At 70.8% G+C, this 57,671-nt stretch carries 44 protein-coding genes (1 of these 44 running past the window's edge); 15 read left to right on the top strand and 29 right to left on the bottom strand.

The annotated features are described in order from the left end of the window. The 3 genes from POL72_RS15120 to POL72_RS15110 all read left to right on the top strand — a co-directional run. Positions 1 to 85: the final stretch of a hypothetical protein gene (locus POL72_RS15120; protein WP_272096014.1), read on the top strand. Its footprint begins 626 nt before the window's first position; 85 of the gene's 711 nt are visible here — the last part of the coding sequence; the start codon falls outside the window, past its left edge; it ends in the stop codon at positions 83 to 85. A gap of 375 nt (positions 86 to 460) precedes the next feature. Continuing rightward, a complete protein-coding gene (locus POL72_RS15115) occupies positions 461 to 2,284 on the top strand; it encodes an eCIS core domain-containing protein (protein ID WP_272096012.1) in 1,824 nt (607 codons plus the stop codon). Positions 2,285 to 2,309: 25 nt separating this feature from the next. Further along, entirely contained in the window at positions 2,310 to 4,460 is a 2,151-nt protein-coding gene (locus tag POL72_RS15110; protein WP_272096011.1) for an ATP-binding protein, read from the top strand. Positions 4,461 to 4,657: 197 nt separating this feature from the next. Here the strand turns inward: POL72_RS15110 and POL72_RS15105 are convergent, their stop codons facing one another. The 11 genes from POL72_RS15105 to POL72_RS15055 form a co-directional block, all read right to left on the bottom strand. Continuing rightward, on the bottom strand, positions 4,658 to 5,164 hold the full coding sequence (locus POL72_RS15105) for a hypothetical protein (protein WP_272096009.1): 507 nt from the start codon (positions 5,162 to 5,164) through the stop codon (positions 4,658 to 4,660). Then, positions 5,154 to 7,517 (bottom strand): glycosyltransferase, encoded by a 2,364-nt coding sequence (locus tag POL72_RS15100; protein ID WP_272096008.1) that lies wholly within the window; start codon positions 7,515 to 7,517, stop codon positions 5,154 to 5,156. The genes POL72_RS15105 and POL72_RS15100 overlap by 11 nt, the downstream gene beginning before the upstream one ends. Beyond that, positions 7,514 to 7,930 carry a hypothetical protein gene (locus POL72_RS15095; RefSeq protein WP_272096007.1) on the bottom strand — a complete coding sequence of 139 codons (417 nt, stop codon included), beginning with the start codon at positions 7,928 to 7,930 and terminating at the stop codon, positions 7,514 to 7,516. The genes POL72_RS15100 and POL72_RS15095 overlap by 4 nt, the downstream gene beginning before the upstream one ends. Positions 7,931 to 7,944: 14 nt before the next feature. Then, the gene (locus POL72_RS15090) at positions 7,945 to 8,454 is read right to left on the bottom strand and encodes a hypothetical protein (RefSeq protein WP_272096006.1); all 510 of its coding nucleotides are present in this window, start codon (positions 8,452 to 8,454) and stop codon (positions 7,945 to 7,947) included. Positions 8,455 to 8,526: 72 nt separating this feature from the next. Further along, entirely contained in the window at positions 8,527 to 9,936 is a 1,410-nt protein-coding gene (locus POL72_RS15085) for a hypothetical protein (protein WP_272096005.1), read from the bottom strand. A gap of 80 nt (positions 9,937 to 10,016) precedes the next feature. Next, entirely contained in the window at positions 10,017 to 10,502 is a 486-nt protein-coding gene (locus tag POL72_RS15080; protein ID WP_272096004.1) for a DUF4150 domain-containing protein, read from the bottom strand. A gap of 12 nt (positions 10,503 to 10,514) precedes the next feature. Beyond that, positions 10,515 to 11,576 (bottom strand): hypothetical protein, encoded by a 1,062-nt coding sequence (locus POL72_RS15075; RefSeq protein WP_272096003.1) that lies wholly within the window; start codon positions 11,574 to 11,576, stop codon positions 10,515 to 10,517. Continuing rightward, complete coding sequence (locus tag POL72_RS15070) at positions 11,573 to 12,592, bottom strand: DUF2169 family type VI secretion system accessory protein (protein ID WP_272096002.1); 1,020 nt, start codon at positions 12,590 to 12,592, stop codon at positions 11,573 to 11,575. The genes POL72_RS15075 and POL72_RS15070 overlap by 4 nt, the downstream gene beginning before the upstream one ends. Before the next feature lie 2 nt (positions 12,593 to 12,594). Beyond that, the gene (locus POL72_RS15065; RefSeq protein WP_272096001.1) at positions 12,595 to 14,709 is read right to left on the bottom strand and encodes a DUF2169 family type VI secretion system accessory protein; all 2,115 of its coding nucleotides are present in this window, start codon (positions 14,707 to 14,709) and stop codon (positions 12,595 to 12,597) included. Continuing rightward, entirely contained in the window at positions 14,706 to 15,935 is a 1,230-nt protein-coding gene (locus POL72_RS15060; RefSeq protein WP_272095999.1) for a TIGR02270 family protein, read from the bottom strand. The genes POL72_RS15065 and POL72_RS15060 overlap by 4 nt, the downstream gene beginning before the upstream one ends. A gap of 43 nt (positions 15,936 to 15,978) precedes the next feature. After that, positions 15,979 to 18,255, bottom strand: coding sequence for a type VI secretion system Vgr family protein (locus POL72_RS15055; protein ID WP_272095998.1), 2,277 nt, complete (start codon positions 18,253 to 18,255; stop codon positions 15,979 to 15,981). 120 nt (positions 18,256 to 18,375) lie between these two features. On the opposite strand from POL72_RS15055, the gene POL72_RS15050 reads away from it, so the two are divergent. The 7 genes from POL72_RS15050 to ycaC all read left to right on the top strand — a co-directional run bounded on the left by POL72_RS15050 (position 18,376) and on the right by ycaC (position 27,427). Beyond that, complete coding sequence (locus tag POL72_RS15050; RefSeq protein ID WP_272095996.1) at positions 18,376 to 19,848, top strand: hypothetical protein; 1,473 nt, start codon at positions 18,376 to 18,378, stop codon at positions 19,846 to 19,848. Positions 19,849 to 20,132: 284 nt separating this feature from the next. Beyond that, on the top strand, positions 20,133 to 21,098 hold the full coding sequence (locus tag POL72_RS15045) for a hypothetical protein (RefSeq protein ID WP_272095995.1): 966 nt from the start codon (positions 20,133 to 20,135) through the stop codon (positions 21,096 to 21,098). A gap of 29 nt (positions 21,099 to 21,127) precedes the next feature. Then, complete coding sequence (locus POL72_RS15040; RefSeq protein ID WP_272095994.1) at positions 21,128 to 22,075, top strand: glycosyltransferase family protein; 948 nt, start codon at positions 21,128 to 21,130, stop codon at positions 22,073 to 22,075. Positions 22,076 to 22,135: 60 nt separating this feature from the next. Further along, positions 22,136 to 24,577: a glycosyltransferase gene (locus tag POL72_RS15035; RefSeq protein ID WP_272095993.1), complete on the top strand. Its 2,442-nt coding sequence runs from the start codon at positions 22,136 to 22,138 to the stop codon at positions 24,575 to 24,577. Between the two features lie 210 nt (positions 24,578 to 24,787). After that, complete coding sequence (locus POL72_RS15030; RefSeq protein WP_272095992.1) at positions 24,788 to 25,708, top strand: LysR family transcriptional regulator; 921 nt, start codon at positions 24,788 to 24,790, stop codon at positions 25,706 to 25,708. A gap of 99 nt (positions 25,709 to 25,807) precedes the next feature. After that, entirely contained in the window at positions 25,808 to 26,734 is a 927-nt protein-coding gene (locus tag POL72_RS15025; RefSeq protein ID WP_272095991.1) for a pirin family protein, read from the top strand. A 69-nt stretch (positions 26,735 to 26,803) separates the two neighbouring features. Then, complete coding sequence (gene ycaC, locus POL72_RS15020; protein ID WP_272095989.1) at positions 26,804 to 27,427, top strand: isochorismate family cysteine hydrolase YcaC; 624 nt, start codon at positions 26,804 to 26,806, stop codon at positions 27,425 to 27,427. 176 nt (positions 27,428 to 27,603) lie between these two features. On the opposite strand, the gene POL72_RS15015 is transcribed toward ycaC, so the two are convergent. The 15 genes from POL72_RS15015 to POL72_RS14945 form a co-directional block, all read right to left on the bottom strand. Continuing rightward, positions 27,604 to 30,672: a vWA domain-containing protein gene (locus tag POL72_RS15015; protein WP_272095988.1), complete on the bottom strand. Its 3,069-nt coding sequence runs from the start codon at positions 30,670 to 30,672 to the stop codon at positions 27,604 to 27,606. Between the two features lie 64 nt (positions 30,673 to 30,736). Then, entirely contained in the window at positions 30,737 to 32,332 is a 1,596-nt protein-coding gene (locus POL72_RS15010; RefSeq protein WP_272095986.1) for an IPT/TIG domain-containing protein, read from the bottom strand. 33 nt (positions 32,333 to 32,365) lie between these two features. Then, complete coding sequence (locus tag POL72_RS15005; RefSeq protein WP_272095985.1) at positions 32,366 to 34,909, bottom strand: hypothetical protein; 2,544 nt, start codon at positions 34,907 to 34,909, stop codon at positions 32,366 to 32,368. Next, on the bottom strand, positions 34,902 to 36,467 hold the full coding sequence (locus POL72_RS15000) for a baseplate J/gp47 family protein (protein ID WP_272095984.1): 1,566 nt from the start codon (positions 36,465 to 36,467) through the stop codon (positions 34,902 to 34,904). Before POL72_RS15000 ends, POL72_RS15005 begins: the two co-directional genes overlap by 8 nt. Before the next feature lie 18 nt (positions 36,468 to 36,485). Next, complete coding sequence (locus POL72_RS14995) at positions 36,486 to 36,875, bottom strand: GPW/gp25 family protein (RefSeq protein WP_272095983.1); 390 nt, start codon at positions 36,873 to 36,875, stop codon at positions 36,486 to 36,488. Continuing rightward, positions 36,872 to 37,300, bottom strand: a complete 429-nt coding sequence (locus POL72_RS14990; protein WP_272095982.1) for a hypothetical protein — start codon at positions 37,298 to 37,300, stop codon at positions 36,872 to 36,874. The genes POL72_RS14995 and POL72_RS14990 overlap by 4 nt, the downstream gene beginning before the upstream one ends. A gap of 16 nt (positions 37,301 to 37,316) precedes the next feature. Beyond that, positions 37,317 to 38,180, bottom strand: a complete 864-nt coding sequence (locus POL72_RS14985; protein ID WP_272095981.1) for a phage baseplate assembly protein V — start codon at positions 38,178 to 38,180, stop codon at positions 37,317 to 37,319. Between the two features lie 5 nt (positions 38,181 to 38,185). Beyond that, positions 38,186 to 39,322: a phage late control D family protein gene (locus tag POL72_RS14980; protein WP_272095980.1), complete on the bottom strand. Its 1,137-nt coding sequence runs from the start codon at positions 39,320 to 39,322 to the stop codon at positions 38,186 to 38,188. Between the two features lie 3 nt (positions 39,323 to 39,325). Continuing rightward, positions 39,326 to 39,619 (bottom strand): LysM peptidoglycan-binding domain-containing protein, encoded by a 294-nt coding sequence (locus POL72_RS14975; RefSeq protein WP_272095979.1) that lies wholly within the window; start codon positions 39,617 to 39,619, stop codon positions 39,326 to 39,328. A 9-nt stretch (positions 39,620 to 39,628) separates the two neighbouring features. Further along, positions 39,629 to 40,225, bottom strand: a complete 597-nt coding sequence (locus tag POL72_RS14970; protein ID WP_272095978.1) for a CIS tube protein — start codon at positions 40,223 to 40,225, stop codon at positions 39,629 to 39,631. Positions 40,226 to 40,244: 19 nt separating this feature from the next. Continuing rightward, the gene (locus tag POL72_RS14965; protein WP_272095977.1) at positions 40,245 to 41,555 is read right to left on the bottom strand and encodes a hypothetical protein; all 1,311 of its coding nucleotides are present in this window, start codon (positions 41,553 to 41,555) and stop codon (positions 40,245 to 40,247) included. Positions 41,556 to 41,740: 185 nt separating this feature from the next. Next, entirely contained in the window at positions 41,741 to 42,505 is a 765-nt protein-coding gene (locus tag POL72_RS14960; RefSeq protein ID WP_272095975.1) for a T4 family baseplate hub assembly chaperone, read from the bottom strand. Positions 42,506 to 42,522: 17 nt separating this feature from the next. Further along, a complete protein-coding gene (locus POL72_RS14955; protein ID WP_272095973.1) occupies positions 42,523 to 42,984 on the bottom strand; it encodes a phage tail protein in 462 nt (153 codons plus the stop codon). An 18-nt stretch (positions 42,985 to 43,002) separates the two neighbouring features. Next, a complete protein-coding gene (locus tag POL72_RS14950; protein ID WP_272095972.1) occupies positions 43,003 to 44,538 on the bottom strand; it encodes a phage tail sheath family protein in 1,536 nt (511 codons plus the stop codon). 39 nt (positions 44,539 to 44,577) lie between these two features. After that, the gene (locus POL72_RS14945; protein ID WP_272095970.1) at positions 44,578 to 45,186 is read right to left on the bottom strand and encodes a Pvc16 family protein; all 609 of its coding nucleotides are present in this window, start codon (positions 45,184 to 45,186) and stop codon (positions 44,578 to 44,580) included. Between the two features lie 693 nt (positions 45,187 to 45,879). On the opposite strand from POL72_RS14945, the gene POL72_RS14940 reads away from it, so the two are divergent. Beyond that, entirely contained in the window at positions 45,880 to 46,356 is a 477-nt protein-coding gene (locus POL72_RS14940) for a glutathione peroxidase (protein ID WP_272095969.1), read from the top strand. A gap of 40 nt (positions 46,357 to 46,396) precedes the next feature. Here the strand turns inward: POL72_RS14940 and POL72_RS14935 are convergent, their stop codons facing one another. Continuing rightward, positions 46,397 to 47,512 carry a hypothetical protein gene (locus POL72_RS14935; protein WP_272095968.1) on the bottom strand — a complete coding sequence of 372 codons (1,116 nt, stop codon included), beginning with the start codon at positions 47,510 to 47,512 and terminating at the stop codon, positions 46,397 to 46,399. 406 nt (positions 47,513 to 47,918) lie between these two features. Here POL72_RS14935 and POL72_RS14930 point away from each other — a divergent pair, with 406 nt between their 5' ends. Next, positions 47,919 to 48,740 (top strand): aldo/keto reductase, encoded by an 822-nt coding sequence (locus POL72_RS14930; protein WP_272095967.1) that lies wholly within the window; start codon positions 47,919 to 47,921, stop codon positions 48,738 to 48,740. A gap of 88 nt (positions 48,741 to 48,828) precedes the next feature. On the opposite strand, the gene POL72_RS14925 is transcribed toward POL72_RS14930, so the two are convergent. Together POL72_RS14925 and POL72_RS14920 are read right to left on the bottom strand one after the other, a co-directional pair. Then, positions 48,829 to 49,857, bottom strand: coding sequence for a hypothetical protein (locus POL72_RS14925; RefSeq protein WP_272095966.1), 1,029 nt, complete (start codon positions 49,855 to 49,857; stop codon positions 48,829 to 48,831). A 399-nt stretch (positions 49,858 to 50,256) separates the two neighbouring features. Continuing rightward, positions 50,257 to 52,983, bottom strand: a complete 2,727-nt coding sequence (locus POL72_RS14920; protein ID WP_272095965.1) for a Kelch repeat-containing protein — start codon at positions 52,981 to 52,983, stop codon at positions 50,257 to 50,259. A gap of 1,776 nt (positions 52,984 to 54,759) precedes the next feature. Here POL72_RS14920 and POL72_RS14915 point away from each other — a divergent pair. From POL72_RS14915 to POL72_RS14905, 3 genes are all read left to right on the top strand, one after another. Further along, the gene (locus tag POL72_RS14915; RefSeq protein ID WP_272095964.1) at positions 54,760 to 55,620 is read left to right on the top strand and encodes a hypothetical protein; all 861 of its coding nucleotides are present in this window, start codon (positions 54,760 to 54,762) and stop codon (positions 55,618 to 55,620) included. A gap of 218 nt (positions 55,621 to 55,838) precedes the next feature. Further along, positions 55,839 to 56,336, top strand: coding sequence for a DUF2505 domain-containing protein (locus POL72_RS14910; RefSeq protein WP_272095963.1), 498 nt, complete (start codon positions 55,839 to 55,841; stop codon positions 56,334 to 56,336). After that, on the top strand, positions 56,333 to 57,671 hold a 1,339-nt coding region (locus tag POL72_RS14905), incomplete at its 3' end, for a Clp protease/crotonase-like domain-containing protein (RefSeq protein ID WP_506377473.1). The genes POL72_RS14910 and POL72_RS14905, both read left to right, overlap by 4 nt.

Raw genomic sequence — 57,671 nt, 5'->3', positions numbered from 1 at the left:
CGAGCGCGCGATCTGCGACCAGCCCATCGCCGGCCCGGAACCGGAGAAGGAGAAGGAGAAGGAGAAGGAGAAGGAGAAGGACTAGCGCATATCGCGCGTCGACATCGGTCTGATACGCTGTTACCGTATCTCCATGTTTGATGTCCGAGAGCTGGCTCGAGGAATGCAGCCCGCGATCGCGAATCGCGCGGTGCGCGCGCAGCTCCCCCTCTGGCGGGCGCCGTCTCCGGGAGCGACCCGAGGCGTGAGCGCGGCAGGGGTGGAGCCCGGGGCCATCTCCGCGGCCCCCGTATGCGGCGAATGCTCTCGACAGCGCTCCTCCTCGGCGGCGCCGCGCGGCGACACGCCCTCTCCGCGTGCGCCCGGGGGCGTCACGCTCGCGCGGCGCTTCTCGGCTCCGCCGTCTCCCGCCAGCGAAGGCGCCGCGCGCGCGGTTCAACCGAAGCTGAGGGTGGGCTCCGTGGACGACCCGCTCGAGCACGAGGCGGATCGGCTCGCGGACGCGGTCATGCGGATGCCGGCGCCTGCCCTGGATCCGGCCGCGCCGCCCGCGCGCGGCGAGAGCGCCGCGGCGGCGCCAGCGCCCGTCATCCGCCGCAAGTGCGGCGCATGCGCCGCGCACGAGGAGGAGCAGGACGGGGTCGTCCTGACCAAGCCGGACGCGCGCGGGCTGGCGGCCGCGGGCGCTGGCGCGGCAGCGGCGGCGGTCGCGGAGGGCGGAGCGCCGATGTCGCCCGGCGTCCGGAGCTTCTTCGAGCCACGCTTCCAGCACGATTTCTCGCGCGTGCGCATCCACGACCACGCGCGCGCGGCCGACGCGGCGGACGCGATCCACGCGCGCGCCTTCTCGCTCGGCGACGACATCGCCTTTGCGCGCGGTGAGTTCGCGCCGTCCACACACGAAGGAGCGAGGCTCCTCGCGCACGAGCTCGCGCACGTCGTCCAGCGACAAGGCGGCGCGGGCCGCGGCGTCATCACCCGCCAGGCGGCCCCGTTCCGACAGAGGAGGTTCCAGGATCGCTCGGGCGGTGGCACCACGGACTTCGTGGAGACCGTCCAGAGCGCGCCCACCCGGTCCGGGGACACCATCTCGGGCACGGTCCATCGGGAAGAGTTCGCGCCCGCGGTGGGGAGCACTCCGCAGCAGAGCATCAGCCAGGGCGAGGTCGCCGTGCAATTCGACGCGCAGACTTGCCAGATGAGGCTCCCGTACAAGTTCAACTTCGTCCAGCAGGCGACATCGGGGACCCCGGGCATCTGCGAGGAGCCGGCCAGCACGACCGCGGTGACCCCGCTCTCCGCCGCGCGGGTCCAGGAGATCGGGCGCGAGTACGTCGCCGCGGTCAATGCGGGACTGCGCGACCAGTTCACCGCGCGGATCACGGGGTGCGAGAACAACTGCGCCAACCGAGACATCGAGATCGTCCCCGCTGCGACGCTCGATGCCTCGAGCCCCAATAAGACCGTGAACGTCGTCAATCGCGGCGGGCGCGGCGACGCCGGCACGATCTGCGCGCGGGACATGAACACCGGATTCATTGTCCACGAGTCGGGCCACCAGCTCCTCGGGATGGGGGACGAGTACCGCGAGGACGATCCCGCGGTGCGGCAGCGCGTCCCTCAGTGGGCGCGCGACGAGCGCGTGCGGACCGACCTGACGCAGCTGGGCGACCACCATAGTTACGGTCGCTTCGCGCAGTACAACGAGCGGCACTTCCGTTTTGCCCAGCTCTTTCTGGAGGCCGCGTTCCCCGGGTGCTCCGTCGCGCTCAACGGGATCACGCGGCGGTCGCCGGACTACCGGCTCGAGCTCCTCGGCGGCGGTATGCTTTTTCCCGGGGGCAGCGCGATTGCGCTCGGTGGCGCCTTCACCGTCGGGCTTCCCCTTACGCGCCAACGCCAGCTCGAGCTGCGCCTCGGCGCGCAGGGCATTTATCTGTCGACCCTGGCCCCGCTCCATCGGGAAGCGCTCCTGCTCGGCGCGACGGCAGCGCTCGAGTGGCGCACATCGCCGGCGAACTTCGCCGCCACCTTCGGCCTCTTCGGGACCGGCGGTGTCTACCATCAGCTGCGCGACGAGATGACCGATCCGCGAGCGCCCGTGCCGGCGCGAACGTCTCCGTATGCCGAAGGCGGGCTCTCCATTGGCCTCACCTCGGGCATGGTCCCGAGCCTGCCCAACATCGACCTTCGGGTCGAGGGCGCGCTCGGCCACGAGATTCGGGACGACCCGGCGGCGATGCGCTGGTTCCGCTTCGGCGCAGCCCTGAACTTCACCTTCTGAGGCACGGATCCTCTCGAGCGCTTCGATGATCGCTTATTCCTCTTCGCGCGAGCACCTGCTCGCTGAGATCGATCGGATCGACGCCATCATCCGTCTGTGCGTCTGGCGCGCGCGCCAGGCGACCGGCTCCGCGGAGCTTCTCCAGACCACCGGGGGCGCGCTCGATGACCTCCTCTCCGGTCCCGGCGGGCTGCCGTCGTGGAGCTCGTCCCGCGCGGAGCCGACAGAGAAGTGGTCGAGCGGCTGGGACGCAATCTGCGCGGAGCTCCGCGAGCGACGCGAGGAGTCGCTTCGATCCGGGGTCCCTCTCCGCTTCGTCGAGCTTTGCAGGCGCTTCGGCCTGACGCCGCTCGACGCCGACATCGTCCTCTTGTGCCTCGCCTCGGAGGTCGATCTTCGCTACGAGGAGGTCTTCGCGCTCCTCCAGGGCGACTCGACGCGTCGCCGCCTGAGCGTCGATCTGGCGTTGAATCTGCTTTCGAGCTCGCTGGAAGAGAAGCTCGACGCCACCTCGCGCTTCTTCTCCGACGCGCCGCTCGTCCGCCACGCGATCGTGCGGCTGCTCGGGGACGACGGGCGCCTACACGCGCCGTGGTTGGCCTCCACCCTCAAGCTCGACGAGCGCATCGTGCGCCACCTCTTCGACTCCGACGAGGTCGACCCGTCGCTCGCGCCCTTTGTCCGCCGCGTCCGGCGCGCTCCCCGGCACGAGCCCGCGTTCGCGGCCGCGCGCGTCGACGAGCTCGCGCGTGAGCTCGCGCGCTGCGGCGGCGTCGCGCGATCGCTCCTCGTGCACCTCCGCGAGCCATGCCACGGCGACGGCCTCGACGTCGCGAGCGCCGCGTGCGCGCGCGTCGGCCGCGAGGTGCTGGCCGTCGACGGCGAGCACCTCGCGGCGCTCCCGGATCCTCCGGCGGGGCCGCTGTCGCTGCTCCTGCGCGAGGCCGTCCTGCGCGGCGCGGCGCTCTTCCTCGGCGACGCTGGGGCCAGGATGCCGCGCATCCTCGAGGCGCTCGCCCGCGAGCTGCCGCAGCTGCCAGGGGGGCTCGCGGTCTTCGTGTCCCGCGACGCGCCGTGGGAGCCGGAGCCGTCGGAGCGCGTCGACTTCGTCGAGATCGACGTGCCCATGCCGAACGGCGTGGAGCGCGCGGCGCTGTGGCGAGAGGCGCTGCCCGGCTTCGGCGCCGAGATCGACGCCGTCGCGGCCAAGTTTCGCTTCAGCGCCGCGCAGATCCGCGGCGCAGCCGCTGGCGCGAGGCGCCGCGCGCGCCTCCGAGGGGACGAGGACGCGCCCGCGGTGGACGACGTCTACGACGCGTGCCGCGGCCGCTCGAGCCACGCGGTCGACCAGCTCGCGCGGAGGATCCGCCCGCGTTATCGCTGGGATGATCTCGTGCTCGCGGAGGACGCGGTACGGCAGCTCCGCGAGATCTGCGATCGCGTGACCCACCGCGGCCGCGTGCTCGACGAGTGGGGCTTCGCGGGCAAGCTCTCGCTCGGTCGCGGGCTGAACGTCCTGTTCGCGGGCCCCTCCGGCACGGGCAAGACGATGGCCGCGGAGATCATCGCGGGCGCGCTGCGGCTCGATCTCTATCGCATCGATCTCTCCTCGGTGGTGAGCAAGTACATCGGCGAGACCGAGAAGAACCTGTCGCAGATCTTCGCGGCCGCCGAGACGAGCAACGCCATCCTCTTCTTCGACGAGGCGGACGCGCTCTTCGGGAAGCGCTCCGAGGTCAAGGACGCGCACGATCGGTATGCCAACATCGAGACGAGCTACCTGCTCCAGCGGATGGAGGAGTACGAAGGGATCACGATCCTCGCGACGAACCTGCGGAGGAACCTGGACGACGCATTCGCGCGCCGCATGGCGTTCGCGATCACGTTCCCGCTCCCGGAGGAGGAGGAGCGCCTCCGCATCTGGCGACAGGTCTGGCCCATCGATGCCCCGCGCGACGCGGAGCTCGATCTGGCGTTCATGGCGCGTCAGTTCAAGTTCTCGGGCGGCAACATCAAGAACATCGCGGTCGCCGCGGCCTTCCTCGCCGCGAGCGACGGCGGGATCGTCACCATGCGGCACCTGGTCCGCGCCACGAAGCGCGAGCTCCAGAAGCTAGGCCGCACGCCGGTGTCGAACGAGTTCGGGTCCTACTCCAACGACGACGCGGAATCATGACGGCGTGCAGCTCCGGGTCACGTCTCCTCCGAAGGAACCCCCGATGTCTTTTATTTCCGTCATCGAGCAAGGCCTCTCCGGACGGAGGACATCCTTGCTGTCCTACGGATGAACGCGAATGCCCAGGTCAGCAGCCCGCGCGGCCCCGAGGCGCACGCGCCGCGCGCTCGGTCACGACAGGCGTGCTCGCCCTCGGCTCACCCGGCCGCGACGCGCAGCACGTCGGACCGGAGGTGGAGAAACGACGCGTGCACATAGCGCACGAACGGCGCCCTCAGGCCGAAGAACGCCGCCAGATCGACCTCGGCCGACGCGCGGAACATCCCCTGATCCAGCACGGGGGCCTCGGTGCGGAGCGCGCCGGTCGCGAGGCTCCGGCAGGCGGGGGACGCCGACGCGGGGTGGATGGCGACCACGAGCGTGGCGGCCCACGGGGCGGCGGCGAGCCGCTCGCCAAGGGAGCTCGGGTATCGGTAGCGGAGCGCGAGCACGGCGCCCCGCAGCGCGGCCTCGAGGACAGGCGCCGCGCCCGCCACGGCCGGTGCCGCCGGTGCCAGAGGAGCGGCCTTCCCCGCCGCGGGCGCGCCCTTCGCCTCCGCGATCGCGCCCGCCGCCCCGGGCGCGCCGCCGCACCCGCCTAGCGCCACGAGGCCGGCCCCCGCGGTGACCTGCGCGATGAACGCGCGCCGCCCCTCACTCGCCATGCGACGGCCCCTGGAGCCTACGCCTGCGCGCCTGCCCCACCAGCATCCGCGCCGGCGTGATGCGGCCCAGCGCCGCCGCGCTCTCCTCCGCCGTCGGCCGCACGGGGTGACCCGGCGGGAGCTCGGCGACCATGCTCTGCCACAGCGCGAGCGCCCGGTGCTGGTAGATCTGCGCCAGGCTCGATCGCGGCGAGAGGAAGCGCTGGCCGAGCACCATCGCCCTCTCCAGAAAGGCGATCGCCTCGTCGTCGCGGCCGTCGTTCAGGAGGTGGAGACCCTCGTTGTACCAGGGCATCGGATCCGCCGGATCCTCCTCGCGCATGCGCTGATTCGCCTCCAGGTAGCGCGACAGCTTCTCTTCCATGACGCCGTCGTCCTTCAGGAAGCCGTAGTGCTGGATCTCCACGCCGGACGGGCGGACGACGAGCTCCGGGTGCCGGTCCAGGCTCGGCTGCACCGTCTCGTGGACGGCGCGCCCGTACCGGATCCGCGCGTCGTTGCGGAACAGCCGCACGGCGATCGTCATGACGGGCGGGCCGTCCTTCTGATGATTGGCGATCTCGAACGAATAGGCATGGACGTCGAGGTCGTCCATCAGCCGCACGACGCGCGGCAGATCCCAGTGCGCGAGCTCCTCGTCCGGGTCGAGGCTCAGGATCCAGGGCCGCGTGGCCATCTCCAGGCCCACGTTGCGCACCTCGGCCAGGTCCAGCCGGTCCGTCCGGTGGACGCGAATCCGGTCGGTGAACCTCCGCGCGATCTCGACCGTCGCGTCGTCGCTGCCGTTGTCGACGATGCATATCTCGTCGACGAACGGCTCGAGGAACGCGAGGAACCGCTCCAGCCGCTCCGCCTCGTTCCTCGCGATGATGCAGAGCGATACGCCGGACGCTGGCGCATACCTGCGCAGCGTCACCGTGTTGCTCGCGAGATCGGCCAGCTCGGGGGGCGCGCCGGCGCGCGGCGGCGTGGACGGGTCCGGCCGCCCGTGGAGCGCGAGCCGCGCCTGCCGCGACGCCTCGGTGTCGTAGCCGAGCCGCCGCACGCGGACGTCGGTGAAGCGCCCGCACCCGTCCGGCATCTCGGGAATGCCGCCGCCGGGCAGGCCGCCCTCGGCCCCCCGGGCGACCCGCAGGCCCGGCTCATTCCGGTACATGCGGTAGCCCGACATGGCCCCGAGCGCGCCGTCCGCCCGGAAGTACGTGCGCGTCGGCTCCCAGAACGTGTACCAGTGGAAGCCGAGCGCCTTGATGTGCGGATCGGCGAGCTGCATGAGGCGCTCGGCGCGCGCGCGGTCCATCTCGAACACCTCGTCGGCGTCGACCGCGATGATCCAGTCCGGGGAGAGCTCCGCCGCCATCTGCAGGGCGCGGTCGCGATCGCGCCGATCGTCCATGACCGACCGCAGCTCCGTCCGCTCGTACCTGGTCACGGCGGGGTGCGACCGCGCGATCGCCCCCGTCCCGTCCGTCGATCCGTCGTCGAGCACGACGATCGCGTCGGCGAACCGCGCTGTCGCGTCGAGGCTCTCGCGCAGCGTCGCCTCCGCGTCCCTGACGCGGTACGCGGCCACGAGCCGCGTCTTCCCGGCCCGGCGGGCGCGCCACTTCTCGAAGAAGAGATCCGCGCCCCCGAGGCCGCCCTGCGCGCCCGGGAACGCCTTGCTCAGCGTGGCGCTCCCCTCGTGGTGCACGTACACGTCGCTCGCGATCATGCACTCGAAGCCGCGCTCCTGCGCCCGCAAGGCGAGGTCGGGGCCCTCGTGGCCCACCGGGAAGAAGCGCTCGTCGAGGCCGCCGATCTCGGCGTAGACCTCGCGGCGCATCATCAGGCAGAAGGTCGAGAGGGCGAACGACGGCGCCCACCGCCGGCGGAACGCCTCGCGGTGCTCGGCCGCGAGCTCGTTCAGCGCCTCCGGCTGGAACGGCGGCGGGTTCTGCACCTTCTGCGGGCCGCGCGCGCTGTTCGTCACGGGCCCGACGAGCCCGACGCGCCGCGCCCCGGGCACGGCCCGCGGCGCCTCCTCCATGCACTCTCGCAGCCCCTCCAGCCACCTAGGGGTCACCACGACATCGTTGTCGAGGAACACCAGGTACTCCCCGGCAGCGACCTCGAGTCCCCGGTTCGCGCCGCCGGCCAGGCCGAGGTTCTCGTCCAGGAAGATTGTCTTGGCGGCGTCCCCGAGCCGGCGCGCGACGTCGGTGAGGTAAGCGGGGGTGCCGTCCTCCGAGCCGTTGTCGACGAAGACCACCTCCGCGTCCGAGGGGAGCGTGCGCAGGAGGGCGTCCACACATCGCGCCGTGTACTGGAGGTTGTTCCACGTGACGACGATAACGGAATAAACAGGCGTCATCGGGCACCGGGCGGGGCCATGAGGCGAACCACGTTGGAGACGTACTGGCGATACGCCGCGTGCAGATAGAACGCCCCGACCCGGGGTGCCAGGACGATCTCGCACCGGAAGCTGCCCACGAGGTCCGCGCCCACATCGTCGATGTCGTCGGGGAAGACGAGCCTCGGCCCGAGCAGAGGCACCGTGACGCCGCCCTGCGCGGGGGCATAGATCAGCGTGAGAAAGACGCCGCGGAGCACCTCGGCGCGCTCGACCTCGATATCGACGGCGGGCACGCGCGAGCTGCCGTGGACGACGTGGACGAGGGCGCCGCCCTCGAGGAGGGGCGGGCCCGGCTGGGCGAGGACGACGCCCGCGCCGGAGGTCGCGGGCGTCTCCGCGGTCAGGCCGAAAGAGACGGATCGGACGAGCATGGGTTCACCGCCGGTCAGAATTCGATGGCCTTCTTGTCGACGAGATCGATGCCTATCACGTTCGACACGTAGTTCTCGAGGACGAGGTACACATAGACGCTCGGCCGGTAACGGGGCACCGCCGCGGCGCAGGGGAAAGCGACGGTGACGTTGAGCCAGGCGCCCTGATACCCCTCGGACGCGAGGCTCCCGCGGCCCGGCATCGGCAGCGCGGGCTCGAGAAGCTGGTTCGGGCCGTCGCGCTCGCCTGCCGGGAACTCGATGAACGTGTTGCGCGCGAGCAGGGCGCCGCCGTCCGCCTGCTCGACGTCGTGGACGACGAGGACCATCGACTCCTCGACGTCACGGTAGCGGCTCGCGACGGCGTCCGGGAACAGGAACGACGCCGAGACGTCGAGCTCCACCGTGCCCGCCGCGAAGGACACCCGCGAGATCGCGAGTCGGATGGCCTCCTTGCCGGCCGCGATCTCGGGCGAGCCCGCGTGGGGGGCGAAGCCAAAGGGTGTCCGGGGTTCGATCTCCATGGGGTCCTCTCGACGTGGGTGCGGCGCGGGGGCGCGGGGTCGAGGGAGCAGCGCGCCCCTCGCCCGCGAGGTTCAGCCAAAGTGGTTCCAGTTGCGGGAGGTCTGCGCCGGCGTATCGAGGCGCACGCGGCGGATGCGCGGGGCGCACACGGGGCAGAAGACGCCATCGTCGCGGTTGCTGTGGCCGGCGTGGTAGATGGTGCAGAGCCGCCCACCGAGCGCGGGCCACCAGTCGTACCGCTGGCCCGACGTGGTGGATGGGTCCGGCGTGAGGCCCGCGTTCGTGTTGCAGTGCGGGCCCTGCCCGCCGAACTGGTCGGTGTACCAGCGGGGGTTGGCGAGCTGCGTGGCGAGCGCGACGCCGGTCGCGCTGTACTGCGGCTCCTGCCGGACGGTCTGCCCGATGCCGTGCCCCATCTCGTGGACGAAGGTGCCGAGGACCGCCGTCTCGCTCCGGCCGGGGCCCGTGCACCCGACGACGCAGAAATTGCCCCAGCTATAGCCGTTGATCGAGCTCTTCCAGATGAACGAGAAGGTGAGGTTGTACGTGTTGCCCGGCGTGGCGAGGTGGGCCGTGAGGCCCGGCAGCGTGGTGAGGTTCCAGCTGACGCGGTTCGGCGACCCGAGCGTGAAGTTGAAATACGCCCTCACGTCGGTGGCGCCGGCCGCCGGCCACGACGCCTGCGCCGTCCACATGAAGTTGTTGCCGTTCGTGGGGTCGCGCCACACGGTGCGGAACGTGGTGATGCTCCCGACCGCGTTGTTCGCCGTGGGGAACGCGCGCCGCTCCAGCTGCGTGTAATAGCAGTTCGGCACCAGCAGGAAGGCCATGTGAAGCGGCTTGTCGGTCAGCGTGCCTCCCCCGGGGGGCGCGCCGCCGACGCGCAGGTTGAGCAGCGCGTTCGGGCCGCCGTTCATGAACGGCCAGTCGAAGGTCGGCGAGCTGACCGCCTGCTGCGACAGGCTCTGGAAGTCGACGCGGGCCGAGTCCACGGTCGCGAGCGCCGGGAAGACCGCCCTGCGCTCCAGCTCGATGAAGTGCCGCGCGAACTCGCCCACGAACCGCGGATCGATGTTGTTGTACGTGGCGAGCGTCTGCGCTCCGGAGTACCAGACCGTATAATAGAGCTTTCGCCACGTCTGGAACTCGTCGGTGGCGAGGAACTGCGCCCGCTGCCCGTCGCGCGACGCCTTGATCGTGTACTTGTCGCCGCCGATGTGCGTGAACGTGAGCGTGTTGTCGAAGTGGTGCCCAAGCCCGACCGTCACCCCGGGGGCCGCGCCGTGCGCGAGCCTCGTGCGCTCGGTCAGCGACTGGAAAGCGAGGCTCTCGTTGCCCGGGTCGGGCTCGATCCACCAGTCCACGCGATCGCCGGGCGCGACGTTGGGCACCTGGTTGGGCGTGACGCGCAGCTGCCGCACAGGGCCGTTCACGCCGGTCGCGGCGACAGGGAGGTTCACGTATTGCTTGATCGTCGGCATGCGAGAGCTCCAGGACGAATCAGCGGGGAGTCCGGTCCATCAGCGCGGCGCGGGTCGAGGCTCGCTCCGCGGCCGCCCCCTCAGAACACCTCGATCTTGTCGACGCCCCAGTCCTTGGGGTTCTCGGGCGCGGGCGGGGGCTCCTCCATGACGATGACGATGAGCGGCGGCTGGATGACCGGCGTGGGCGGGGTGTTCTTGCTGTTGTGGAGCATGAGATCGAGCGCGCGGGCGCAGCCTTTCCCCTCGACCTTGACGTCGAACGAGTAGCTGATGAACTCGGCCTTGTTCATGTTCACGCCGGAGGCGACGCCCCCGTTCGTGCCCGCCTCGTCGCCGCTGCTGCGCGAGAAGTTGCTGTCCTGATGGCAGAGCGGGTTGCCGTCGGCCTTGACGTTCTTCGCGGTGCTCGCGGCGTCGGACGACATGGCGATGTTGGGATAGGGGACGGGGACCGGCGGGGCGGGCGGCGCTGGGGTGAGGCACACGTCCGGGAAAGCGATGGTCATTCCATTGCTCGCCGCGTGGACGACCGTGCGTGAGTTGACTCCTACGGTGACAGGCATATCGCTCCTCCTTCACGCCCTCTTCGCTGCAGCCGAGACGAGGCACACGGCGGCGCGCGTCCCGTCGCCGGAGCCCGCGAAGAGCGCGGCGCGCCCCGCGGGGGACGCGCCTCGCTCGAACGATCGCACGCACGCGGCCGCGAGGCACCCGCCGGTCGCGGCGCCGACGTCGCCGTAGCCGTCGGCGGGGTGCCACAGCGCCCGCACGCCCCCGAGGAGCGCCGGCGCGCGGACGCGCGCGAGCCCCCACTCCTTGGCCCGGTAGCTCTCGCCGTTGAGATCGCAGAGGACCCACGCGGGCGGGCCGCCCGCGGCGCACGCGGCGGCGAGCGCCGCGGCGAGCGCCGCGCCCGAGGGGGGATCGCCGCTCTCTACGGTCTGGGGCTCCTGGCCGACGCCCGAGCCCTCGATCTCGGCCAGGATGGGGGCACCGCGGGCCTCGGCGCGGCGGCGGTGCTCGACGAGCAGCGCGGCCGCGGCCTCGCCCGGGATGAACCCGTCGAGGTTGCGGCGGCTCTTGAGGCGGCGCGCGTGATCGAGCGCCTCGAGCAGCCCCACGTCGACCAGGGCGTCGGCGCCGGCCACGATCCAGGGCGTGCCGGGGTCGGCCTCGACGGCGCGCGCCGCGTGGGCCAGGCCGAGGAGCATGGCGGCGTGCCCGTCGGGGGCGAGGAGGCCGCGGGTCACGGCGTCGACCCCGGCGGCGTCCGCGACCCTCTCCCGGAAGGCGTCGCGCAGCTCGTGGTGGTGCGCGGAGGGGCCGGGCGAGGGGCGCGCGAGGAAGAACGAGGCGTCCTCCAGGTCGGCGCGCGCGAGATCGGCGGAGGTCGCGAGGTCCTGGAGCGCCAGCGCGAGCAAGCGGACCGGGAGGTCGAGCGCGCGGGGGAGATCGGTGTACGCCGCGACCACGGAGAAGGGCTCCTCCGGGCGGGGCGGGTCGGCGGGGAGGCAGGGGTAGCTCGGCCACTCGCGGAAGCGCGTGAGGCGGGCGCGGACCGCGGCCGTTGTGGACGCGGCGGTGTCGCCGAGCGCGGTGACCATGCCGGCGGCGGTGATGACGGCTCCGGTGCTCATGCGGGCGCGGGCTCCACCTCGATGCGGCGCACGCGGAAGACATCGCGACCGACGGGCATGGCGCCCCGGTACACGAGCACGGCGCGGAGGTCGTCGGGCTCGAGGACCACGGTGTCGAGGACCAGCGGGAGCGGGCGGCGCTCGGAGTCGATCACGACCACGGCGCGAGGCGCCGCGGGGGGCAGCGAGAAGCGCTGCGGGCCGAGGGGGCTCAGGTGCACGAGCTCGACCGGCTCGCCGCCGCGGAGGTGCGGCGTGGCCACGAGGCGCGGGTGCGCGCCCTGGTGGTAGCGAGGGTCGAAGGCGGCAGGCAGGAACGGCGACGGCGCAGGGGGCGGCGACCCGGCGGGGGGCGGCGACGAAGGATCGGGCGCCGTGGCGGCGTAGCGCAGGCGCGGCTGCCAGCTGCGCCCGATGAAGCCGAGGCCGACGGGCTCGGGGCGATCGTCCGGCGAGCGGAGCGGCTTCCTGGGATCTTCGAGGTTCGGCATGGCGAGCTGCGCGGGGTCGACGAGCGAGCGGCGCGCCCGGAACCCGCGTCCGACGGGGTTGCGCGGCTCGACCTCGTGGTCGACGGGGGACTCGGCGGACTCGTCGCGCCCGCCGAACGCGCGCTCGTACACGAGCGGCATCCGCTCGAAGGGCGCGGGGGACGCGGGGCGGGCCCAGGTGCGGTCGCCGAAGACGGCGAGGGTCGTGCGGACCGGGCCGACGCGCACGGAGACCTGGACCTCGGCGTCGCGGCGGCCGGGCGGGTACGCGTGGCCGAGGACGACGACGTCCGTGCCGACCTTGTGCGGCGCGAGATCGCTCTCGTAGCGGACGCTCGAGAGGCCCGGCTCGCCGTGGAAGGCGTCGGCGTGCTGGAGCGGCACCTGCTCGGCCGTGGGCGCGAGGCGGCCGCCGGCGTGGATGGCGAGCGTCGCCTTGACGAGGACGACGAGCACCTCGGCGCCGGCGGCATCGACGTGGACGATGCGCTCGGCGACGAAGGGGGTTCGGTTGCGGAGGTCCATGGTCAGGTGGGCGTGGGCGCGGCGTCGGGCACCGAGCGGAGGAACGAGGCGCCGAGGCCGTCGGCCGCGACCTTCGCGGGGCGGCGCTTGCGCGGCGGGATGAGCGGCTCCGACGAGGGGCGCGCGTCCGGGGTGAGGCGCGGACGGCGCGGGCGCGCGGGGCGCCGGGCAGGGGCGGCGGCGGCCGCCGCGGCGGGCCACGGCGAGGCGGCGGGCGACGATCCCAGGGCGTACGACGGCGCGATGCGCGGCTGGGAGAGGGCGTACGACGGCGCGGCGGGCGGCGGCGAGGCAACGTGCGCCGAGGCCGCGGCTGCGCCAGACACCCACGGCGATTGCGGCTCCGAGGCGGCGTGGGGCGCCGCGCCCGACGCCCACGGCGAGGAGCGCTCCGGCGCGGACGGCGCGGGAGGGGGCGCGGACGGCGCCTGGGGAGCGGCGGGAACGGGCGCCGCCGGCGCCGGCGCGAACGACAGCACGCCGGACGCTGCCGCCGGCGATACGAACGGCAGCACGCCGGACGCCGCCGGCGCCGGCGCCGGCGCGAACGGCAGCACGCCGGACGCCGCCGCCGGCGCTCGGACCGGCACCGCAGGCGACGCCGCGGCGGGGGCGGCGAACGGGAGCGCCCACGCCGCCGCGCCATCGCGGGCGCCCGGGGAAGACGGGGCGGCGGGCGCGAACGGCAGCGCGCCTGAAGCTGCCCCCGCCGCCGCCGGCGCCACGAAGGGCAGGCCGCCGCGCCGCGGCTCCGCGGGCGGCGTCCCCGCTGCGGCGGGCATCTCCGCCGTGCCAGATCTCTCGAGGCGCGGTCCTCCCACGGAGGCCGCGGGCGACCGGAACGGCAAGGCGGGGTTCGGCTGCCCTTCGTCCGGATCGACCGCCACCGTCCCGGCCAGCGGATGCTCCGCCGCCCCGCGCCCCGCCCGCTGCGGGCTCGCCGCAGCCGACGCCTCCTCCGGATCGAGCGCCACCGTCCCGGCCAGCGGATGCTCCGCCGCGCGCCCCGCCCGCTGTGGGCTCGCCGCAGGCGGCGCCTGCGCCGCTCGCGCCTGCTGCGGCGCCGCCTGCGCCGCTCGCGCCTGCTGCGGCGCCGCCTGCGCCGCTCGCGCCTGCTGCGGCGCCGCCTGCGCTGCCGCGGGGTCCCACGGCACGTCCTCGCCAGGGAGCGCGACCCTGGCCGTGACCCGGACGCCGGCGAGGGCCTCCTCGCCCGGCAGCACCGCGCTCGCGCGCCACACGAGCGAGCAAAGCCAGCGATCGGCGTCGATCACGAGCATGTCGGCGACCAGCGGCAACGCCTGCGGCTGCGCCGCCCCCCCGAACGCGACCCGCGCCTCGGCGACGGGGCCCGGCAACCAGGCCTCGATGCGGTCGAGATCCGGGTGCATCCCCTCGATCAGGATCCACTCGTTCCCCCGGAGATACGGCGTCTGTTGATCGGCCGGCGCCGCCTGGAAATACGCCCAGTCGAAGCCGTCCGGGATCACGGGCCACGGGGCCTGCACGCCGCGCGGATCGGCGTTGCCCAGCCGGCGCTGCCGCGTGGGCCAGTGCGCCGCGATCGGCCCGAAGCCGGCGGCGCGCGTCGGCTGCCGGGGATCGATGATGTTGGGCGCGCGGCCGGCGCGCGGATCGACGCCGGCCGGGTTGTCGGGGTCGGCCGGCCCGCCGGGGGCGCGCTCGTAGCCGAGCGGCATGGCGAGGAACGGCTGCGGGGCGCCGCGGCCGTTGCCGCCGCGATCGCCGTAGACGTGCAGGGCCTTGTCGAGGAGGACGGCCGCGTCGAGGCCGACGCGCAGGCGGACGGGGACGAGCGGCGCCGGGCTGCGGCCGCGGGCCCAGGCGTGGCCGCCGAGGAGGATGTCCGCGCGCGGAAGGAACGGGGCCATCTCCGCGGCCGCCGAGACGGCGGCGCGCGGGTCGGCCGCGGCGCGCGCCGCGCGCACGTCCGCCGCGACGATCGGCGCGGGCGGGAGCGGCGACATGGCGCGCTTGTGCTCGAGCTGGAAGGTCGCCTTGACGACCACCGCGAGCATCACCCGCCCCCGGGAGCGGAAGGGGCGCACCGCGACCGCGGCGTGCCCGAGGGCGCGCGGCGCGGGCGGCGCCGTCACGGTGAGGCCCCGAGCGCGGCCCTCTGCCGCTCGACCCGCGCGGCCACGTCGAACAGCGGGCGGCCGGGCGCGCGCGCCGCCCGCTCGAACGCAGCGCCCGCGCGGCGCCGCTGGCCGCCGACCCGGAGCACGCGATCGAGCGCCCCCTCGTCCAGCGGGCGGCCCTCCACGTGGCGCACCCCCGACGCGAAGCGCCCGCGGTGCGCCGCCCAGAGCGCCCGCGCGTTCGCCCCGTGCGGCCACGGGAGCTGCGTGTCCGGGTCCATCTTCACGCTGGCGTCGCGCGGATCGTCGCTCGGCCCGGCGTCGAAGCCGGGCGCCGGGGCCCCGCGCAGCGCCCCCTCGATCGGCGCGCCGGTGATGCGCGAGAGCGCCTCGCCGGCGAGCCGCGCGAGCGGCGCGACGGTAAGCCGGTCGAGCACCCACGGCAGCAGCGCCGGATCGCCCAGCGCCCCCGCCGCGACGAGGCAGACCCGCCCGAGGCCGGGCGACCGCATCAGCGCCTCGATCCGGCGGCGGGCCTCGCCCGGCGGACTCACGCGGGCGGCGCAGTCGGCCGCCTCCTCGGCGAACGCGCCGCTCCGCCCGGCGACGCTCCACAGCGCCTCGTCCGCGCCGCGCGCCCCGAGCAGCGCGCCGGCCCACGCCGACCAGAAGCGCTCGGCCTCGTCGTCCGAGCCCCACGCGCCGCGGAGCTCGCCCGCCAGATCGGCGCGGCCCAGCGCGCCGGCCGCGCGGAAGGCCAGCGCGCGGACCGCCGCGTCGCCGTCGCAGATCGCGTAGCCGAGGAGCTGCCCGGGATCGCGGCGGTGCGCGACGCACGCGGCCAGCGCGAGGCGGCGCAGGGCCGGCGGCTGCGCCCCCGACAGCATCGGCGCCACGATCGCGAACGCGTCGGCCGGCGACGCCCACGCGAGGGCGCCCGCGACGCCGGCGGCGGGCTCGTCCGCCTCCTCCGTCGCGTCGAGCACGGCCGCGAAGCCCGGGTAGTCGCGCGCCTCGACCGCGGCGACGGCCGCCGCGAAGAACGCGCCGGGATCCTTCGTGGAGAGGGCGGCCAGCGTGAGCTCCCAGCCGGGCTCCCCCGCGATGCGGAGCCCGTCGAGGTGGGCCTCGACGCGCTCCTCGAGCTCCGCGAGGTCGGCCAGCGTGTAGTGGTGCGACCTCACGGCCATCTCGCGGAGCTCCCAGAGGAACGACGCCATCTCCGCGTGATCAGCCACCACCTCGTGAACCATCCGCCTCGGCTCCGATCCTGCGCGACGCCGCTCAGTTGATGTCGACCCCGCTCCCCGAGAGCTTGATGTTCGAGCCCGCCTTGACGCTCACGTCGCCGTCGCTCTTCACCTCGACCTTGGCGCCCTCCACCTTGACGGTGCCCGAGCCCTTCACGGTGATGTCCGACCCCTCGACCGTGATCTTGCCGGAGCTGTCGACGATGATCTTGCCGCTCCCGCACTCCAGCGTGAACTTCTCGCCGACCTTGACGGTCTTCTTCCCGCCGACGGACTCGGTCGCGTCCACGTCGATGTTCCGGGTCTCGGTGCCGCTGACCGACAGCGAGTCGTCGCTGCCGACGGTGGTGTTGCGCTTCGAGCCGACCTCCAGCGTCGCGCGATCACCCACCTTGACGGTCTCCTCGCCGCCCACCGAGAGCTCGCGCTTGCCGCCCACCGACTCGATGTCGTCCTTCCCGACATCGGTCTTCCGGCCCTGCCCGATCCTCAGGCTCGCGTCCTTGCCGATGTCCACGCTCTCGCTCTGGACGACGCCGAGCGTGCGGTTCGCGCCGATCTTCTCGTTGTGATCCTCGCCGACCTCCGTGGTCTTGAAGGCGCCGATCGACTCCCACTGGCTGTTGTCGATGCGCTTCTTCCGGTCGTGGCCGACGGTCAGGCGCTCGTCGTGGCCGACGGACTGGGTCTTGTCGTTCTCGACCTCGATGTTCCAGTCCTTCTGCGCGTGCAGGTAGATCTCCTCCGCGCCTTTCCTGTCCTCGAACCTGAGCTCGTTCGAGCCGCCGCCGCCCGGCGAGGTGTCCGACTTGATGGTGCTCTTCGTCTTCTCGGCCGGCAGCGCGTAGGGCGGCACGTTCGCGCCGTGGTAGACGCGCCCGACGATCAGCGGGCGATCCGGGTCGCCCTCGAGGAAGTCGATGACGACCTCGTGGCCGATGCGCGGGATGTACATCGAGCCCCACGCGGCGCCCGCCCAGATCTGGCTCACGCGCATCCAGCACGAGCTGTGCTCGTTGCGGCGCCCCTGCCGGTCCCAGTGGAACTGCACCTTCACCCGGCCATAGATGTCCGTGTGGATCTCCTCGCCCGCCGGGCCCACGACGATCGCCGTCTGGATGCCGCGGGGCGTCGGCTTGGGCGTCTGCACGGGCGTGCGGTAGGGCACGTCGTCCGGGATGCACTGGAATCGATTGGAGTACCCAACGACTGTATCCTGCGACTCCCCCCCGACGGCCCGCGAGCCGAAATGGTCGACGCGCGTGATCAGGTATCCGCGGTTGAAGCTCTCGCGGCCGTGGTCCTCGAGCGTGAAGGTGGCCCCGGGCATGAACCGGAGCACGCTCCCCTGCCCCTCCGCGGTGCGGCGCACGAGCTGGAGCTGCTCGAGCCGGAGCTTCGCGAGCTGGGTGCCCTCCTCGGGCAGATCGTGCTCGGTCGCATATACGTACACCTCGAGATCGGTGTCGCGGTCGGCCTCCGCCTCCCCTTCGAGGCTCAGGCTGGGCTTCTGGAAGTTGTAGTCGCGGACGGTGACCTTGCCGGGCCGGACCTCCTCGGCCATCGAGAAGCGGGAGACGGCCTCCTGCGAGGTGAGCGCCCCGCCGGCGGCCCGGTAGGGCACGACGCTCGATCCGTCGATGGGCTCGTGGACGAACGGCGCGTCGCCGAAGACGAGCACGTGGTTGTCGGCCTTGTGCTCGAAGAAGCAGAACATGCCCGTCTCTTCCATCAGGCGGCTGATGAACGCCCAGTCCGTCTCGGCGTACTGCACGCTGTACTCCCGCCGATCGTGGGTCATCGTCGTCGAGATGCGGAAATCGTCGGAGGACAGGCCCGCCGCGCGGAGCACCTTGTCGATGATCTCCGGCGCCGTCGCCTCCTGGAAGATCCGGTAGTCGTGCCGGTGCTGCAGGCGCCACGCCCGCGGGGCGACCGTCGCCAGGTAGGTGGTGACCGAGCGCCCCTCCTCGTGCTGCTCGAAGCGCGCGACGATGCCGTGGATGTACCGAGTCGACGCGTCGTTCCGGATGGTGAGCAGGCACGTTTGCCCGACCAGCCCGTCGAAAGCGAGCGCGGCGTCCGTCGACGCGAGCGTCACGCGGAAGTGGAACAGCCGCGATATGCCCTCATGCCCCTCGATCCGCGCGACGCGCCACGGATCGGTCGCGCCTTCCACAGCGAAATCAAACTCGATCGCACCGTCCGCCATCGATCGCCTCGCCCTCGCCGTCCCGGAGCCAGAGCCGTCGAGCCTACCATCGCTCGCCGACCGGGTGGGCACATTCACGCGCGTCGACGTCGTCGACATGCCGACGCACCTGCCGTCGACATGCCGGCGCGCTGCTTGACGAACGGTTGACGCACGGCGAGGGCGGGCCTAGTCAGATCGGGCGCCGGGGGAACAGCGGACAGCGGATCGCGCGGATTCATGGGCAACGTCTGGCAGGTCGTCGATGCGTACGGAGACGTCGGCTTCGTCCGCGCAGCCGGCGCGGTCCTGCCCCAGGGCACGGAGCCGATCGAGCCTCACCTGGCCGCCCTCGAGGTGCCCGCGTGGTTCCCTTCGGAGGAGCCGAACCGCGACCGCGTCGATCTCCTGAGCGAGCTGTGCGCCGCGGGCGCCGGCATCGTGTCGCTCGACGCGGCGCGCGAGCTCGACCTGCTGCGCGAGCGCGTCGCCGAGCTGCTCCGGACGGGGTGCATCCTCGCCTTCCGCGGCCCGCCGCCGCGCGCCCCGGAGGCGCGCAGGCCGCTCGAGGTGCCGCCGCCGGTGCAGCCGTCGCCGAAGGCGCCCGACATCGTCCATGCGCTGGTCGGCGTGATCCAGGTCGACTTCGCGGCGAACCACGCCGTGGAGCGGGACTCTCTCGGGAACTTCGCCTCCCCCGAGTGGCTGAGCACCCGGCAGGCGGCGGATCAATCGCCGGTCTGCTACGTCCGCGGCGCGCGTGTCCCGCTCGCCGTGGTGCTGCGCGTGCTCCGGCCGCCCACCGGGACCGAGTCCGTGCAGCTGCGCGGCCGCGCCATGGCCGGCGGCGCCACGCTCGAATGGACGTGCACGGTCAGCGTCTCGCCCGGGTCGGTCGATGTCTCCACGCCCACGATGACGAGCAGCGCGCCGCTGCCGGACGTCGTCGCCTGCTACGATCCGCTGACGATCACGTGGGAGGCGAACGCCGCCGGCACCGGCTGGGTCGGCGCGGGCACGACGACGCACCTCGTGTACGCGGTGCTCGGCGCGCCGGCCGGCACGGTTTACTGGACGCTCGTGGACATCTCGTGCCGCGCGGCCCAGGGCGAGACGACCGAGGGGCGCGTCGTGTCGCAGAGCTTCACGCCCTTCGCGACGCGGGCGCTCACGCGCAAGCGCGACGGCGTGGGCCTCACGTACTGGAACCCGAACACGACCACCTGCACGAGCACCCGCCTGCTCCTCGCGAGCGCCGACGGCAGCGGGCAGTGCGGCTCGTGGGCCGAGTTCTTCATCGACATGCTCAAGATCCACGGCATCACCAGCGCCGACAAGGTGGTGGTCGTCGTCACGGTTGCGGCGTGGACCTCGGGATCTCAAGGGTTCCTCGTGAAGAACTGGCAGTGGAACGCCGCCACGCGGCCCGCCCCGTGGACCCACCGCATGTGGACCGACGTGGTCAACCTGCCGGGGATCCCCGGCCAGCGGAACCCCGAGCCCCCGCCCGCGTTCTTCAACCATTTCATCGTCGTGCACGGCGGGCAGCTCTACGACCCCTCGTATGGCGGCGGGCCGTTCGCCGACGCGGCCACGTGGGAGACCGGCGCGATCGACGGGCTGTTCGCGGCCGCGCTCGCCGGCTACCCGAAATCGTCGAACCCGCAGGCCCTCGTGCAGCTGTGGAACATGCGCACGAACGCCCGCATCTAGAGCACCGACCAGCTTGGAAACCAGGGGAATGAACCGCCAAGGCGGCGAGGACGCCAAGAAGACAATAAAATCTTGGCGTCCTCGGCGCCTTGGCGGTTCAATTTCTTGCTGTTTTCATGCGGTTTCAACCCGTCTGTCGCGCTAGCGCAGCGCGGAGGTCGACCGGCATGCCCTCGCCCCGCTCGACCAACACCCCCTGGAGGCCCCGGCGCGGGCCTCCCGTGTCCGCGCTCCTCGTCTGTCTCGCCGCCGCCGCGTGCCGCCCAGCCCCCGGATCTGCGCCCATGAACGAAACGCCCCCTCCGCCCCTCGCGCTCTCTCCCGCCGCGCTGCCCGACGCCCCGCTCGCGGACGCCTTGCGCCTCGTCGCGCTCGACGGGGCGCCCGTGCTGCTCGCGTCGTCGACGCACAGCGCGGCCCCGCCGCACCGCACGGACATCTGGGCCTTGCCGCTCGCGGGCCGCGGTCCGTCGGGCGCCGTCGCCACCATCCCGCAGCTCTTGCCCGCGCTGCCCCGCTGGGACGCCGCGGCGGAGGGCGGCGCGCTGTCGTTCGTCGTGGAGGTCGCGGGCGGCGCGGTGAACGCGCTGGTCCGGCTCGACGGCGCCTCCGGTCTCCGCACCTCGCTCACGGCGCACCGGCCGTTCGCGAGCTTCAGCGGGCCTCGGTTCGTGCGCGGCGCGGCCGGCTCGCTCCCCGCGCCCTCCCCCGGCGCCCCGGGCTCCGTGTCCGCCGTCGTCGACAACGCGACGGCGGTCGTGCTGGAGCCCGCGGCGGCCGGCGGTGCCTCGACGGAGCGCCCGCTCGGCGAGTGCATCGACGTCGTGGTCCTCGCCGGGTCGCCGGGCCCCACCGCGGTGTGCAAGCGCGTCGCCCCCGGCGCCTCACGCGGCGGCGCGCTGCCCGGCACGGTGCGCGTCTCGGCCCGCGATGCGGCGTACGGCCCAGCCGGCGCCGAGGACGCGCCGTTCGGCGACCGCCGCGTCTTCGAGCTCGACGCCGACCGCGCGGGCGGCGGGCTCGTGATCGTCGCGACCTCCGCCGCCCACCTCCTCGTCGCGCACCGGCCGGCCCCGGGCGCCGCGTTCCGCGTGCTCCCCGTGGACGCCGGCGGCGCCGATCCAGCGACGTTCTCTTCGCCGTGCGTGCTGGTCACCGATCGCACCGTGACGCTCGCGGTGCTCTCGAAGGCGCGCACGCCCGACGCGCGCGCGCTCGTGGCCACGTGGCCGCTGGACCCGCCGCCCTGACGGGCGCTGCCGTCGTGGCCCCCTCGCCCATGCGCCGTCGCATCCTGTACATCGGCAATTTCGGCCCGTCGTTCTCGACCGAGAACCACGTCGGCGAGAGCCTGCGAGAGCTCGGCGTCGAGGTCGTCCAGGCCCAGGAGAACGCCTTCACCCTGCAGGAGCTCGACGGCATGGCGCGCGACGTCGATCTGCTGCTCTACACCCGCACCTGGGGCCTGCGCGGCGACGCGCTGCGCTGGATCACGCAGCTGCCCATCCCGACGGCCTCGTACCACCTCGACCTGTACGCCGGCCTCTCGCGCGGCCGCGATCTCCGGCTCGACCCGTTCTGGCGCACGCAGCACGTGTTCACGCCCGACGGCGGGAGCGAGGCGTTCTTCCGGGCGCAGGGGATACGCCACCATTACCTGAAGCCCGGCGTGTACGGCGCCGAGTGTTATCTCGCGGACGTCGACCCCGGCGTCGCGGCCGACGTCTGCTTCGTGGGCTCGTACGATTATCACCCGGAGTGGCCTTATCGGAGGCGCCTCGTGGATTTCCTGTCGGAGACGTACGGCCGCCGCTTCGTGAAGCACGGCTCGCCGGAGAGCTGCGTGCGCGGCGACGCCCTCAACCGCCTGTACGCCTCGGCGAAGGTCGTCGTGGGCGACAGCCTGTGTGTCGGCTTCGATCACCCGCATTACTGGTCCGATCGCATCTACGAGACGCTCGGCCGGGGAGGCTTCATGATCCACCCCTACATCTTCGGCCTGGAGGAGGAGTTCCGGGATCGCGAGCACGTTGTCTTCTATCCGTTCGGCGATTTCGCGGCCTTGCGGCGCCTCATCGACTATTACGTGAAGCACGACGACGAGCGCGAGGCGATCCGGCGCGCCGGTCACGCGCGCGTCAAGGCGAGCTTCACGTATGTGCACCGCATGCGCCAGATGCTCGGCATCCTCGGCGAGCACCACGCGGGGTTGAGGGGCTGGGTGTGACCGTGGCCTGGCGGAGGGCCGTCGCAGCGCCGCGGCTGGATCGGGCGGTATCGAGCTGAGATGCGGATCCACATCGTCACCAACATCGACAACGGCAAGGGGCTCGAGCGCGACTACCGCCTTCTCGGCAGCCTCCTGGAGAGCTGGGGTCACCGGGTCACCGGCGTTCATTTCCAGCGCGTCGAGAACGCGGGCGGAGCGGGGGGCGCCGATCTCGTCATCTTCCTCGAGGTCTACGAGCCGCGCCTCGCCGAGGGCGCGCCGCGCCGCTGGCTGATCCCGAACGCCGAGTGGTGGCGGCCGGAGATGCGGTCCGCGCTCGACGATTTCGAGCTCGTCCTGTGCAAGACCCGGGACGCGCTGTCGCATTTCGCCCCGCTCACGCCGCGGGCCCGCCACCTCGGCTTCTTCTCGGAGGACCGCTGGGACCCGGCCGTGCCTCGGGCGCGGCGCTTCCTGCACGTCCCTGGCGGCTCCGACGCGAAGGGCACGGACTCCGTGCTTCTGGCCTGGGAGCGCCACCGCATCCCGTATCCGCTGACGGTCGTGTCCTCGCTCGGCTGGCCGCTCAGGCCGCGAAACGTCGAGTTCGCGGGGCGCGTCGACGAGCGGCGGCTTCGCTTCTACCAGAACGCGTCTCGATTCCACCTCTGTCCGTCTCGTTACGAGGGCTGGGGCCACGCGCTCCACGAGGGCCTGTCGGTCGGCGCCGCGGTCCTCGTGCCCGACACCGAGGCGATGAGCGAGATCGACGGCTGCGCGCTGCGCATGCCGGCCGCGCCGCACGGCGCGCAGGGCCTTGTGCGCACGCACGCGGTGGCTCCGGAGGACGTGCGCGATGCGGTCGAGCGCTGCATGGCGTTCACGGAGGCGGATCTCCGGCGCATCCAGGAAGCGGCGCGGGACGCGTACCTGAGCGAGCGCGAGCGGTGCCTCGCGAGCTTGTGGGAGGTGCTCGGCGAGCGGCCGGCGCTGAGGGGCGGCCCTGCGGCGGGAGCGGGCGATAGAGGCGCGTCCGCGGGCGATGCGGCCGTCGGATGCGGCGCCGCGCGCGACGCGGCCGGCTCCGCGCGCGACGCGGCCGGTTCTGCGGCCGGCGCGCCCGGCTCCGCTGCAGAGGCTCACGCGAGGAGCGCCGCTCCCCCGCGCATCGCCCTCGTGATCCCGTGCCAACCCTCGACCGCGCCCCTCCTGCGGCGCGCCGTGGCCGCGCTGCGCGCGCAGACCGCCGCCCCGTCGTCCTTCGAGGTCGTGGTGGTGTGCGACGGCGGCGATCCAGGCGGCGCGATCCGCGCCGCGGCGGAGCCGGGCTCTCACCCCTTCCGGGTCGAGATCGTCGACAGCCCGCGCCCGCGGGGGCAGTTCCCGCACTGCAGCCATGCCAGGAACGCGGGCGTTCGCGCCGCCCGGGCGCCCTTGATCTGGTTCGTGGACGCCGATGTTCTGCTCTCGCCCGAGGCGGTCGAGCACGCGCTCTCGGAGCACGACGCGGCGCTCGCGCGCGGCGTGCCGGCCGTGCTCACGCCGGCGCTGGCCCGCGTCGCATTGCCGCCGGCCGCGTGGATCGAGCGCTCGGCCGCGTGGGCGGCCTCGGGCGCCGTCGAGGGGCTCGCTCCGCTCCTCTCGGCCACGCCGCTCGACGGCGGCGCGCCCGGCGCCCAGGGGGATCGGTCCCGCCCCGGCGCCCCGAGCTCCGAGTCGCTCTCCGATGTGCGCGACGGGATGCCCATCGTCTGGCGAGGCCTCGTCGATGCGCTCGGCGGCTTCGACGAGTGGTTCATCGGCGGCGGCGCCGAGAAGGGAGCCTTCGTCGATCTGCTGGAGGGCCTGCGGCGCGCGGACCTCATCGACATACGCCTGCTCACGAGCGTTCGCGCCCTGCGCCAGCCGCAAAAGCCCGTATCCGAGGCGTTCCACGTCCACGTCCATCGAGGGCGAGACGAGCGCGACCGCCGCGCCCGGGAGATCGCCCATGGCGCGCGGTGGTGGCGGGCGCGGCTCGCCGCGATCCGGGCGGCGCTGCCCCCGGCCGTCATGGCTGCTGCCCCGGACGCGCCGGCGGCGGAGCGCCTGCCGGACTGCTCGCCCGACGCGGTCGAGGCGCGCGCGCGGCTCGTGCGCGGCGTGAGGGCGGTCGCCGCCCCCGCCTTGCGCGGGCTCTACGGCGGCGTCGTCGTGGTCGGCGAGGCGGCCGAGCTCCTCGCGCGCGACGTGGCGCAGGTGTGCGGCCTCGCGGCCCGCGTGGCGACCGTCGCCGGGCTCTCCGCGCTGCCGGCGAACCGCGCCTGCGGGGTCATCCTCAGCGGTGTCCTCGCCGGCGCGACGGAGGACGAGAGGGCGCGCGTGCTGGACCAGGCCCGCCGCATCGTGAAGGCGACGGGGCCGCTCCTCATCGCGGAGATCGCGGGCGGCTCGGTGGAGCTCGGCGCAGGGGCGGCGGGCCGCGATGCGGCGCTGACGGCCGCCGAGGTGCGGGTGCGCGTCGAGCGCGTCGGTGTGTGAGCCTCCTGGCGCTGCTCTTCCTTGGTTGCAGCTCGGGCGTTGCAGCTCGGGACTCGATCTGACACCGCTGCGTCGCTGGCCGGAGCCCCGGCGCGCTCGAGCGCGTGCGTGGTTGCGCCCGAACCAGCGGGGCGCGACTTGCGCAGGCGGATCGAAAGAGGTCGCGATCGCTTGGAACAATCCGCGCATTTCGCGTAGATTGTACCACCCATGGACCCTCGCCTACCCAACGTCGCTCTCGACGAAATCGTCCTCTTCACGAGGGTTGTTCAGGGAGGCAGCTTCACGGCGGCGGCGACCGCCGTCGGGATGCCGAAGTCGACCGTGAGCCGGAAGATCTCCGATCTCGAGTCGCGCGTCGGCGCGCGGCTGCTCCAGCGGACCACGCGAACCTTGAGCCTCACGGACGTCGGTCGCGTCTACTACGAGCACTGCGTTCGCATCGTCGCCGCGCTCGAGGAGGCAGAGCTCGCGGTCTCGCAGCTCCAGTCGACGCCCCGGGGGCTCTTGCGGGTGACGGCCCCGCTCGCGTTCTCCGTTCTCGGACCGATCTTCGCCGAATACCTGCGTCTTTTCCCCGATGTCCAGGTCGACCTGGTTTGCACCGATCGCAGGGTCGACGTCGTCGAGGAGCGCTTCGACCTCGCGCTGCGGGCCGGCACCACGCCGGACACGAGCCTCGTCGCCCGGCGTCTCGGAGCCGTGCGGCGCCGTCTGGTCGCTGCGCCCGAGGTCAAAAGGGCGCTTGGCGAGCCGAACGACATTGCCGAGCTCGCGGACCACCCGTGCATCGTGTTCGCACCGGAGGGAAGCTCCTGGGAGCTCAGGTCGGGGCCCAGGATCGCCGAGATCACGGTTCACCCGCGGCTCGTCGTCAACGACTACGAGATGCTTCGCTCGGTCGCTCGCGCGGGTTTCGGCGTAGCGCTCTTGCCGGAGTACCTGTGCGCGGAAGACCTCGCCGCGGGGCGGCTCATGCCGGTGCTCGCGTCCTGGTCGGCGCCCGAAGTGCCCGTGTTCGCGCTCTATCCGAGCACACGGCACCTCTCGCCGAAGGTGGTAGCGTTCCTCGACCTGCTCCGCCAGCGCCTCGTGTTATCCGCCACGCCGAGCGTGGCCGCCAGCATGTGACAGGACTGTTCCAAAAAAATGGAACAGTCCTTCCAACTGTTGCGTATTGTTCTACGAACTCGGCATGTCTATTCCTCCTCGTGTCAGGAGAACGCAGCCATGACCACCACGAATACGATGCAGACGCGGACGAGCGCCACCCGAGCAGCGCGGACCGAGCTCCGAAAGATCGAGGGGATCTACCGGGCTCCAGGCCTGCACTGGGTGGGCAACGGCTTCCGGGTCGCGGGGTTCTTTTCGGCGATTCCGGAGGCTGCGCGAAAGCTGAACCCGTTTCTGTTGCTGGATTATCACCCGACGTACGAGTACTCGCCGACGGCGAGGCCGCGGGGCGTCGGCGTGCATCCCCACCGAGGCTTCGAGACGGTCACGCTCGCCTGGCAAGGGAGCGTCGCGCACCACGACAGCGCGGGCGGCGGCGGCGTGATCGGTCCGGGCGACGTGCAATGGATGACGGCGGCGTCCGGAATCCTTCACAAGGAGGTTCACGAAGAGAGCTACGCGCGCCGCGGCGGCCCGTTCCAGATGGCGCAGCTATGGGTGAATCTGCCGAAGGCGCACAAGATGTCGCCGCCTCGGTATCAAAGCATCACCAGCGATCGGATGGGCATCGTGACTCTCCCCGAGAATGCGGGCTCCGTGCGGGTCATCGCAGGCGAATACCAAGGCGCGAAGGGCCCCGCGCAGACGTTCACGAAGATCGATGTCTTCGACGTCCGCCTGAACGCGCGAGGCAGGGTCGAGTTCACCTTCCCGGCGCGCCATAACCTGGGCCTGCTCGTCATGAAAGGCGACATCGCGATCAACGGAACGCATGCCGCGGCGCACGACCTCGCGGTGTTCGAGAACGCCGGCGAGCGCTTGTTCATCGAAGCCGAATCGGAGGCCCACCTGCTCGTCCTGAGCGGCGAGCCGATCGACGAGCCCATCGTCCAGTACGGCCCGTTCGTCATGAACAGCGCGCAGGAGATCCAGCAGGCGTTCGCCGACTTCGCGAGCGGCAAGTTCGGCCATCTGGACGATTGAACGACTTGCATGCTCGGGCGTCGAGCCACACAGACGCATCACCCACGACGATAGAAGAGGAGACAGCCCATGACCAAGCCGTACGTTCGACTCGACAAGAACAACGCCGCCGTGTTGCTGGTCGATCATCAGGCAGGACTTTTGTCGCTCGTGCGCGACATCCAGCCGGACACGTTCAAGAACAACGTGCTCGCGCTCTCCGATCTCGCGAAGTACTTCAAGCTGCCGACGATCCTCACGACCAGCTTCGAGTCCGGCCCCAACGGCCCGCTCATGCCGGAGCTGAAAGAGCAGTTCCCGGACGCGCCGTACATCGCGCGCCCCGGCAACATCAACGCGTGGGACAACGAGGACTTCGTCAAAGCCGTCAAGGCCACGGGCAAACAGCAGCTCATCATCGCGGGCGTCGTGACCGAAGTCTGCGTGGCCTTTCCCGCGCTGTCCGCGCTCGAGGAGGGTTTTCAGGTCTTCGTCGTCACGGACGCGTCCGGGACCTTCAACGAGATCACCCGGCACTCCGCCTGGGATCGCATGTCCCAAGCCGGCGCGCAGCTCATGACGTGGTTCGGCGTCGCCTGCGAGCTGCACCGCGATTGGCGCAACGACATCGAGGGATTGGCGACGCTGTTCTCGAACCACATCCCCGACTATCGCAACCTCATCACCAGCTACAACGCGCTGACGAAGAAGTGACGGCGGCGGTGGCTCGCCGCCGTCTCGCCCGCCGGGAATGAATCGAGGGATCAGCCGAGCCGCTTCGGCGCCTTCAGGCTGTCCAGCCCGAGGCGCGGGCACCTGAGCTCCGCCTTCACCGCCTTCGGGTCGACGGAAGTGCGACTCCTGGAAGGGGGAGGGTTGAAGAGTCGACGTCAGCGGAAGCCGATGCCGCGGAGGCTCACGCCCGGGCTCGCGCTGGGCAATCGATCGCGGCCCCGCGTCTTGCCGCTCGTGTCGACGACGCGGACCGCGCTCACCCCGTTGGGCGCCACCCGGACGAGGCTGAAGGTGCGCGTGACGCCGGGCGAGGTGCCGAGCGGGATCCACTTCTGGCGAAGGGCCTTGAGCACACCGGCCTTGACCGCCGAGAACAGATCGGTCGGCGAGCGTGCCGCCGCGGGCAACACCTCGACGCGATAGGATTGCAGGACCTCCTCGGGCTGGACGAACACCGTCACCGCGCGGGCCGGGTTCGCCATCGCGGGCGCCGCGACCGCGAGTTCGCCGTACGCGCCGAGCGACACGAACACATCCCGCGGCTTCGGCGTGGGATCGCCGAGCACCGCGTCACCGTCGGTGTGGCGATTGGCGCCGGGGGCGGCCTCGCCGCCGAGGCGCAGCTTGCTCACCTGTTCGGCAAAGACCAGGTCCTTGAGGACAAGGAGCTGGAAGCCGTGAAGGAGCGAGACGCCGAGCACCTCGATGTCCACGTGCGGCGGGCTCTTGATCGGGTATTGGATCCGTACGACGTAGCTGCCGTCGATGTCGGGGTGCATCTGGACCTGGCCCACCTTGCCGCCCCACACCTTGACGACGATCCGGTCGTCGAACGAGGGATCGATCAGGATCACGTTGCCGAAGCGGTCCTGAGGCCAGAACCGGATATTCACGTTCATATCACCGTCGACGATCGAGTAATCGAAGTCGATCGGCGACGACGCGCGATCGGGGACGGGGGAGACGCCCACCTCCAAACGCCGCTCGCGGCGGTACGGGTTGCCCGCGGGGTCGTCGCCCCTGGCGATCGCGTACGCGGCGTAGGTGCCTTGGATCTTGGTGTCCGGGATGGTCGCCCTGTACACTTGGTCGGTCGGGTCGTACACCATCGGCACCTTCTGCTTCACCGTGGCGTCGTTGAATACGAGCCCCATTTCCCGGAGCGCCCAGAGCTTCACGAACATCGCCGTGAAGTCCTTCTCCCGCCGCTCCCGGATCTCCGACGCCGCCTTCTTCATCAGGTCGGCCGGAACATGGTTGCGCGCGATCCAGTTGAGGATCGAGTCGACCGGCGACTCGAGCACCACCACCACCGCCGCGTCGTCGATGGGGAGCCCGTCGATCGCGAGCCTTCCTCGGACGTCGATGGAATCGCCCGTGACATGCGCGCCGGGCGTCGTCGTGAGCGCGAAGCCGAGCCCCGAGTCGGTGAGGACTTGATACGCATACCGGAAGGGCACCTTGTCGTCGCTCATGCCGCGGCGGACCACGATCCGCCAGGTGCCATGACGGGGCTTGGCCGGATCTTTGGCGTTGAGGAGGCCGTCCTCGTCGAGGAAATACGAGATGTAGAGCTCGCTCCGGACCCTGCGCACGCCGTCCGGCTGCGCCTGGACCGTGATCACCTCGCCGAGCGGGGAGATGAGCTCGACCTCGACGCGCTTGTCCGGGCGGAGCCAATGGACGGTGACGGACACCTTTCGGTCGTGCGCGGTCACCTCGAACGGGTGAACCGACTGCGGCTTGGCGTTCGTGAGCTCGCCCTCGGGGTCGATGATGGAGCCGAGCGCCAGGCCCTCTTTGATCGCGACGTTGAACTGGCCGATGAGCCCGGTGCCGAGGTCGTTCGGCCCCGCGTCGAGGAAGACGGGAGCCGCGGCGGCGCCCTGGCCGGCCTGGGCGATGCGCTGGAGGCGGCCGTGATCGACCTCGCCCTCATCGCCGTACGCCACGGTGATCGCGCGGACCTTCTTCTCGTCCACGTAGTAACTCGCCTGCTCCGACGGGGCATTGCCCTGGTTGTGATACCCGTCGGACATGAGCACCAGCCAGCGGTGGTTGTGAGCGACATCGACCTCGGCGCCGCTGAACAGCCCATAGCTGTTGGGCACGCCAGGAGAGCCGGCGGCCTGGTCGACGCCTTCGCCCATCGGCGTTCCGCCCGAGGGCGTCACCCCGTTGATGGCCGCGATCGCCGAGCTGGGGTTGGCAGGGATCTTGGTCCTGGGGACGAGCACCCCCAAAGGAGAGCCGGTGACCTTGGGGAAGAGCACGACCGCGAACTGGCCCTGGGTGCTCGCGAAGTGGGACAACGTATGAAGGAAGTTCCCGGACGCCTGCGCGAGCTGATACCAGCGAGACTGGTCGGGGTTCGTCGCCGTGGTGCCGTTCGGCCTCCAGCTCATGCTGCCCGAGGCGTCGAGCAGCAGGACCACCTCGATGGATCCGGTGCTCGCCGTGAAATCGACCACCGCGTCGTGGCCGGGCGTGGGATCGTCGTGCGCGAGGGTGAAGGCGCCGGGGTGCGCGCCGGCCTCGGGCGGCGACTTGAACGTGAAGGTGAAGACGCCCGAGGCGCCGGGCGCGATGGGGCTCGTCTTGGTCTTGAGCGTGTAATCCCCCTGCGTCGTCATGACCAGCGTGCTGACCGTGAGCTCCTTCGTCCCCCAGTTGTCGACGGTGGCCGAGACGTCGTACGACTGCCCGGTGAGGAGGTCCTTCATGAGCGCCGTGCCCACGTCCACCGGAGCGTCCGGCGCATGGATCCACGGTTGCTGCGACTCGCTCGCGCTGTCGGCCACGACCCACGTGTACCTCTGAGTGGGCGGCCCCGCGGCCCCGGCCCGCGTGAAGGTGAGGTTCCAGGTGGTCCCAGGGAGGTCGTTGGTCGCGCCCGAAGGGTAGAAGTCGATCCGAAAGACGTTGGCGACGCCCGTGGACAGGTACTCGACGCTCGCGATCTCCGCCCCTCCCGCGGTGACCACGCTCTGGAGACCACCATCGAGGACGAGCGTCGTGGTCGCTCCCGTCCCCGCCGCGGTGACGACGCTGAGCCCGACCGTGGCCACCATGCCCCCGCCGATGACGACGAAGTGAACGAACATGGCAGAGAAGCCGCTGTTGGGCGCCACGCCGGCGTCCGCGACAGCGCTGAAGCTTTGCGTCGCCGTGGCGCCGGTCGCCACGGCGAGCGGCGTCGCGTTCGGATACACTTGATGAGCCATGAGTCCTCCCTTGGATAATCGGCGAGATGAGTATCGTGATCGACGAAGCCCCGACGCCAGGCCGTCAAACGGCCGGCAGGACGGTGAGCACCTCGGTGGAGGTGGCCGACCAGCCGGCGACCGTGACCGTGACCGTGACGCCCGCGCCGGTCGGGAGCCCCACAGGCACCCTGACCGAGATGGTCTGCTGACCGGCCCCGTCGGGCGCGGTGACGGTGATGTCCCCGGGTGCTGCCGAGACCGGCGTGGGTGACGCGTTGAACGTGACCGTGGGTTTGGGCGAGCCCGACCCGAAGTTTTGACCTTTGAGCGTCACGTTGTTGTTGATCCGCTGGCTGGTCGGCGAGATCTGGCTGCCGGCGCCCGTGAAGCCGTTGAAGAACGGCGCGCTCGCAGGCTGCACCTGCACCGTGTCCACCGTGGTGGCGAGCGGCACCGGCGATCCGTCGGCGAGGACGGCCCCCTCGATCGCGAGCGTGACGTTGATGGCCGTGAGGTTGGGCACGACCGCGTCGGGGATCCTGACCTGGATCTGGCTGTTGTTCTGGCCGAGGATGTCGGTCGGCTGCGCGACCACCGGCGCCGCCGCGTTGAACGTGATCTTGTTGACGAGCGAGAGGTTGAGTCCGTTGATGGTGATGGCGTTCCCGACGCGCTGCTGCTTGGGCGTGATCTGGGTCCCGGCCGCCACGAAGGAGGGTGCGCTCAACGCGAGCACCGTGATGTTCTGCAGCGCGGTGACCTCGCCGACGTCGTTGCGCACCTTGAGGGGCCACGTGCCAGGGCGGGTGCCGAGCGGCGGCCTCACGACGAGGCTCGTGTCCGTAGAGGCCGCCAGATCGACGATGGCCTGGGTGTCTCCCAGCAGCACCTGGGGGGTGCCCACCTGGAAATTGCGCCCGGTGATGGTGATCGGGCTCGTCTGCGCGGGCCTCACGGTCTGCGGCGTGAAGCTGGTGATGACGGGTGCCAGGAGGCGCTCCAGCGTCTGGATGCGCTGCTCGAGCAGCGCGAACGACATGTTCTTTCGCCGGAGGTCCTTGAGCATGGCGGCCGTGATGGCGGCCCCGCCCGCGGGCCGCGCGAGGAGCGCGAGCGGTGTATAGGTGTGCCCGAACGGCGCCGCGGGCAGCGCGCCCGGCGGGCTGGTGGTCACGTCCACCCCCTCGGCCACGCGCACGACCCAGTTGGGCTTGCGCCGGACCGAGGTCCGCATCCCCACGTCGTCCGGGTTGTCGAGCTTGATCACCGGATCGGCCCCCACCTCGTCGGTGAACGTGTCCAGATAAATGGTGTCCGTCCTGGGCCCCGAGGTGCTCAGCGCGGGCACGCCGCCGGGCTGGGCCTTGTAGCGGATCGAGGCGCTGATGGACATCTCCATGCCGCCCGCCAGGAACACGCCCGCTCCCCCTGCGCTGATCATGAAGTCGTCCGCCGCCGCGGGGCTCACCGGGGCGATGTTGAACGTCGTCGCCGCGTCCGGCACGCCGTCGCCGATGTACCGGCCGACGACGCTCCGGAGGCGCGCCATGATGAGGTCGCCGAGGAGGTTCAGGTCGCGATCGAGGACGGGCACGCCCTGCTCGACGTGGAGGCCGACATACCCGTTGTCGATGTTGTCCTTGAGCACGTCGAGCGGCGATTTGGAGAAGTTACCCATGGCTTGATTCCTCGTTTTCGACGACAGTCCTGCTCAACCGTCCGATTGCACGGCCTCGATCGATCCGTCGGCGCGCTCCAGGATCCACACGAGCCTCATCTGGAGCGGTCGGAACGGCGCGACGAACGCCCCTGCGCGCGTGACGGCCTGGCGCTGCTCGACGTCGGGCACGCCCGACGCGCGAAGGTAGATCCCGACAGCGTCGCGCGCATAAAAGCTCTCCTTGGCGCGCCGCGTGTCGTAGGTGTAGTGCATCCGGTCGGCGTGGCGGTGCATGGTCTTGAGGGCGAGCTTTCCCGCAGGAGACGCCGTATCGACGGTGCGCGACTGGAAGCGCTCCCCGCCCTCCCGCGACGAGAAGAAGAGCGACAGCGCCGCGCCGTCCAGGACCGGCGCGGGGTCCCTGTCGTTCGAGAGGCGGCCGATCGCCAGGAACGACGTCCCCCACACCGTGCCGCCCGCCTGCACCCTGGCCCAGATACGGAATCTGCCACCCTGGTTCGAGCACCAGAGGAGCCACACGTTGCCGTTCCACACCACGGCGGCCGGCGCCTCGTTGCGGACGCCGGGGGCGGCCGAGACGACCTCCTCGGGCGCGCCGAAGCCCGCGCCGGTCCGCTTCGTCTGCAGGATCACGCTGCGATCGCCCCTGTCCGCGCTCCAGAACAGGCGCAGGACCCCGGCTGGATCGATCACGGCCGCGGGCATCTGATCCCGCGCGTCACCGGACGTGACGCGAACCGGCTTGTCCCACGTCACCCCGTCCGCCGTGCTGATGGCCCAGATATCCGTGGGGCCTCGGCGGCGGGACTCCCAGAACACCCAGATACGACCGCTCGTGTCGCGCGCCGCGGCGGGCCGCGCGTCCGGCGCGGCGTGGCTCGTGAGGCGCACGGCGGCGCTCCGCGTCGCCAGATCGCCGGTGAACGTACGCGCCCACAGATCGGTTGTCTTGCCGCGGTTCGAGGACCAGAAGAGCCACATCCTGGCTCCGTCGAAGAGCGCGGCCGGGCCCTCGTCGACGAAGCCCGGGTCATCGGGCAGATCGCCGAGCACGTCGATCGGCGCGGGATCGAGGCCCTTGAGCCGCTGGGCCCAGACGCGGCGGCGCCCCGGCCGGCCTGCGGCGGCTCGGTGAGCGTGCCAGAAGAGCCACACCGAACCTCCCGGGCCGATCGCGGCCGAGGGCTCGCCGTCGAACGCGTCCGGCCAGGCCTGGGTGATCGCGGGCTCGTTCGATGGTGGGTAAAGGTTGGCCTGAGGGCCCGGCGCCCCGAAGCCCGCTCCCGTGTTGATGGCTTGATACACCTGCACATGGCGCGAGGTCTCGGGCGCGTTGGTCATGAACACGTTGTTCACGAACTCTTTGACATCGCACTCGTACCCCGTGACCCTGCTCACCAGCGACGTGAGGTTGGGGATCGTCCCGACCGTGCCGAAGATCTCGGGCGCGGCGAGGATGTCCGTGCGCTGCACCTCTTCGGCCAGCGTCCGATCGGGCTCCCAGCCGATCCACGCGGCCAGGCGAGGCAGGTGCGCCGCGTCCACCGTGATGACGTCGTGGAGCGAGAGGAGCCCCTCGGCCGTGCTCCGCGCGAGATCGACGCCGTCCCCGAAGATCCGGAGGAAGCGGCGGAGCTGCCCCGCGCCTGCCTGGGCGGCCTCGCGCTCGTCGAAGAAGCGGTGCGCCTCGGGGAGCAGGCGATACAGGAGATCACCGCCTCCGTAGCTCGCCGTGGCCGTCGCCGCGGCCGTCGCGAACGGCTTCGCGGCGAAGGCCCCAGACGTCGCGGCGAACGCGGCGTAATAATAGGTCGTCCCCGGCTCCAGCCCTCGCGCGGCGCTCGAGGGGAAGCGCGTCGGGCCAGGGTCGAGCGCGCCGCGCGGGGCCTTGGACGAGCGCTCCTCGTCGGCGATGCGAAGGGTTCGCGTCCACTCGCCGGTGTCGGGGTTGAACGAAGCTCGGTAGTCGGTGACGCGGATGTCCTCGCCGTCCGCGCGGGTGGAGAAGCGGACGCGCGCTCCCCCCTCCTCCAGGACGGTGGAGACCGTCTCTTGATCTTCCCGGCGGTCATAGTCCACAGCGAGCGTCACGGCGCCCGCCGACCAGACGACCTGACCGCCCGAGGCCGTGAAGGTGCCCGCCGAGGTCTCGGGCGCGGCGCCGATGCGCTGAAAGATCTCCGTGGCGCCGCCGGTCGTGACCACCCGGCTCACCTGATCGATCCGGACGACACGAACTCCGTCGCTCGTGCGATCATAGGCGGTGATCACCACCTGCTCCACGGCGCCGCCCGCGCCCACGTAGGCGGCGAGCTCGGCCTGCACCATGCCGCCCTCCGCGAGCGTGTTGAGCACGAGGTAGCGCTGCCGCCGCACCTCCGGCCAAGGATCACCGGCCTGGGTGAACAGATCGGCCAGGTCGAGCACGACGAGCCCGTCGGTCGCCGACTTGGGGGTCGAGGAGCGGCGCCGCAGCACGCGCGCGTGCGGCACGGACTCGGCCGTTCCTACCAGCGTGAGGTCGAGGTCGATGCGCTCGCCGCGCGCGTCGGCTCGGGCGTCGAGCTCAGGCATCGAGGCGCCCTCCGGTGACGCTGTTCAACGAGATCCCCTTGACGTCGGGGATCTCGTTGAACGAGAAGCGCAGCGTGCCGTCGGGGGGGATGGCCGGGCTGCCCGCGGGGGCGTCGGCGCGGGCGAAGCGGGTGATGTTGATGGCCCCGACGCCCTCGACGCCCTCGATGGCCTCGTAGATCTTGCTGATGTAGAGGTGGTCCTCGAAGTCGACGTTGGCGAACGACCAGAGCTCGCGCATCACGGCCTCGACGCGCGCCTTGACGAGCGGCTGCGAGAAGCGCGGCTCCACCACCAGATCCCCCTCGATGAGGACGAGCGGGGTCTTTGGATCGACGATCTCGATCTGCGTGGTGATCATCCGTTTGCCATCGAAGTACGCCTCGAGATCGCGCCGGAGCGTCTCGCTCGGGGCGCCGCCGCCCTCGGGCGCCACCACCAGGTTGACCTTGTTCCACGACGGCGCGAACGCGCGCACCTTGGCGACTCCATAGCTCTTGGCGTGGAGCTCGTAGTCGGCCGCCGTGACGGCCCGCCCGGACGAGCGGAACTGCTGCGGCGCCCGCGCCGCGGCCGCTGCCGCCGCCTCGTGCTCTCCGCCCCCGCTCGCCGCCTTGACGTTCATCACCCGCTTGAGGCCCGGGACGTCGGGCGTGATCACGATCTTGGAGATCGCCCTCGGCGGCACGTTGCCCTTCTCGCCGCCGCCGACCAGGTAGCGCGCGGTGATGTTGTTCCGGCCCCGGCGGGGCGCCTTCCCGTAGGTGTTGTTGCCGAACTCGATCCACGCGTAGTCGTCCTCGTCGCGTCGGACGACATAATGCTTGTCTCGGCCGCTGCTGTGGAGCAGGCTCGGCACGCGCGTCCAGGCCTCGCTCGCGCCCTCGTCGACCGTCACGACGAGCGTCTCGTCGATGAGCGGCTTGAGCGCGAGCCGGAACCTCTGTCCCGCGCTGCCGTCGGACGATCCGAGGATGTCCTTGGGAGGCGGCGGAGGATCATCGACCTGGACGACGGGCAAGGTCTCGTAGGCCCTGAACACGGTGTTGTCGATCGGCCGGGCGCCGCCCACCACGAAGGGGACGAGCTCGCCGCGCTCGTCCACGCGCATGAGCGGGAGGTCCTCGACCCTGGCGATCGTGACAGCGGGCTTGATGAGCTGGAACTTGACGGCGACGCCGGTGCTCTCTTTGGTCGTCGTGAACTGCGCGCCTGTCGGGATGGTGGCGGAGCCCGTCGCGTTGTTGGCAAAGAGCAGGGTGAGATCGGCCGACGCGGCGGTGGGCGGGCGGAGCTCGTAACCGATGAGGCGGAGCAGGTTGACGACGCTCCTCCGCTCGCGCGCGGTCGCGAGGAAGCTCTCGGCCGCGATGCGATCCTGGTTGTAGAAGAGGGAGTCGCCCATGTGCGCGAAGAGCTCGAGCAGCACGACGCCCATGTCGTTCGGCGAGTGATCGGTCCACTCGGGCAGCCGCTCCGCCGCGAGCTCGAGGAGGGCCGCGCGGAGGGACTCGTAATCTTTGTTGGTGTAGTCGATTCGCCCTTGCTCGTCGCTCATGGGACGCTCCTCCCTCGCTCAGATCCCGCCGAGGCCGATGGGGACGCTGAGCGACTGTGTCTGCCGCGTGCGGCGGATGACGTATGAAATCGAGACCCAGAGCTGCTCGGCGCCGCCGTCGCGCCTCGCCTCGACCTCGATGCTCTGCACGAGGACGCGGGGCTCGAACCGGCTCACCGCCTTGGCGATCTGGTGCTGCACGATGGCCTTGAGCGCGACGTTGCTCGGGTCGTGGAGGAGCTTGCGGAGGCCGCCGCCGTAGTCGCGCCGCATCACGCGCTCCCCCGCGCCGGTGAGCAGGATCTGCACGATGTTCTCTTTGAGCTTGTCCGTCCCGCGCTGCTCGGCGACGCCGCCGCCCTCGGTGATGCGGAAGGGGAAGGAGAGCCCGCGGATGGCGTCGCTCACTGGAGGATCCCTCGGAGCTGCTCGGGCACGGGCTTGCCCGAGAGGTAGCTGTTGATCGCGTTCTTGAGGTTCACGCCGTCCGCCGTGGTGGGCGCCCAGCTCTGGAACACGCCGACGAAGCCTTTGAGCCAGTCCCAGAACACCGCGTCCTCGACCCTGGACGAGAACGCCTCTCCGAACACCGGGTCCGCGGGGGAAGGCGATGGATCCCTGCGCAGCGACGAGACCAGCCCCGAGGCGATGACGAAGCTGAGCTGCCGCCAGTTGGCCTGCGCCTTGATGACCGCCTTCTGGATCTCGTCCTCGGGGGATCCGGTGTCGCGGAGCGACTGCTCCATCGGCGGGCGGAGCTCGGCGTCCATGGCGTCGAAGATCACCTTGGTCATGCCCCTGGTCGCGTCCCTGTCACCGATATTGAGCGCCATCTCGCCTCCTCCTCGATCAACCGCCCGGCCTCGACGCCACGCCCGACCCCGCCGACATCTGCGCCGTGAGCTGCGCGAGCTGTCCCGGGTTGAGCGGCGTCGGAGCGCCCATGTTGCCGATGTGCGTGTGAGCGAGCAGCCACGAGAGGATCTGCCCGAGCACCACCCCCTGCGCCGCGCCGGTCGCGTCCGTGACGGTCACCCCCGAGGGGCCCGCGGCCACCTTGCTCAGCGGTCCACCCTCGAGCGTGGCGCCGCTCGACGCGTCGAGCTTGAGGGACACCGTGGCGCCGGCCTTGAGCTCGATGGCGCTCTGGGAGAGCGTCAGCTTGGCCTGGCCGAACTCGATGGTGACCCCGTTCGAGTCCATGGTGATCGTGCCTGTCCCGCTGCTCTGCTCGCACTCCACCTTGATGCCGCTCGCGTCCATCGTGACGGTGTTCTTGTTCTTCTCGTCCTTGATCACGAGCTTCTCGCTCCCGCTCGTGTCGTCGAGGTGGATCACCTGACCGGAGGGCGTGCGGATGATCTTCTTGTGCTCGTCCGGGGCGCTCCCGCCGCTGTCGTTGGGCGGAGCGTCGTTTGGATAAAAGACGCCGGTCCAGATCGGAAAGTTGATGTCTCCCGCCACGAACTCGACCCACACCGGCGCCTCGACCTCGGGGATGAAGAAGAAGCCGGGGAGGAAGCTCGGCGCGGCGACCACCTCGATGGGGCGGTCGGCGCCGCCGCCGGGCTCCTCTTCGAGTATCCCCGGCACGCGCACCTTGATCTGGCCGCGGTGCGCGCCCCCGCCCTGAGCGGCGTTGTCCATCACGATCCCGGCGTATTTGCCGTAATAGCGCTGCTCGCGCCGCTCGGCCGTACCCGTGTCGCCCATGTCGCTCATCGTCGGCACTCGAACTCGGTTTTGTACCCCTCTCGATCGAGCTTGTGCCGCACCTGGGAGAGGTACCAGGTGCCCGAGAAGCGCCCGCCGACGTCCTGGATGGACACGCTCGATCGGGCGAACATCTCCTTGATCCCGGGCGAGGAGCCGCTCCCTCGCATGCCGCGCAGGCTGGTCGAGAACTGGTTCTGCGCCAGGGTGTTGAGCTCGGCCTCGGTGGTGAAGGTGGGGACGCCTTGCCGCGTGGAGGTGCCGAGCTCCTCCCGGAGCACGGCTTGCGTGGCCGAGGCTGCCCCGATGAGGACCTCGAGCTGCGCGGCCTTCACAGGGTGGTCGGTCCGAAAGGCGGTGAGGTTCTCGTCGAAGAACGGGTCCTCTTCCTCGCGCACCTCGAGCGCCTGCGCCGTGGTCACGCTCGTGGCCTGGCCCGTGTCGAAGTCGATGCCCGAGAGCACCCGAGGGAGCTCGACGTCGCTCACGTTCGCGCTCGATTGAAAGCTGTAGAGCGGGTGCGCGGCCCCGGCGCGCCCGTAATGGAGGGTGACGAGGGGCTCGGTCATCATCACTGTGTATTGAGAGACGAAATGGAGGGTGTCGCCCGCGTCGCCGGGCCGGACGTACATCACGCACCCATAGGTCCGCGCGAGGTCGAGGAGGAAGTCGAGATCTGTCTTGTCCTGCTGCCGGATGCCGTTGCCCGTGAAGCGCGGGTCGCCGACCACGTCCACGTTGACGCTGGAGAAGCCGTGAAGACCGGCGACGCTCCTCACGATGTCGGAGAGCGCCATGTCGGTGAAGGGGCGATTGCGACGTTTGAGCCCCATCTTCATGCTCCGGTCGTACGCCTGGACCCGGAGCGTGGGGACGCCTCTCGCGGGGAAGCTGCCGTCGACCCGGTAGATGCGCCCCGCGAATACGAGCGCGTGATCGTCGCTCGTGCCGAGCTCGACCTCGACGTCCATGCCCTCCTGCACCGCGTGGCTCAGCACCTTGTAGGGATCGCTGAGCGTCACGACCATGGAGTCGGGCTGGGCGTCGCGCTGCTCGACGGTGAGCGACACGATGTCACCGGACAGGTCGTAGCCGGCGCCGCTCGCGTCCACGCTCACGCGGTAGAAGAGGTCCGCGCCCAAAGGTCACCTCGCCGCGGTCCTGGTGGCGACCTGGATGGGAGGGATGACGAGCTTGTCGCCCGGCCCCCACGCGTGCGCGAAGCGGCGCGGGTTGGCGTCGGCGATTCGCCACCAGAGGTCCTCCCTGCCGTAATAGAGCTTCGCGAGCTGGTCGAGCGTCTCTCCGCCCACGATCTCGTGGATGAGGCTGTCCGGGTAATCCCGCTCCGGAGCCGGCGGGCGCTGCGCGAGGCTGACCGAACCGCCGACATCGACGGTGGGGAGGCCATGGTAACGAGAGTGGATGGAGAGCGGCATCGTGGTCCCTCAAAACAAGCGAATGTTCTGCAGGCCGAGCGCGGCGAGCACGTTGCGGTGCTGCTTGTCGAACTCGTAGAGCGCGCTTTCGGTCTCTTCGATGACGACGAGCGTGACGCCCACGTCGGCCCGGACCGGCGCGAGCAGGCTGTTGAACTGCGTCTCGCTGACGCGGAGATCGGTGAGGACGCACTCGAGGATGCGCGTCCCGAACCCGAAATAACACGTGGGCGGCGCCGAGATGCGCGTCCCCTCGCTGCCCCCTCCGAAGAGCCCGCTCAGGGTCGCCCACGCGTCCGCCTTGGGGTAGAGGAACGAGCGGAGCTTGGCGAGCTCGGTGGAGACGCCGTTGTCGAGCGGCGTCGGGTTGAGCTTGTTCGTGCCCTCTTCGAGGCCATGGAGCTTGAGATCGAAGCTGATGGTACGGTGTCCGCCACCCGTGTAGACCTTCCCAGGCGCGTTGCTGCCGATCGTCTCGGCGCGGTCGGCGTAGCTCACCGCCTTGTTGTCGCTGATCGACGCAGGGTTGAACTGGAACGTGACGATCAGAGGCGGGAGCACGTCGACGTTCGCGAGGAACCCACGCAGGACTTGTCGCTCGCTCATCACATCGCTCCTTCCGCCATCAACGCAGTCGCCCGCTGCGGAACTGCTCGTCGCGGGCGATCGAGGCCATCCGGTTCATCAGCCCGCGGACGAAATCGTCGCTCTCCACGTCCACCCTGTGGGCGGGCGGGGGCGGGGGCGGCGGCTTGTGCTCGGCGGCGCGCGCCACCTCCTCCGAGACCTCGCGCCTCACGAGGTCGATCAAAGGACCCGCGAGCCCGTCGAGGCCGCGCGCGGGGAGCGACCGCGCCGGAGCGCGCCGGTGGACCAGCGCCGGGCCCTCGATCGGCGCCTCGGTCGGGGCCGCCGCGTCGCGAGCGGGCGAAGGAACATCGATGTCGGGGAGATCGACGTCGACGGTGGAAGATCCTCGCGCTCCGTCCGTCGGCGAGTCCCCCCGTTCAGGGATGGAGCCGAGAGGATCGACGGCGCCTCGAGGGGGGCTCGCTGCGCCGTGATCGGCGAGAGGGGTATAGGGTGCGGCGCGGCGTCGATCCGGGCCCGTTGAGAGGTTCGGTCCGGAGACGTTCGGGACCACCCACCGCGAGAGGCTGGAGGCCGCGGGGAGGAGCGGAGAGACGATCGGGCCCCACACGCCGGCGGCCGATCGCATCGACGCCATCGCCATTCGCCTCGAGTGGAGGAACGGCATGACGGCGCTCCCCTCCAGGGCGCCGCCGCGCTGTGGGAGGGGAGATCGCGCAGGAACGGCGTCGGGGCCCGCGAGCTCGAAGACCGCCGGGATCCGCGGAGACCTGAGAGGTTCCACCATCGTGACCGCCGGGAGCCCTTCGAGCTCTCCGGTCGCAAACGCGGGGGACCTCTCGAGCCCTCCCGTCGCGACCGTGGGCAGCCTATCGAGCTCTCCCGTCGCGACAGCGGGAGACCTCTCGAGCCCTCCCGTCGCGACCGAGGGGGACCTCTCGAGCCCTCCCGTCGTGACCGCAGGGGAACTCGCGGGCGCCGCCGCCGCAAGGATGCCTCCAGGCTCGAGGCCATGGCCGCCGAAGACGAGCGCGGGCGCTGCCGTCGCGGAAATGCCTTGGGGCTCGGGGCCCCGGGCGACGGGCGCAGGCCCCGCCGCGGAGATGCCTTGAGGCGCCGGGCGCTCCCCCTGGAGCGCCGGGAGCTTGAAGACCGCGGCGATTCCCTCGAATCCACCCATCGCGACGGCGGCGCCGCGGCGCGGTCGGACATCCAGCATCCACACGCCGAGCCGCGGCGCCGTCGCGACAGCGCGCGCGCGGGTCCGGCCAATGGCGAGCGCCGCGTCGATCGGAGCGACGCTCGGTGCAGGCGCCACAGCGTGGATGAGGGGACCCTTGGGCATGGTTCACCTTCGTTGGAGACGCCGGTTCAGCTCGTCGATCATCTCGTTCTCGGACTCGATGCGCTCGGCGAGCATCCTCACGAAGGCTCGCCGCTCGCTCACGTCGAGGTCCATGATCTCCGTCCTCGACCAGTGCAGATGATAGGCTAGATAGAAGACCTCGCGAGCAATGCGAGCTCCTCCACCTAGCCCAACACGAAAAAACCGGACGCCTCCAGCACGGCGCTGAATTGGCCGTTGCAATGCGCGCAGCGGATGGACCGCCGGAAGTTTACCCCCGGGGTCTGCGCCTCGATCGCTTGGTACAAGAGCCGCCGATCGCCCATCGTGAGATCGCGCAGGATCTTGATCCCGTACGACTCGAGCGCCTGGCGCCGGAGGGCGCCGAAGGACTCGATGCAGCGGAGGATCAAGGCGTCCCGAGCGCGGAGCGGATCCTTCTCGGCCGTGCGCGAGACGAACTCCTCGTCCGCCCCGCGGGGGAGGCGGACCTGCACCTCGCGGTGCACCGCGCCGTCGCGATCCTCGTATCCGTCTTCGAGCGTGACCGCGATGGCCTGGGGGCTCGATCCGTTGGTGAGGCGGCGGACCTCCAGGCTCCCGAGGTCCTCGACCACCGTCGTCTCGCCCCCGCAGCTCGGGCACGTGTACGACGCCTGGAGCTGATCCCCGAGCGTGATCCGGCGCAGCTCGACGATGAGGTAGTTGCGGTCCGCCGAGTAGAGCTGCGACACGAGATCGCTCGTGATCGCGTCGATGTCGCCCAGGCGGATCAGGCAGCCCTTGACGAGCTCCGTGACGAGGCGCCCGGGGGTGAGGAGCGGATCATAGAACAGCGCCTCCTCGTGCCCGCGCATCTTCCGGATCGAAGCGCGGCGGTGCACGCGACCCGAAGCGTCGGTGTGTCCGACGGGCAGGGTGACCTCATACTCCACTTGGCGTGCGCTCATCGTGGGCCCGCGATCCGTCAGATGCGCGTCATCCGCTCGATGGCGAGCACGATGGTCTGCTTCATGAGCCCCGAAGCGGAGGCGTCGAGATCGGTGAACTTGGACGACTTGATCCACGCGCCCTCGAACGCGAAGCGCATCACCTCCGCGCCGAACTGCTTCTTCACGACCGATCCGTTGCGCCGCAGCTTGGACCCGAGGCCCGTGCCGTCGATCTTGAACATCTCCTGGAACCAGTCCTTGAACGCCTTGTCCGCGGCGGTCCCGTCCATGTTCCGCTCGATGGTGATATCCCCGTGCTTGATGATGCCCGAGCTGATCTTGTGGACGATGTTGGAGCCTCCGTCGGGCTGGTCGATCGCGTCGACCTCGCCGTCGCTCAGGCCCGTCACCTTCGTGACGCCTGGGCTCTCGATGCCCTCGATCTCGACCACGAACTCGTGCGTCCTGTACGCTTCGGTGAACCCAAGATCCGCCATGATGAGCCCTCCTCCCGATCAGCGATCGCTTGCCGACGCGCCGCCTTCTTGTTGCCCCACGGTGATGATGACCGTCTCGGCGGGACGCGACGGATAGAAATAGACCTCGACGTTGAAGATCCCCTGTTGAATGTTCGCGGGAGGATTGTTCTCGCCGTCGACCTTGACGCTGAACACCTTGTCGGGCGCGCCGGGGCCGAACGCGCCTCGCCTCCAGAGCCCCATGAGGAACGGCGTGACGCTGTTGTATTTGACCTTGCTCCAGAGGGTCGGGTCGTTCGGCTCCTGCACGACCCAGCGCAGGCCGTACTTGAGCGAGCTCTTCACGAAATTGAAGAGCAAGCGCACGTTGACGTAGAGCCAGAGCGGGTTGGTGCTGAGCGTCCTCGAGCTGTCGACCACGATGCCCTGGCCGGCGATGAACCGCACCGCGTTCACCGATCCGTTCTTGACCAGATCGGTGTGCTTGACGTCGTTGATGGCGAACTTCACGTCGAGCGCGTTGTTGACGCTGGCCGCGTTGCCGGCCGGCGCCTTCCAGATGCCGCGCTCCCGCTCGGTCCGGGCATAGACGCCGAGGACGTGGCCCGTGGGCGGGATCCACCGGAAGCCGCCCAGCGGATCGCTCACGCGGATGAAGGGGAAATAGATCGCCCCGTAGCGCTTGTCTCCGCGGAGGGGCTGGCCATAGGCCTTGGCCGCGTCGGCGTCCGCGTTCTCCGCCGTGTGACCGACGAACATGCAGTCGCCGCGGTCCGCGCAGTAGGTGAGCGCCGCGTTCACCAGCGCGGCGTCGTGGGTCTCGGGGCAGCAGAGGAGCTGGACGTCGACGCCGTCGAAGACCCGGTTGTCGACGGCCTTTTGCAGCTCGGCGACCCGATCGGACTCCCGCCCGGAGGCGTCGAGGTTGTCGTCCGCGCCGCCGGAGTTGAGCGGAGCGAACGCCGGGCTCGCCGTCGGCGCCGGGTTCGCCGTGGCGGCCGACGGGATGGCCACCACGATGTACTTGGAGCCCGCGACCTCGTCGTTGATCTTGAGCGGGTTCTCGGCTCCGACGCCCCCGAACTTGATCTTCTCCCAGAGCTCGACCTGGACCCCGTTGTACTGGACGGCGAGGTTGTAGGTGCCATCGCTGTTCGAGGTGATGCCGACGGAGATGCCCTTGCCCCACGCCCCCGGATCGGGGCTGCCGCGGTACCCGGCCGTCACGGTGATCGCCGTGGTCGCGCCCGCGCCCGCGGACGGGAAATCGCGCGTGGCCGGCGTGGCGGCGGTCACCGAGCCCGACGCCGCCGTGGCGACGGCGCGCGTCACGTACGCGAGCGAGCCACCGTTATCGAAGAAGCCGCGCACCGCATAGGCGCCGAACGCGGCTTTGTCGTAATCGCCGAAATAGTCGCGAAAGTCCGCGAAGCTCGTCACCTGCCGGACCTTGCCCGGCACGCCCCGCTTGGAGCGGACGATGAAACCCGCCACCGAGGTGGGTGCCGCTTGGATGCTCGGCGTCGCCTTGCCATCGACCTCTAACAGATTGATGCCAACATTCATGCTCATCCTCGCGATCTAGAAGGATCGTGCCGGCTGTCCGGTCGCTCAGCCTTCGGGTGTCTTGTGATCGGTCTCCACGATCACGCTCTCGACGACATGGCCGAGCGCCGCGTCGGACGGGATGTCTTCGAGCAACATCGCGAGCGTGACCACGTAGTTGAGTGAGGGTTTCAGCTTCTGATCGAGCGCGTGCCAGAACTCGGGTTGGTTCTTCACCCCCTCTTTGGAGGCGATCACCGTCGGATAAGGAGGGATCTGCGTTGCGAGGCTGCCCTTCAGCACCGCCGCGGGGATCGTGGGGTGGCGGAGCAACAAGAGGAGCGCTTGGCTGAGCAGGCGGTGCTCCTCGAGCACCGCGTCGCTCGTGGAGGGGCTCCACGCCGTGATGCAGTACGCGCAGTCGATGCGAACCGGCGGCGCCAGGCGCGTGGCCCTCTTTTTATCGGCGCTGCGCGCGGTGATCGGCTCGTTGGTTCGTATCTCGCGGTTCTCTTGGATGTCGTACAGGTAGCAATTGAGCGTGAGGGTAGAGAGCCCCGCCCGCCACTGTGCGTCAGGCAGATCGAAGCTGATCTCCGCGTTCGCGAGCTGAGACCCAGTCGGTGCGCGCGCCGTGATCAGCTCACGGATCGTATCATCAAGATCGCGAATCATCGATGCTCATCACCCCCGCACATGTCGTGTGAGGCAAAGGTCGCTCGAAGAGGGCCGTACGGGCCCTCACACACGCGATGAACCTATGCGCGGCTCGCCGAAGACCTGATGAAGAGACGCGCGAATTTTCAGCTCCCCGGGGACGCGCAGCGCCCGGTGTCCCGACCCCTCATTTTTGTCCCCCCTGGAAGGGGGCATTGCAGTCCTACACGCGGCCCGCACCGGTTGCAAGAAAAAAAGAAAAAATGGAAATGCGAGCCAACGGGCTCCTTCCGCTTACTGGCGAGGCATCGTTTGTGGCCACGGTGACCGCGGCGCTCGGCTCCTCGTAATTGAAGCGATTCTTCCGCATTGCGCTCAGAGTGTAGATGGCCTGGCAGATTTGCAGGATTCGGACCACCAAGGTCCTCGGGAATGTGACCTCTCGCCGCAGAAGAATGACCGCGACGCCCGCGAAAACCTGACCCCGGGCGCCGCGAAGATCTGCGGCGGCCTCGGCTCGGAGCGCGTTCCTGCTCGACGCGGTCCGGACGCGCGTCTATCCATGCCGCCATGGAACGCTCGCCGCGCGTGCTCCGGTGCCAACTCGCCCTGACCGCCTCGCTCGCCCTCGCCTGCGCGTCGGGCTGTGGAAGGGATGTCGAGCGCAGCTCGCCGGAGCGCACGCCCGGCGCTGCTCAGGAAGGAAAAGCCATGTCGCTCTACGACTTCACCATGAAGACCATCGACGGACAGGACCGCTCCCTCGGCGACTACCGAGGCAAGGTGCTGCTCGTGGTGAACACCGCCTCCGAATGCGGCTATACGCCGCAGTACGCGGGGCTCGAGGAGCTCCATGATCGGCTCAAGGATCGCGGCTTCGCCGTCCTCGGCTTCCCCTCGAACGATTTCGGCGCGCAAGAGCCGGGGACCGACGCCGAGATCGCCGCCTTCTGCTCCACGAAGTACGGCGTCAGCTTTCCCATGTTCTCGAAGATCCCGGTCAAGGGGGGCGGCAAGCACCCCCTCTACGCCTTCCTCACGCAAGCCGCACCTGCCGGTGAGGTGAAGTGGAACTTCACCAAGTTCCTGATCGGCAAGGACGGGTCGGTGATCGCGCGGTTCGAATCGTCGGTGGCGCCGGACGACCCGAAGCTCACGCAGGCGATCGACAGGGCGCTCGGCGGCTGAGCAAGGCGGCGCCCGAGCCGCCGGACTGACGAGGCGGCCGTCAATTGCAGTCGAGGCACCTCCACTCGACCTGTCCAGACGCCGGGACCCCGAACCGCTGAGCGGTGTACTTCTCGATATCGATCAGGTACCCCGACGGCTGCGCGTTCCGCGTGCAACACCCGCTGCAATCGGAGTCGGAGCACATGTCATAGACCTTGACGTCGATCTCTTTGCCATTCTTTCGAAGGCGCAGGGTCTTGAGCTTGTACCTCTCGAAATCCTTCGAGTGCACCGCGGCGATGTTGTTCTCTCTGACCCAGCTCTCCGGCTGCTTTCCGTCGAGGGCCGCGAACTGGCCGGCCCACGTGCACCCGTTGTACTCGATGCACTCCTCGCTGCCGGGGTCGGGGTAAGACTCGAACTCCGTCAGGCTGGCCGTCTGCCACACAACGCCCGAGCCGCCACCACCACCACCGCCGCCGCCCGTCGTGCTGCCGCCCGTTCCCGTCGTGCTGCCGCCCGTTCCCGTCGTGCTGCCGCCCGTGCCCGTCGTGCTGCCGCCCGTGCCCGTCGTGCTGCCGCCCGTGCCCGTCGTGCTGCCACCGCCCGTGCCCGTGCTGCTGCTGCCGCCGCCCGTCGTGCTGCTACCGCCGCCCGTGCCTGTGGTGCTGCCGCCGCTCGTCGTGCTGCTGCCGCCCCCCGTCGTGCTGCCGCCGCTGGAGCAGCTGGTGTCGCGGAGCTCGATGCGGGACGGGCTGAACGAGGACGCCGAGTCGGTGGAAAAATTGAGTGTGAATGACGCGCCGCGAACGATGGACACGTTCGATGTCCTCGAATACGTGCATCGAGAGCCGGCTTGCGTGTGGGTCCAGCCCGGCTCGTGATGATCGCACGTGACACCGCTCGGCACGTCGAAGGCGACGATCGGCTTCTTCAGCGCGCTCGCGCCCGTGTTCTTGACCTTGATTGTCCCCCAGTACTCCGGGGCTCCTTCGTACGAGCTCGTCGTGACCGCATACGAACAGGCTGCAAGATTCTGGTCCAGCTCGCCCATGTCCTCGGCCCTGGAGCCCGTGTCGGCCGAGCACGCTGCGAAGCAGAAGGCTGCTCCCGCAGACGCGGACGCGAACGCCAGCTGAGCTGCCCGCAGACATCGGATTCGATCGATGCGCATACGGCGATCCTTTCCTGCGTCCATCGGCGACAGGCCATGATGTAATGACATGTCCTCCCCCCAGCGCCGGACACGTGTGATGGGTAGCACTGCCGCGCTGCGCTGTCGAGGAGACCATCGCGGTGTTCGCGCATGATCTGGGCCATCAGCACCTCCACGACCAGCGCCGGCTGAGCGAAGATGAAATCGTTCTTCTCTCCGTCCTCGTCTCCTCTCCTCTCCTCTGAACGAGGGACCGGACCCTACCCTGACGCGATGACCTGCAACCGCAGAGTCTTCACGGCTGTTTCTTGTGCTTGCCGACGACCTGCCCCCTGACTAGCTTCTCGACGTCGTCAGCGCACTCGTCAGCGCGCTCGTTGCGCTCGGCCATGCCGAGCGATGAATGAAACCAGGGAGCCCGCCCATGATCGAATCACCACGCCTGCAGATGATCGACGGTCGCTACATTCCGCAGCTCGGGCTCGGGGTGTATCAATCGGAGCCCGGCGCAGAGACCGAGGGCGCCGTCCTCGAAGCGCTGCGCCTCGGCTATCGCCATATCGACACCGCCCAGTTCTATGGCAACGAGGCGGACGTCGGCAGCGCGTTGCGCAAGAGCGGCCTCGGGCGCGACGCGGTGTTCGTCACGACCAAGATCGCGAATTTCAACCAGGGGCGCGACGCGGCGCTGCGCTCGCTCGAGCGCTCGCTCAAGGAAGCCGCGTTCGACGCCTACGATCTCGTGTTGATCCACTTTCCCGTCACCGGCAAGCGCGGCGACACCTGGCGCGCGCTCGTCGACGCGCAGAAGCGAGGCCTCGCAAAATCAATCGGCGTCAGCAACTACACAGTACGGCACCTCGAGGAGCTCCTCGGCGAGAGCGCGGTGGTGCCGGCGATCAACCAGGTCGAGCTCAGCCCCTTCCTCGGGCAGGCCGAGCTGCGCGCGTTCTGCGCAAAGCACCGGATCCTCGTGCAGGCGTACAGCCCGCTCACGCAGGGCGTGAAGCTCGGGCACAAGGACATCGTCTCCGCGGCGGCAAAGGCCGGGCGCACACCCGCGCAAGTGATGTTGCGGTGGGCCGTGCAGCACGGCTTGATCGTCCTGCCGAAGTCGGTCACGCCCGCGCGCATCGCCGAGAACGGCGCGATCTTCGACTTCGCGCTCGACGCCGACACGATGCGCACGCTCGACGGGCTCGATGTCGGCTTCCGCGCGAGCTGGGACCCGACGGACGTCCCCTGATCCACGCCGTCAACGAAGGACGCGCAGCGAAAGGCGATGCAATTCCGATTCCTACCGCCTACCCTCCTGGAAACGCGACGTTAGCCGCTCACGGACACGCCTTCGGGCGGACCACGGCGTAGACGAAATCGCCGAATCCAGTCGCCACGAACCCGCCGCCGGGGAGCAATGTGACTCCATTGATCCGGGCCGGCGTGCCAACATCACCTTCGTACTCCCAGCGCAGCTCCCCGTCGGTATCGACGGAGATCAGCCAGGTCCGCAGCGTTCCTCCGTCCGCTCCCCGCGTCGCCCCGCCGAGGTGCAAGAGCCCTGTGCTCGGATCGTGCGCGATGGCGTTCAGCTCGGTGTCGAGCTCAGGGTGATAGGTCCTGGCCCAGATCACCGTTCCGTCGGCGTCCAGCAGGATGACATGACTCTGACCGACGCTTATCGCAGCGATCGCGATACGGCCATCGGGCAGGGCCGCGATGTCCTGGGGCCACGCCCCGCCGACCTCCTCCAGCACACGGTCGAACACCGGCGCCGTCTGCTCGGTGCTGCGGACGACGCGCAGGTAACCGGCGTGCGCGGTCAGCTGAACCACGTCGCCTCCGGGCAGAAGCGCGGCCCCGCCCCGGCTCCAGGACTCCGGCATCGCGGAGCCGGGAGCGAGCGGCATGAACCGTTCGTGGACGATCTCGCCCGCGTCGTCCAGCCGCACCAGGCGCAGCCGAGGCGCGGCGCCCTCGGCCTCGCTGTCGTGGGTGGAGAGCACGTATCCCCCGGTCGGGTGCGGGAGCAGCTCGATGTCGACGTGCACGCTGAAGGTCGACGGTCCGAGCTGCCGGCTCTCCAGCAGCTGACCGGCTCCGTCGAGCCGACCGAGCCACAACCCCTCGCCGGAGGGAGACGTCGAATCAATCACCTGGCCCGCGACCATGAGGCCCCCGTCCTGGGTCTTCGCGCCGGTCTTCAGAAATCCGCCGGGCAGGGGGGTCGAGCTCCACACCACGTTGCCGGCCTCGTCGAGCTCCGCGACCCCTCCGTTCGCTGGTGCTCCAACCGCGATGAACCGTTCCCCATCCACCGGAAGAAGCCAGTCGGCGTCCATCCCCGAGGGCGCATAGAACGACACCTGCGTGCTTTCAACGCAGCTCTGCGGCTCGCCATCCACAGGGCCCGGCGGCTCGCTATTCACTGAGCCCGAGGAGTCGACATCTTCAGGGCCCGGTGGCTCGGCATCCTCGGAGTCCGGTGGCTCGGCATCCTCGGAGCCCGGTGGCTCGACAGCCACAGAGCCCGGTAGTTCGACCGTGACTTTGCCACAGCCCGCAATCATCGCGAGCACGACGAGGGAACCCGCAGCGAAACCAGTGTGTCCCGAGTTGGTCTTCATGAAGCGCCTCCTGCAACCAGCGTGCCCTACATTCAAGGATGGCATGAACCTCGATGACATTGAGCTGTTCTCAGCCAAAGCGCCCGGCGGGCGATCATGCCGGGCGCGCGAGCGGAGCAAGCCCCCGGTGAAGACTTTCTATGCGACGTCGCGAGGGGGCGGCGCACGGCGGGCCCGCCTGCGGCGCGCGCGGAGGAGCATCGCGAGCCCAGCGGCGACAGGCTGCCAGTCGGAGCTCGAGCCCGCCGCGCTGCAACCGCTGCTGGAAGGCGGGGTCGTGCTGGAATCGACGTCGCTCGCGCCGGCGCTTCCCGCGCTGGTAGCTCCGCCGTTGCCGGTTCCGGCGCCCCCCTCGCCAGCGTCAGCGCCTCCTGCGCCAGCGTTGGCGCCGCCATTGCCGGCGCCAGCGCCTCCTGCGCCGGGGCCGCCGTTGCCGGTGTCTCCAGCGCCGGCGCCTCCCTCGCCAGCGCCCGCGCCGCCGTTGCCAGCGCCTCCCTCGCCAGCGCCCGCGCCGCCGTTGCCAGCGCCTCCCTCGCCAGCGCCCGCGCCGCCGTTGCCAGCGCCTCCCTCGCCAGCGCCCGCGCCGCCGTTGCCAGCGCCGGCGCCTTCCTCGCCAGCACCGGCGCCGCCGTTGCCAGCGCCTCCTGCTCCAGCACCACCACCTCCAGCGCCAGCGCCCCCTGCACCAGCGTTAGCGCCGCCATTGCCTCCTGCTCCAGCGACGGCGCCCCCCTCGCCAGCGTTGGCACCGCCATTGCCGGCGCCAGCGCCTCCAGCGCCAGCGCCGGCGCCGCCCTCGCCACCGCCCCCCTCTCCAGCGCCGCACTCCGCGCTGCTCGATGGATCTCCGGCGCACACCCCGGCGTCGCAGGAATCGTCGAGCGTGCACGCGTCGCCGTCGTCACACGGGACGCCGTGGGCAGGCGTGCACACCCCGTCCACCGTGCCCCCCGCCGCGATGGAGCAGGCGATGCACTCAGCACCGCTGCACGGCGACGCGCAGCACACGCCGTCCACGCAGATCCCGCTTGCGCATCGTGCGGCGGTCGAGCAGGGCGCGCCGTTCATCAAGGGGTCGCTGGCATACACGACGGCGTTGTCCGTGCTGACGCCCTCGCGCGTCGACCAGAGCCACGTGTACCCGCCCGCCACGAGGACTCCGCCGTCATCGAGCGACGTGGCGGAGTGATAACCCCGCAGAGTTGGGATGCTGTCGCCCGGCGACCACGCGTTCGTTACCGGATCGTAGAGCTGGACTCGATCGTAGGTGTCGTGGGCGTGCTCCAGATAGAGCGAACTGCAGCTGGTCCCTCCCCAGGGGTCCGCATAGTAGATCGCCTCGATTCCTCCGCTGATCATGACCTGGCCGACGGGGAGCCGCGCCGCCGCCTCGCCGAGCACGCCGAGCCCGGTCACGTAGGTCCCGTCATCCCACGAGCCCGTCGCCGGCGTGTCGCCCCACTTGCCTGGCGCTGCGGTCCACGCGTCCACAGCAGGATCGTAGACCTCGGCGGCGCCTGCGAGGCCCGTGACGAGCACGCGTCCGTCGAGGAGCAGCGTCGCCGTCAGCCAGCGATTGCCGTCGCCGAGCGGCGCCGCGGCCGACCAGGTCGCTGTCGCCGGGTCGAAGATCTCGACGGCACCCGCGGCCGCGCCGTAGGTGCCGCCCGTGACCAGCACGCGCCCATCGAGCAGGCGCGTGGCCTGGTGAGCGGCGCGGGCATTCAGCATGGGGGGTCCCGGGGCCCACGTGTCGGTCGCCGCGTCGTAGATCTCGGTGCTCTCCGTCGCCGCAGACCCGGCCCTTCCTCCGGTGAGGAGGACCCGCCCGTCGTCGAGCAGCGTGGCCGTGGGTCTCGACCGCGACACCGATGGTGCCGAGGCCGCTCGCCATGCATCGAGCGCGTCATCGTAGATCTCGGCGCTCGTGCCTCCGGCCTCTTCGCCGATGACGAGCACCCTCCCGTCCGCGAGGCGTGTCGCGGTGTGAACGCCTTGCACAGCAGCCATCGGCGCCGCCGCAAGGAACGCGCCCGTCGCGGGATCGTAGATCTCCGCGCTGCCGAGCGGCGTCGTCGAGAAACTCGGATTGCAAGTGAACCCCTCGTCCACGCCCAGGAACCCCCCCGCGATGAGGACCCTGCCGTCCTCCAGCAAGGTCGCCGTGTGCTCGGCGCGCGACGTGATCATCCTCCCGGTCGCCACCCACAGCGGGTCCACCAGCACGGCCTCCTCCGGCGGGGCGTCAACCCAGAGCGAGAGCGTCGAGCCCTCGGCGTCGAGGCGCGTCGAGACCCTCCGGCCCCCGCGCGCGAAGGCCGACGGCGCCGTCACGGCGAGGCGCGCGACGCCGGCCTCGTCGGCGAGCTCGATCGCCGCGCCGCGCCGCCGCAGCGTCGCGCCCTGAACGGACCACGCGGCGACCGGCGCGTCCGGCCGGAAGGTGCCCGGCCGGAGGAGGAGCCACTCTTCGTATCCCCCGCGCGCCGCCGTCCAGAAGGAATACCCACCTTCGTGCGCATACGCGACGGCATCTCCGCCGGTGATCTTCTGAGTCCCCACGAGCCGTCCGGCGCCGAGCCCGCTGCGCTCGCGGACGCGCACGCGAAAGCCGTCCGGCAGCTCGATCCGGATCTCCTCGCTCCCGTGCTCGGGCAGGTGGACGACGAGCCCCCGCGCCGACGAGCCGCTGCCCGGCGCGGCCTCGCCGCGCGCCGTCGCCGCGGAATAGCCGAGCTCGCCGCGCGCCAGGGCGCCGTCGGCGGCGAGCACCAGCCCGGCCTGCTCCGGGAAGAGGGCGCGCAGCTCGGCCTCGGCGGGGTCGAGCTCGTCCTGCAGGCCGCTCGCGCAACCGGCGGAAAACACGGCGGCGGACGCCATGAGGCAGAGCCGGAGCGCGGTCGAGAGCCCCGCGCCGCGGCGGCGAGCCGGCGCGGCGCAGGGCAGCCGCAGCGCGCGCGCCGCGGGTTCGCGGGAGCGGGGCGGGCGCCACGCACCGCCAGGTGACGGGCCGCCGGTGAAAGACGGAGATGGTCGCTCGGCGGGCGTGGGGTCATCGAAGCGATGCATACGGCCGGTTCGATGCGCCCGCTCGGCCGGCATTCACGCCGGGCATCGGCTCGACGTCACTGCATGCTCCACGCGCGCGCCGGTCACGCGCTCGATCGCGGCGCCGCCGCACACGCGCTCAGCCGCTGCATGCATGCGTGAGGCCGGCCCGTAGGTTGACCTTCCGCCGCTCACGGGCACGCCTTCGGGCGGACCACCGCATAGACGAAATCGTGGAACCCGGCCGCCGCGAACCGACCGCCAGGGGGCGACGTGACTTCATTGATCCGGCTCGGCGTGCCAACCTCACCTTCGTACTTGCAGCGCACCTCCCCGTCGGTGTCGACGGAGAGCAGCCAGGTCCGCTGCGTTCCTCTGTCCGTTCCCCGCCTCGTCCCGCCGAGGTGCGCTCGCGAGGCACGCGAGCGGCGCGACGCAGGCGCCGCTACCGCCCGAGCTCACCGAGCGGGCGGCGACCCTCGGAATCTTCATGAGTCGCCTAGCAACAAGGCATCGGCGTTTCGACGACAACGCCGGTAGGCACGTAATCACCACAATTCAGCTGATGCTCGCTCCACTCACACGTCCGACAAACCTCACGCATGCGCATCACTTTACACGAGCACCATTTTGGATACCAGCCACACCACACCCATCCAGCCTGGCAACCTAGACCTGGTCCGCCAGTGTACCCACAGTCACCGTAAGAATCGGCTGACACGTAGCTTGCCGCATCGCCGCTCAGCTTGTCGGCCACACCCTGCTCCCCGACGCAAGGCTCTTGACGTTCGGAGTCCGAGAGGGGCTCCTGCGGCAGCTCGGGCGCCTCGTCTATCGACTGCACACCCTGAGCGCCGTAGATATCTTCTTGGGGCTCGCCGGACAGCTCTGTCTCCGGCTCGCCCGAGGCCACGCATCCAGCAGCAAGCAACGCGATGGCTCCGCAAACGCACTCATCAACGAAACTCGAACACATATTCTTCTCCCAAGCACTAGCCGCACCGCTTCAGCAGCTGCGCATCACGCCAGGAAGACGACCATGCGACGGCTCGGTCTCTTTCCTGGCAACGTCGCCGATCAACGCACCAAAAAGCGAATACACTCCACGTCAGCCTGCGATTTCCTGCTCTGGCATCGAGATGTCGCGGGGCTTGGCGCGGTCGAAAACCAACGTTCGCGAGAAGCAGCGCTGGGCGAGGGCACCGTCTAGCAGGTTCAGGGGCGGGGGTTTCCCGCAGGCATCCTGGGCGCCTCGGCACGCACGCATGCACGCCCCGAGGTGATGGTGTGGCGGAGCGACGGATGCGCACCAGACCATGCAGCCGACGAGCGGCGGACTGCTCCGCGGCCATCGGGCACCGTGGACAGGGCCGCGCGACCATCTATGTGCGGCATCTCCCGCCGTGTCAACACCCGCTCGATTACAACCGATTACAGCACCCCGCCCCTCCTCTCCTCGCCGGCTGCCTCTCCCTCGATGTCGCGCGAACGGCTCAGCGCAGCAGGATTCAGGCGCCTCAGCGCGCCAAACGACCTTGACAGCCACTCTCGATACGCAACCATCCTCCGGTACTTCTCAACCAGGAGGGATCCATGCCCCCGAGACGCATCGTCGCGAACACACTCGAATCCACGTCTTCCAAAGCCAGGTCGTCCAGCAGGACGCCGGTAGCAAAGGCGAAGCGCCCGGCCGCAACGCCCCACGACCCCACCACCGACGAGGCGCTCCTCGCGCTCGACCCGGGCTACGCGTCTGCCCCCGACATGCCCTCGGGCGTCGAGGAGCGCGAGCTCACCTCCCTGGCGCGCCTCGCGCACGCGCAGCGAGCGCGTCTGTCGAGGATCGGTATCACCTCCGACAAGGTGGATCTCCTCGCGCGCTTCGCGCGGCGCCTCGGCGCACTCGAGAAGGCATGGCAGAGGGCGCGCGGCGCCGTGACGCTCACGTCCGCGCAGCGCAAGCTCCGCGACGAGGCCGAGGCGCTCGACGCGAAGCTCGTGGCCGGCGGCCGGTGGGGCTGCCGCAACGACGAAGCCGCCCAGGCGGAGCTCTCGCGCATCGCCGACGGCTCAGGCCTGTCGGACACCATCCAGGACCTGCGCGATCTCGTCGATTTCTGGTCCGAGCACGAGGGATCGCTCGGGGTGACCGATATCACGACGAAGGATCTCGCGCGGGCCAAGGCGCTCGCCGATGCGCTCGAAGACGCCGCCGCCAACGAGGCCTCGGACGCGAGCGCCGCGCACGCGCTGGATCTGCGCAACCGTTGCTTCTGGGCCGCCGACGAGCTCGCCAAGGAGATCCGCGAAGGCGGCCGTTACGCCTTTCGCGACCAGCCCAAGATCGCGGCCAGGTTCGTGTCGCGCCACCGGACGACCCTGAGCCGGCGCTCCCGTCTGAAGGCCAAGAAGGCGAAGGTGGAAACCGCCCTGGAGCAAACAGCGCCGATCTGAGGCGCCTCCGCGCCCGTCCCGATTGCTCCCGCGCCCGTCCCGATCGCTCCCGCGCCCGTCCCGATCGCTCCCGCGCCCGTCCCGATCGCTCCCGCGCCCGATCCTCTCGCCAGGCGGCTCGCAGTCGCCATCGCGCGAGGCGCCTCACACCGTTGTGCCCTCATCGACTCCGCTCCGGCCTGCCCGCGACTGGCCTCCGCCGCGTGTTACAAGGCCGCGTGCACTTCACCATCTCGCACGAGCTCGACGCGCCCCTCGACGCCGTGGAGCTCGCCGTGCTCTCGCCGGACCTCGGGCCTCGGCTCGCCACGCGGGTCGCCTCCCTCGAGAGCGTCGTGACCGTCGAGCACGCGCTCCGCGACGGCGAGCTCCTCCGCGTCCTGCGCTTCCAGGCGAGCGCGCCGCTGCCGATCTTCCGGAGCTACCCCGTCGCGAAGGACGCCATGTCCTGGGAGGAGCGCTCGACCTACCGCCTCTCGGACCACGCCTCCACGTGGCAGGTCAGCCCGAAGGAGCAGTGGCGCAGCTACTTCCGCTCGGCGGGGACATACCGGCTCGAGCGCCTGCCCCAGGGCCGCACCCGCCGCCGCGTCGATGGCGACATCCAGATCCGGCTGAACCTGCTCGGCCCGCTCGTCGAGCGCCTCGCCCTCGCCGAGGTCCAGCGGACGTACGACGCGGAAGCGGATACGCTCCGGGAGCTCATCCGCGCATGAACAACCTACCCCGCCCCCAAAGCCCCGCCCGCTCCTCGCGCCCCGCCCGGCTGGGGCGGCTCGGAAGCATCACTCACCCCGCCAGCGTCGCCGCCGCGCTGCTCGGCCTGTGCGCGGGCCTCTGCGCGCTCGCCGGCGCCACGGCCGCGCACGCCGCGCCGGCCGACGGCCCCTCGCAGCCGCTCCCCGATCCTGGCAAGCCCGTCGCCAGCAGCGACGACACCTCGGCCATCGCGGTGAACCCCGCGAACCTCTCCTTCCTCCCGGGCACCGAGCTCCGGTGGACCTGGGTCCACACGGGCTCCGCCTCGCCGCTGCCCGCGCGTGGCCACTCGATCGCGCTCGGCGTGCCGCTCTGGTACGTGTCGACAGGCCTGCGGCTCGACTTCCTCGACCCGCCCGACGGCGCGCCGTCGCCGTTCGACAGCCCGTCGCGCTGGGTCCGCTGGGGGCTCGCCCTCGACACCGGCCCCACCTTCGCCTTCGGCACGACGCTCGGCTGGGGCAGCTCCGACGCGCCGGCGCTCGACGGGTACTTCTCGCTCACGAGCGGCGTCACGCTCCGGCCCTCCACCTGGCTCTCGCTCTCGGCCGTCGCGCGCGACTGGAACCGCCCCGAGAACCGCCTCCGCGAGGCCATCGAGCGCAGCTACGACTTCGGCGTCGCCGTGCGGCCCGCGGGCGGCAGGCGCGCGCTCGAGATCGGGCTCGAGACCTCCTACGTCGAGAACAGCGACCCCGACGAGAGCGGCGCCTGGACGCCCCGGGCGACCCTCGGCCTGCGCGTGCCCTACGTGGGCACGCTCCGGGGCGACGTGACGCTACGCGACCTCACGGCCGACGGCGGCCCGAAGATCGCCGCCATGGCCGGCCTCGACGTCAACGTCGACGAGCTCCAGGTCTCCGCCGGCGGCGTCTTCGGCAACGCCCTCACGAAGAGCGGCACCGGCTTCTACGCCGGCGTCGCGCTCCGCAGCTTCTCCGAGCGGGGCGTCCAGCTGCCGGCCCGCGTCGTCCGCGTCCGCCTCGACTCGACCCCGGGCGTGCGCAGGCACACGCGGCTCCTCCAGCAGCTCTGGCGCCTCGCCGAGGACCCGGAGGTCTCCGGCGTCGCCCTCGTGCTCCGCGCGGAGCCGGCCAGCTCGCTCGCCCACGCCGAGGAGGTCTCCGACGCGATCCGCAACCTGAGGAGCCACGGCAAGAAGGTCCTCTGCCACCTCGAGGACGCCGGCGGGCGCTCGCTCCACGTGTGCTCGAGCGCCGACGTCATCGCGATGAACCCCGCGGGCGGGCTGCGCTTCGCCGGCATGTCGTCGAGCTACTTCTACTTCGGTG

Source organism: Sorangium aterium (genome assembly GCF_028368935.1).
GTDB lineage: Bacteria > Myxococcota_A > Polyangia > Polyangiales > Polyangiaceae > Sorangium > Sorangium atrum.
The sequence above is the reverse complement of the archived record's forward strand: the minus strand, read 5'-3'. Positions and strand labels throughout refer to the sequence as shown.

Coding starts and splice junctions, on each gene's coding strand:
- POL72_RS15055 (WP_272095998.1), bottom strand. CDS start 18,255: ATGTCGACGACGTCGACGCGCGTGAATGTGCCCACCCGGTCGGCGAGC.
- POL72_RS14970 (WP_272095978.1), bottom strand. CDS start 40,225: ATGAGCGAGCGACAAGTCCTGCGTGGGTTCCTCGCGAACGTCGACGTG.
- POL72_RS15045 (WP_272095995.1), top strand. CDS start 20,133: ATGAACGAAACGCCCCCTCCGCCCCTCGCGCTCTCTCCCGCCGCGCTG.
- POL72_RS15070 (WP_272096002.1), bottom strand. CDS start 12,592: ATGGACCTCCGCAACCGAACCCCCTTCGTCGCCGAGCGCATCGTCCAC.
- POL72_RS15090 (WP_272096006.1), bottom strand. CDS start 8,454: ATGGAGATCGAACCCCGGACACCCTTTGGCTTCGCCCCCCACGCGGGC.
- POL72_RS15085 (WP_272096005.1), bottom strand. CDS start 9,936: ATGCCGACGATCAAGCAATACGTGAACCTCCCTGTCGCCGCGACCGGC.
- POL72_RS15040 (WP_272095994.1), top strand. CDS start 21,128: ATGCGCCGTCGCATCCTGTACATCGGCAATTTCGGCCCGTCGTTCTCG.
- POL72_RS15080 (WP_272096004.1), bottom strand. CDS start 10,502: ATGCCTGTCACCGTAGGAGTCAACTCACGCACGGTCGTCCACGCGGCG.
- POL72_RS14990 (WP_272095982.1), bottom strand. CDS start 37,300: ATGGCGCTCAATATCGGTGACAGGGACGCGACCAGGGGCATGACCAAG.
- POL72_RS15110 (WP_272096011.1), top strand. CDS start 2,310: ATGATCGCTTATTCCTCTTCGCGCGAGCACCTGCTCGCTGAGATCGAT.
- POL72_RS14935 (WP_272095968.1), bottom strand. CDS start 47,512: ATGCGCATCGATCGAATCCGATGTCTGCGGGCAGCTCAGCTGGCGTTC.
- POL72_RS15030 (WP_272095992.1), top strand. CDS start 24,788: ATGGACCCTCGCCTACCCAACGTCGCTCTCGACGAAATCGTCCTCTTC.
- POL72_RS15035 (WP_272095993.1), top strand. CDS start 22,136: ATGCGGATCCACATCGTCACCAACATCGACAACGGCAAGGGGCTCGAG.
- POL72_RS15100 (WP_272096008.1), bottom strand. CDS start 7,517: ATGACGCCTGTTTATTCCGTTATCGTCGTCACGTGGAACAACCTCCAG.
- POL72_RS15095 (WP_272096007.1), bottom strand. CDS start 7,930: ATGCTCGTCCGATCCGTCTCTTTCGGCCTGACCGCGGAGACGCCCGCG.
- POL72_RS14960 (WP_272095975.1), bottom strand. CDS start 42,505: ATGAGCGCACGCCAAGTGGAGTATGAGGTCACCCTGCCCGTCGGACAC.
- POL72_RS14930 (WP_272095967.1), top strand. CDS start 47,919: ATGATCGAATCACCACGCCTGCAGATGATCGACGGTCGCTACATTCCG.
- POL72_RS14915 (WP_272095964.1), top strand. CDS start 54,760: ATGCCCCCGAGACGCATCGTCGCGAACACACTCGAATCCACGTCTTCC.
- POL72_RS14955 (WP_272095973.1), bottom strand. CDS start 42,984: ATGGCGGATCTTGGGTTCACCGAAGCGTACAGGACGCACGAGTTCGTG.
- ycaC (WP_272095989.1), top strand. CDS start 26,804: ATGACCAAGCCGTACGTTCGACTCGACAAGAACAACGCCGCCGTGTTG.
- POL72_RS14940 (WP_272095969.1), top strand. CDS start 45,880: ATGTCGCTCTACGACTTCACCATGAAGACCATCGACGGACAGGACCGC.
- POL72_RS15015 (WP_272095988.1), bottom strand. CDS start 30,672: ATGGCTCATCAAGTGTATCCGAACGCGACGCCGCTCGCCGTGGCGACC.
- POL72_RS15000 (WP_272095984.1), bottom strand. CDS start 36,467: ATGAGCGACGAGCAAGGGCGAATCGACTACACCAACAAAGATTACGAG.
- POL72_RS14950 (WP_272095972.1), bottom strand. CDS start 44,538: ATGAGCATGAATGTTGGCATCAATCTGTTAGAGGTCGATGGCAAGGCG.
- POL72_RS14975 (WP_272095979.1), bottom strand. CDS start 39,619: ATGCCGCTCTCCATCCACTCTCGTTACCATGGCCTCCCCACCGTCGAT.
- POL72_RS14965 (WP_272095977.1), bottom strand. CDS start 41,555: ATGCCCAAGGGTCCCCTCATCCACGCTGTGGCGCCTGCACCGAGCGTC.
- POL72_RS14945 (WP_272095970.1), bottom strand. CDS start 45,186: ATGATTCGCGATCTTGATGATACGATCCGTGAGCTGATCACGGCGCGC.
- POL72_RS15105 (WP_272096009.1), bottom strand. CDS start 5,164: ATGGCGAGTGAGGGGCGGCGCGCGTTCATCGCGCAGGTCACCGCGGGG.
- POL72_RS15025 (WP_272095991.1), top strand. CDS start 25,808: ATGACCACCACGAATACGATGCAGACGCGGACGAGCGCCACCCGAGCA.
- POL72_RS15010 (WP_272095986.1), bottom strand. CDS start 32,332: ATGGGTAACTTCTCCAAATCGCCGCTCGACGTGCTCAAGGACAACATC.
- POL72_RS15005 (WP_272095985.1), bottom strand. CDS start 34,909: ATGCCTGAGCTCGACGCCCGAGCCGACGCGCGCGGCGAGCGCATCGAC.
- POL72_RS14985 (WP_272095981.1), bottom strand. CDS start 38,180: ATGGGCGACACGGGTACGGCCGAGCGGCGCGAGCAGCGCTATTACGGC.
- POL72_RS15050 (WP_272095996.1), top strand. CDS start 18,376: ATGGGCAACGTCTGGCAGGTCGTCGATGCGTACGGAGACGTCGGCTTC.
- POL72_RS15075 (WP_272096003.1), bottom strand. CDS start 11,576: ATGAGCACCGGAGCCGTCATCACCGCCGCCGGCATGGTCACCGCGCTC.